The organism is Cellulosimicrobium sp. BMG9.22 (assembly GCF_059159975.1).
Window position 1 is genome coordinate 1 of the sequence record NZ_JBZGBY010000026.1, and the last position, 57671, is coordinate 57671.

Below are 57671 nucleotides of genomic sequence, written 5' to 3' on the forward strand. Positions count from 1 at the left end.
GGGGAGTTGGCCACGGAGGAATCCTACGCGTCGAGGCCCGGTCGGCCTCCGGAAGGCGCGGCCGCACCGCAGAAACCGGTCACGATCCGGTCTCGGCGGGTCCCGCCGGTGTGCGAGTGGCCGACGTCGGCCGATCGTCGGGCCGGAAGCTGGCGTTGGCGACGTGCGCTCCGGCGCCCGGGTGGTTGGGCAGGTACTTCGCGGTGCCGAGCGCGGTTCCCGACTCGCCGTCGACGGCGACGAGGACGCACACAGTCAGCCTCGGTCGCCCGGGGATCCCGCCCTTCATGGGGGGCGAGGGTAGCCGGACCCGCGCCTTCGTCACTCGGAGGGGGCATCCTGCAGGGCACGGACCTCCACCCGGCTCGACAGGGCCTTGGACGCCTTCGCGGCCCACCCGACGGCGACGTCCTGGTCGCTCGCCTCGATCACCCAGAAGCCGCCCAGGTACTCCGGGGCCTCGACGAAGGGGCCGTTCTCCCGCACCAGCGTGTCGCCGGTGTTGTCGACCGTGACAGCGGTCGCCGGAGGGTGCAGGCCGCCCGCGAAGAGGAACGCGCCGGACTTCATGAGCTCGTCGATGAACGCGCCCGCCGCGGCCATCGCAGCCTGTGCGTCCGCGGGGTCCATCGTCTCCAGGGTGGGTGACTCGTCCGTGTCGTGCGGCAGGGACAACAGGTACTGCGTCATGAGGTCTCCTCGTGTCGAGCGCCGGTCCGGCTGCGGGTGCAAGCCGATGACACCTCCACGACCCGTCGCGGCACGAGAACTCATCGGGTCCTTTGCGGCGAGCCCTGCAGGCCTGATCAGGTCCGGGCGAGCTCGACGGCCTCGCCGAGGTGGCGCGCCGGCAGGATCGTCATGCCCTCGACGGGGCGCGGGAACGAGCCGCGCGGCACGACGGCGCGCGTGAACCCGAGGCGGGCCGCCTCGGCGAGGCGGCGGTCGAGACCGGTGACGGGGCGGATGTCGCCCGCGAGGCCGACCTCCCCGAACGCGACGGTCCCGGCGGGGAGGGCCTCGTCCTCGCGCGCCGACAGGACGGCGAGGGCGACGGACAGGTCGGCGGCCGGTTCGGTCACCTTCGCCCCGCCGACGGTCGACGCGTACACGTCCTGGTCGACGAGCCGCACACCGGCGTGCCGGTGCATGACGGCGAGGATCATGGCGAGCCGACTCGTGTCGACGCCGCTCGTGGTGCGGCGCGGGTTGTTGAGCGAGCTCGGCACGACGAGCGACTGGATCTCGAGCGCGAGCGGTCGCCGCCCTTCGAGGGTGACGGTGACGCACGTGCCCGGAACCCCTGCCCCGGTGTGCGAGAGGAACAGCCCGCTGGGGTCGGCGAGCCCGACGATGCCGTTCTCGGTCAGGTCGAAGCACCCGACCTCGTCCGTCGGGCCGTAGCGGTTCTTCACCGCGCGCACGAGGCGCAGGCGCGAGTGCCGGTCGCCCTCGAACTGGCACACGACGTCGACGAGGTGCTCGAGCGTGCGGGGACCGGCGACGGAGCCGTCCTTGGTGACGTGCCCGACGAGGATCACGGGCAGGTCGCGCGCCTTGGCCGCGGCGATGAGCGACGCGGCGACCTCTCGGACCTGGCTCACGCCGCCCGGTGCCCCTTCGACCTGGGCGGACGCGATCGTCTGGACCGAGTCGACGACGAGGAGGTCGGGGTCGGTCGCCTCGATGTGGCCGAGGACGGTCGCGAGGTCGGTCTCGGCCGCGAGCAGCAGCCCGGGCGCGAGCGCGCCGACGCGCTCGGCGCGCAGCCGCACCTGCCCGGCCGACTCCTCGCCGGTGACGTACAGGACGCGGCGCGGGACGGGCGTCGGGCGCTCGGAGGCCGCTGGGGCGCGCTCGCCCGGTGCCCGCACGGTCGGCAGGTCGGAGCCGCCCGCCGCGACGTTGCTCGCGACGGCGAGCAGGAGCGTCGACTTGCCGACGCCGGGCTCGCCCGCGAGCAGCACGACGGCGCCCGGCACGATCCCGCCGCCGAGCACCCGGTCGAACTCCGAGACACCCGTCGGGGTCGCGCGCGCGGCCTCGACGTCGATCTCGCCGATCGGGCGCGCGGGCGACCGCGTGGGGGAGACCGCCGTGGTGCGGGGGCCGGACGCCGCAGGGGAGTCCTCGGTCACCGTGCCCCACTCCTGGCACTCGCCGCACCGTCCCACCCACTTGGCGGTGGTCCAGCCGCACTCGCTGCAGCGGTACGCCGGGCGGGAGCGTTTGGCTCCGCTGCCGGAACGGGCGGTGGTGGTCGACGACGTCACGTGGCCAACGTAGTCGGGTGCACCGACAGGCCCGACACGAGGTGCGGCGCGGCGGCGCCTCCCCGCCGGAGCGGCCCGCAGGGTCGATCCTGGGTCCGTGCGCCGGCTCCCGAAAGACAGCCCCTGGTGGACCGTGATCCTCACCGCCGCCTCGATGGTCGCGTGCCTCGGCATCTACTACACCGTGCCCTTGCCGCGCGACAGCCAGCCCGCCGCGCTCCAGTTCGTGCTCCTCGGGGTGGCGCTCGCGCTGCTGTGCTTGGTGCTCGCCCACCAGGTGCGCCGTCAGCTGCGCGCCGGCGAGGTGCCGAGCGTGCGGGTCCAGTCCGTCGTCGGGCTGCTCCTGCCCCTGGTGACGCTCTTCGCGATCGTCTACTTCGTCCTCGCGGACCAGTTCGTCGGGATCGAGAACCGGACGGACGCGCTGTACTTCTCGGTCGTCACGCTCGGGACGGTGGGCTACGGCGACGTCCACCCCGTCGGCGAGGCCGCGAGGGCGGTGACCATGGTGCAGATCGTGCTCGACCTCGTCGTCGTGGGCGTGCTCGTGTCGGTCACGACTGCCCGGGCCCGGGCACGGGTCGGCCGCCCGAAGCCCGACCGGGGCGCCGAGGGCAGTTAGCCCGACGTCCGCACGCTGGATGGCGACCAGATCGAGGCCATCGCGATCGCGACCACGATCAGCACGACGAGGACGAACGCGAGCACAGCGAGCAGGAGCAGCGCGAGTCGGTGTCCGAAATCGTTCTCCTGCCAGAACCATTGAGGACACGCCAGCGCCAGATCGGTGTCGTCAATCGTTCGGCAGTCCTTCTGGATATCGTTCTGCGCGCTCGTGCCTCTCGGTGGCGTTGATGTGGAGTTGAGCACCTTCTGGCGGTCTCCTGTGATCGGCTACGGGGCGCGCCTCCCGCCGCGCGGTGCCTCGGTCGGAGGCACCACCGACGGCAACGCCGTGGGTGTGTCCCGATCCACCATCCACCGTCCTGCCCGCCGTCAAGGACGCCTGCACATGCGTTCAGCGACGCTCGTCGTGCTGGCGCCATGCTCGGTGAGACAGCCGTCGGGCTTGCTCGATCTGTTCTGGTGTCAGGACTCGCGGTCGGCCGAGCTGGACGCCTCGGGGTCGGGCGTCGTTCAGCCCGATGATGGTGTCTTCAGTGAGGAGGGTGCGCTCGAGGTCGTCAGCGACTCCCACGGCGTGGAAGAAGATCCGCCCGTCGGGTGCGGGTGTCGATGGCGTCGGTCAGGCTGATCAGGTCCGCGCCTTGCTCATGGATCGTGGTGACGGTCCGCGCGAGGTTGTGCAGGCTGCGGGCGAGGCGGTCCAGGCGGCGCACGACCAGGACGTCGCCGTGGCGGGAGCAGCAGGTCGCCCAAGAGCGGCTGCAGGGTTCGCGGGCCAGAGGCACGTTCTTCCCAGATTCGTTCGGCTCCGTCGGCGTGGAGTGCGTGGAGCTGCGCGGTCAGGGCGGGGTTGCGGGCTCTTGCCTCGCCCTGAGCCTCCACCGACCCCGGGGCGAGACACCGGCGCTATGAGACAGCGGCTGTCGGGGCAGCGTCCGCGACCAGCGTGCGCTTCGGGCCGGGGCCGATGAGGCCGACGATCAGCGAAGCCGAGGCCAGGGCGGCGGTCGACCAGAGGAGCGTCACAATTCCTGCCTTCTCCATGATCAGGCCACCCACGAAGGCGCCGAGGGCGATGGACGCGGTGAACACTCCGACGTAGATGCCGGTCACGTGCTCGACCCGGTCCGGTGCGGCGGCAGCCATCCAGAGCTGCACACCCACTGAGATGCCTCCGTAGGCCACACCCCACAGGGCGACCGCGATCCCGGCGGCGAGTGCGCTGGTGCCGAAGGCTGCGAGGATCGTCAACGCCACCGCGATCCCGGCGGCCAGCAGCAGAACTGTCAGCCGGGGCCGGCGTCCGGCAGCGGCACCGGCAGCAAAGTTGCCGATCAGCCCGAACGCGCCGTACAGCAGGAGGAGCAGGGCGATGGTGTTCGCCGACATCCGCGGCAGCTCCTCGAGCACAGGGCGGACGTAGGTGTAGGCGGCGAAATGCGCCGTGACCAGAAGTACCACTACGACCAGTCCGGAGACGACCACCGGCCGTGCCAAGGAACGACGAGCGCCGGCGTCGGCCTCAGCACCCGCCGGGTCCGGGCGGCGCAGGGCGGGCAACGCGAACCAGAGCGCGACCGCGACGACCAGCGCCAGCGCGGCGAGCGCGGCGAACGCGGCCCGCCAGCCGAAGGTGTTCCCGACGAACGTTCCGAGCGGCACGCCGAGCACCGAGGCGGCGGCCACGCCGCTCACGGCGAAGGACACTGCAAGGGCGACGTCGCGGGGCCTGACCAACCGGGCCGCGACCGCCGAGGCCATGCCCCAGACCGTGCCCATCCCGATGCCGAGCACGACCCGCGACACCGCGAGCATCTCGAATCCAGCGGCGATCGTGGTGAGGCCGTTGCCGATCGCGAGAACGACCATCGCTGCAGCGAGTACGGCGCGTCGATCCAGGTTTCCCAACAGTCGTGGAACCACCGGGGCGGTGACGGCGGAGACCAAGCCCGTGATCGTCAGGCTCGCTCCGGTCGCGCCCGAGGAGATGCCGAGACCGGCGGCCATCGGGGTGAGCACGCCCACCGGGAGCATCTCGGAGGTGACCACCAGGAACGTCGCCACGGTCACGGCGCCTACGGCGAGCCACTGGGGCAAGGAGGTCCGCTCGTCGCGGGCCGCATCGAGCGGGGGTGCAGAAGAACTCATGCCCTTCACTCCACCGTCTCCCCGGGGCGGGAACAACGACGATCTCCTCATCGATCGATCAGCCAGGCTCATCGATCGACTGGTAGGTTCCCGGGATGAGCACCGAGTTCCGGACCATGCATCAGGTGCACGTGCAGCAGATCGAGTGCCTCGTCACCCTGGCCGAGGAACTGCACTTCGGCCGCACCGCTGAGCGTCTCGGGCTGTCCCAGTCTCGGGTGAGTCAGCTCATCGCAACCCTGGAAGCCCGCGTAGGCGCGCGGTTGGTCGCCCGTACGAGCAGGCGGGTCGCCCTGACCCGGGCAGGAGCTCAGTTCGTCAAGGAGGTTCGCCCGGCCTACCTCGGGTTGCTGCGCACGTTCGATCGTGCCCGGGAGCGGGCGATGCGCGGTGCGCTGGAGGAGCTCCGGATCGGATTCACCGGCATGGTCTACGAAGAGATCATCGCCACCTTCCGCGCCCTGCGTGATCAGCACGGGGTGTTCGTGCACACCCACGACCTCCCCCTCGGATCACCATTCACCGCGGTCCTCGACGGTGAGCTCGACGCCGTCATCGCGGAACTTCCCGTCCACGAGCCGGAACTGACGATCGGCTTCCGGTTCCCGGCCCAGGATCAATTCGTCGTGGTCAGCACCGATCATCCGCTCGCGGGCCGGAACATCATCGACGTGGAAGACCTCGCCGACCTCGACCTCCTCCATCGGGTCGGCGACGCACCGGAATACTGGAAAGCAGCTCGCACCCCGTCGGTGACACCTGCCGGCGTTCCCATCCTGTCCACCGCAGGGATCACCACCATCCAGCAAGGCATCACCCTGGCCGCATCTGGGCACCACGCCCTGCTGGCCTGCCGTCCACTGCTCGAGCACCACGGGCGCACCGACCTACGCCATCTGCCAGTCCGCGGACTGGAAGCCACCAGTCAGCTCGGCCTCGTCTGGCGCACCGACCACACGACCCCGGCGCTCGTCATCCTTGCCGAACTCCTCGAACGAGCCCGATCCGCACACGCGTCGAACACACCCGACGGCTCCCTGCCGAACCTGGAGCAACCCTGACGGGCGTCGTGGACCAGAGGGGTGTCTCCGGTCCATCATCCACCGGTACGTCATGCCGTCGCTCGCGGCAGGTGGACCAGAGCGCCAGGCAGCGATCGCGGATGGCGGCCACCGAACGCTCAACCCCACAGCGTTGGCGGCGACGGAACTGTGCACTGAATCGCCGTTGAGCGGTTTCGATGCGGTCTGCCGACGGGTCTGCTGACCGCTCGTAGTACTCGTTCTCTGCACGGTCGCGCCCGCCGTCCGCTTCGACCAGGCGACCCTAGGAGACCTCGCTGGGTTCGCCTTTCGGGAGCGCCGCAACCGACGGCCCCTTGGCTGACTCGCTACCCACGTGCTCAGGGTGGGGCAGTGAGCATCCGGGCGGATGCAGTGGGGAGTGCCCGCGCGACTGCTCGACGCGCGCCACGTGGGAGACACGCCGTAGCTGTACTGACCCGCCGCGTCGCAAGGTGCCGCGCGTGTCGCGCGGTCACCGGGTGAACCGGTCGGCCGGTGCACGACACCCCGCACGGCGGCGCCTCGTCGGGACTGTGCGGGACCTACGCTGTCCCCGTGACCGGCGGTCCGGAGGTGCGGTCTCGAGCAAGCGGAGGTACGGCGATGAGTCAGCCGACGGGCAGCGGCCCCGGCCGCAGCACGGTGCCGGGGCGGGGCGTCGGCACGCAGGGCGGGTCCCCGGGCGGGCCTCCGCGCGGCACCTCGCGTGAAGAGGCGCCGCGACGCCCGTCCGACGCCGTCGGCGCGAGCGACCGCCGGCACACGCGGCCCACGTCCGCCGCGGTCTACCGACGACGCCGGCTCGTCGCCCTCGTCGGGCTGCTCGTCGTCGTCGCGCTCCTCCTGGCGTTCCTCGCGTGGGTCTGGCCGGGGTTCGCCCGGTCCGGGGCCGCGGCGGGCGAGGACCCGGCGCCGACGGTCACCGTCACGGCCGACGCTCCGAGCCCGACCCTCGAGCCCGTCGCGCGCACCGGCACGACGACGTTCGCGCAGGCGCTCCCGGACACCGTCCTCGACCTCGTGCTGCGCAGCGAGACGGTGACCGACGCGTGGTCCGCCGCGGGCGCCCTCGAGGCGCACCAGCTCGTCTACGCCGACGGCGAGGGCAACGGAGCGACGACGGTCACCGTCGTCGCGGGCCAGTGGGCGACGCCGGCGGAGGCCGAGGTCGCCGCGACCGACCTCGTCGGCGCCGCGGCCGAGCCCACCGGCTCGGGCGACGTCGAGGTCGGCGGTGAGACGGCCGGCCAGTACGCCGTCAGCCCGGGCGCCGACGGGCAGGCGACGGTGACGTGGCGCAACGGCACGGCCGTCCTGCAGGCCACCGGCCCCGCCGAGGTCGTCGAGGACGTGTACGCGGCCTATCCCCTCTGACCCCCCTTGGACGCGGGTCGGGGTCGTCGGGGTCGGACCCTCCCGGGTCGATCGGTCCCGCACGTCACCCGACCGGCGTCCGCGTGCGCAAGAATGCCCTCACCGAACCACCGGGAGCTGATCGTCCATGTCCGACCTGCCCACTCCGTCGATCGTGCCCAGGCTCGCCGTCCTCGGCACGGGCGTCATGGGGGAGACCGTCCTCGCCGGCGCGCTCGCGTCCGGGTGGGAGCCCGGCGACGTCGTCGCCACGGTCCGCCGGCCCGAGCGGGGCGAGGAGCTCGCGGCCCGGCACGGCGTGGGTGTGACGCAGGACAACGTCGAGGCCGTGCGCGGCGCGGGCGTCGTCGTCGTGGCCGTGAAGCCCAAGGACGTCGCGGGTCTTCTCGCCGACGTGCGCGACGCGGTGGGCGCAGGGACGGTCGTCGTGAGCGTCGTCGTCGGACTGCCGACCGTGTTCTACGAAGAGCGGCTGCCTGCGGGGACGGCCGTCGTGCGAGTCATGCCGAACACGCCGTCCGTCGTGGGCGCCGGGGTGAGCGCGGTGAGCGGGGGGAGCGTCGCGAGCGACGACGACGTCGCGCTCGTCGAGCGGCTGCTCGCGGCGACCGGTCTCGTGGTGCGCGTCGCCGAGAAGGACCAGGACGCCGTCGGCGCGCTGTCCGGCTCCGGGCCCGCGTACGTGTTCTACGTGATCGACGCGCTCGCCGAGGCGGGCGTCCTGCTCGGCCTCACGCGCGCGACCGCGCTCGAGCTGGCGACCGCGACCGTGCACGGCGCCGCGGCCATGCTGCGCGAGACCGGTGAGCACCCGGCGATCGCGCGCGAGAAGGTCTCCTCGCCCGGCGGCACGACCGTCGCCGCGCTGCGCCGCCTCGACGTGGGCGGCGTCCGCGCCGCGTTCCTCGACGCGCTCGAGGCCGCGCGCGACCGGTCCGTCGAGCTCGCGGCGGCCCTCGCGGCGCCCCCGGCCGACGGCGCCGGGAAGGACGCGCGATGAGCGACGGGGTCGGGCCGTCGCCCCGCACGCGCCCGCCCGCGATGGCCGACGTCGCGCGGCTCGCGGGCGTCTCGCACCAGACGGTCTCGCGCGTGCTCAACGACCACCCGAGCGTGCGGCCCGAGACGCGCGACCGCGTCCTCGACGCCATCGCGACGCTCGGCTACCGCCGCAACAGCGCCGCGCGCGCGCTCGTGACGATGCGTTCGGGGACCATCGGCGTGGTGACGACCGGGTCGGCGCTGTACGGGCCGACGTCGACGCTCATCGCGGTCGAGGAGGCCGCGCGCGAGCAGGGGTACTTCGTGAGCGTCGCGACGATCCGGCGCTACGACGCCGACACCATGCACCGCGTGCTCGAGCACTTCATGGACCAGAGCGTCGAGGGCATCGTCGTCATCGCCCCGCAGACGGACGTCGCGGCGGCCGTGGACTCGTTCCGGGCACCGGTACCGGTCATCATGATCGCGGCGCGCGACCACCCGGGCGAGGACCCGACCGGGGACGCGGGGGCCGCCGCCGGTACCGAGGGCGGAGCCGTCGCCGTCCGCCCGGGCACGGCGGGAAGCGTCCTGCCGATCGCGGTCGACCAGCGCCTGGGCGCGCGGCTCGCGACCGAGCACCTCCTCGGCCTGGGGCACGCGACGGTCGTGCATCTGAGCGGCCCGCTCGACTGGTTCGACGCGCGCGAGCGCGAGACGGGCTGGCGTCAGGCCCTCGAGGACCACGGCGCGTCGGTCGTCGAGCCGATCCGCGGGGACTGGTCGTCGGACCGCGGGTATGCCGTCGGGCGCGAGCTCGCGGCCGACCTGGGGGTGGGCAAGGGCCCCACCGCCGTCTTCGCGGGCAACGACCAGCTCGCGCTCGGCCTGCTGCGGGCCTTCTGGGAGTCGGGCGTGCGCGTGCCGCGGGACGTGTCCGTCGTGGGGTTCGACGACGTCGCGGGCGCCGGGCACTTCATCCCGCCCCTCACGACCGTGCGCCAGCCGTTCGGGTCGCTCGGGCGGCGCTGCATGGCGCTCATGATCGACGCGTTCGCGGGCGCGCAGGTGCGGCCCGTCTCCATCCCGCCCGAGCTTGTCCTGCGCGAGAGCACGACGACCCCGCGCTGATCCGTCAGCGGTCCGCGCGACGGGCGACCGGATTGACGAAGGTGGTTGGCCGGACGTCGTGTGAGCGCTAACATTCACGGTACGGGCCAGTGCGGCCCGGTTGGACCGAGGAACGACCGAGGCGCGACGCCGCGACGAGGAGAAGCAGCAATGGTGCAGCAGGACGACGTCGGCAGCCTCCGGGCGGCCGTCGTGGCGGGGGAGACCGCGCTCGGGATCGAGCTCGGCTCGACGCGGATCAAGGCGTGCCTCGTCGGGCCCGACGGGACGCCGCTCGCGAGCGGCAGCCACGCGTGGGAGAACCGGCTCGACGACGGCGTGTGGACGTACTCGCTCGACGCCGTCGAGGCGGGGTTGCGGGACTGCTACGCCCGCCTCGCCGCGGACGTCGAGGCGCGGTACGGGGTGCGGCCCACGACGTTCGGCGCGCTCGGGGTCTCCGCGATGATGCACGGGTACCTCGCGTTCGACCATGACGGCGAGCTGCTCGTCCCGTTCCGGACGTGGCGCAACACCTCGACGGGTCCGGCGGCGGCCGAGCTCAGCGAGCTGCTCGGGCACAACATCCCGCTGCGCTGGTCCGTCGCGCACTGGTACCAGGCGATCCTCGACGACGAGCCGCACGTGGGCGACGTCGCGGCGCTCACGACCCTCGCGGGCTACGTCCACCGTCGGCTCACCGGGCGGCACGTGCTCGGCGTGGGCGACGCGTCGGGCATGTTCCCCGTCGACCCGGCGACGCGCGGCTACGACCGGGGCCTGCTCGACCTGTTCGACGAGCGCGTCGCGACGCGTCGTGCGGGGCCGAAGCTCACCGAGCTCCTGCCCGAGGTGCTGGTCGCAGGCCAGGAGGCCGGGCGGCTCACGGCCGACGGCGCGTCGTGGCTCGACCCGACGGGGACGCTCGAGCCGGGCGTGCTGCTGTGCCCGCCCGAGGGCGACGCTGGCACGGGCATGGTCGCGACGAACGCCGTCGCGCCCCGCACGGGCAACGTCAGCGCGGGGACGAGCATCTTCGCGATGGTCGTCCTCGAGCGCCCGCTCGCGAGCGTGCACCACGAGCTCGACCTCGTGACGACGCCCGCGGGCGACCTCGTCGCGATGGTCCACTGCAACAACGGCGCGAGCGAGCTCGACGCGTGGGCGGGGCTCCTCGGTGAACTTGCGGCCGCGACCGGCGGCGACGCGTCCCCCGACGGCGTGTTCGGCGCGCTGTTCCGCGCGGCGCTCGACGGCGACGCGGACGGCGGCGGGCTCCTCGCCTACAACTACCTGGCCGGCGAGCCCATCACCGGGCTCGACGAGGGTCGGCCGCTGTTCGTCCGCACCCCGGGCAGCCGCCTGACGCTCGCGAACTTCGCGCGGACGCAGGTCTACGGCGCGTTCGGGACCCTCGCGCTCGGCATGCGGGTCCTCGCGGGCGAGGGCGTCGGGATCGACGGGATGTTCGCGCACGGCGGGATGTTCCGCACGGCGGGCGTCGCGCAGCGGCTCCTCGCCGCGGCGATCGGTGCCCCCGTGAGCGTGGGGCACACCGCGGGCGAGGGGGGCGCGTGGGGCATCGCGGTCCTCGCGGACTTCACCCGGGCGCGGACCACGGCGACACGCTCCACGGCGACGGACGCCGCCCCCGTGGACCCCGACCTCGGCGCGTACCTGCGCGAGCACGTCTTCGCGACCGCGGAGATCGAGACCGTGGGCCCCGACGTCGCCGACGTCGCCGGCTTCGCCACCTACCTGGAGCGGTACGCCGTTGGCCTCGACGTCGAGCGCGCCGCCGTGGCGGCGTTGCCGGCCCATCACGACGGAGAGGTCCCCGCATGAGCACGCCCACCCCGCCCACCTCGTCGGCGCAGGCCACGCCGTCGGCTACTGCGCCGGCCGCCGTGCCGACCGCCGTCGTCGCCGCGGTGCCCGAGCACCTTCGTGCCGCCGTCGAGGCGGCGAAGGAGCGCGTCGCCGCGCTGCACGCCGAGCTGCCGCGCTGGGAGCTCGTCGTGTGGACGGCGGGCAACGTGTCCGAGCGCGTGCGCGGCGACGCCCCGGACGGGAGCGCCGACCTGCTCGTCATCAAGCCGTCGGGCGTGGCCTACGACGACATCACGCCGGAGGCGATGGTCGTGTGCGACCTCGACGGGGCGCTCCTCGAGGGCGACCGGTCGCCGTCGTCCGACACGGCGGCGCACGCGTACGTGTACCGGCACATGCCCGAGGTGGGCGGCGTCGTGCACACGCACTCGACCTACGCGACGGCGTGGGCCGCGCGCGCGGAGCCCGTGCCGTGCGTGCTCACGATGATGGCCGACGAGTTCGGCGGCGACATCCCCGTCGGCCCGTTCGCGTTCATCGGCGACGACTCGATCGGCCGCGGGATCGTCGAGACGCTGCACGGTTCGCGCAGCCCGGCGGTCCTCATGCGCAACCACGGCCCCTTCACCATCGGCACGGACGCGCGCGCCGCGGTCAAGGCCGCCGTCATGTGCGAGGAGGTCGCACGGACCGTGCACATCAGTCGCCAGCTCGGCGAGCCGACGCGCATCGCGCAGTCCGACGTCGACTCCCTGTACGCGCGCTACCAGGACGTCTACGGGCAGCCGGCGGCGCAGCCGTCACCGGGCACCGGCACCGGGCACTGACACGGACGCCGACACCAGCGCCGCGAGGCGCACCCCGCACGACCAGCAGCACGGCGGTCCCGCACCGACGCGAAGACCGCTCCCACCCGACACGAGAGATGTGGACGAACGATGAGCAAGCCCTACGCGGACCGCGAGATCTGGTTCCTCACCGGCAGCCAGGACCTGTACGGCGACCAGACGCTGCGGCAGGTCGCCGAGCAGTCGCAGGAGGTCGCGCGCGCCCTCGACGCGTCGTCCGACGTGCCGGCGAACGTCGTCTGGAAGCCGGTGCTCAAGGACGCCGTCTCGATCCGCCGCGCGATGCTCGACGCGAACGCGGACGACCGCGTGCTCGGCGTCGTCACGTGGATGCACACGTTCAGCCCCGCGAAGATCTGGATCAGCGGGCTCGACCAGCTCCGCAAGCCGCTGCTGCACCTGCACACGCAGGCGAACGTCGAGCTGCCGTGGGACTCGATCGACTTCGACTTCATGAACCTCAACCAGGCCGCGCACGGCGACCGGGAGTACGCCTACATCGCGACGCGCCTGGGTGTCGCGCGCACGACCGTCGTCGGGCACGTGTCGAACCCGGCGGTCACCGCACGCGTGGGCGCCTGGGTGCGCGGCGCCGCGGGGTGGGCCGCGACGCACGAGCTGCGCCTGGTCCGGTTCGGCGACAACATGCGCAACGTCGCGGTGACCGAGGGCGACAAGACCGAGGCCGAGCTGCAGTTCGGTGTGAGCGTGAACACGTGGGGCGTCAACGACCTCGTGCGCGCCGTGGACGAGGTGTCGGAGGCCGACGTCGACGCGCTCGTCGCGGAGTACGAGGCCCTCTACGACGTCGTCCCCGAGCTGCGCAAGGACGGCGAGCGCCACGAGTCGCTGCGCTACGCGGCGCGCCAGGAGATCGCGCTCGAGACGTTCCTCGAGTCGGTCGGCGCCAAGGCGTTCACGACGAACTTCGAGGACCTCGGCGACCTGCGCCAGCTCCCCGGCATCGCCGTGCAGCGACTCATGTCCAAGGGCTACGGGTTCGGCGCCGAGGGCGACTGGAAGACGGCCGTGCTCGTCCGCGCGGCGAAGGTCATGGGCGAGGGACTGCCCGGCGGCGCGTCGCTCATGGAGGACTACACCTACGACCTCACGCCCGGCAGCGAGAAGATCCTCGGCGCCCACATGCTCGAGATCTGCCCGTCGCTGACCACGTCGAAGCCGCGCGTCGAGATCCACCCGCTCGGCATCGGCGGCAAGGAGGACCCGGTCCGCATGGTGTTCGACGCCGACCCGGGCGTCGGCGTCGTCGTCTCCCTGGCCGACATGCGCGACCGCTTCCGGCTCACGGCCAACGTCGTGGACGTCGTCGCGCCGACGGCTCCGCTGCCGCACCTGCCCGTCGCGCGCGCGGTCTGGGAGCCGCGGCCCGACTTCGCGACGTCCGCCGAGGCGTGGCTCACCGCGGGCGGCGCGCACCACACGGTCATATCGACGGCCGCCGGCATCGACGCGTTCGAGATCTTCGCGGACATCGCGGGGACCGAGCTGCTCGTCATCGACGAGAGCACGACGCGCCGCGGGTTCCGCGACCAGGTCCGCTGGAACCAGGTCTACTACCGCCTCGCCCAGGGTCTGTGACCGTCGACCACGCACGACCGGTCGACGCGCCGCGCGCCCGTGCCCCGCGCACCCGCGTCCCGCGCCCAGGGGCCGGCTCGCGCACGGGCGCGCCCAGGCCCGCGAGTGAGGCGGTCGGCCAGGCCCGCGAGTGAGCCGGTCTGCCAGGCCCGCGAGGGAGGCGGTCGGCCAGGCCCGCGAGGGAGGCGGTCGGCCCTGCCGGCCCGCCGGGCAAGGCCGTCGGCCGGTCGTGTGCCTGACGGTGCGAGCGCCTCAGGGTCCGTGATCCAACCGTGACCGAGCGGGCTTCCGTTCCTTGCGTGTGAGCGCTAACATCTACGTCTAGCAGGGTGTTAGCGCTCACAACCGCGAGTGGACGGACACGGGTGATGCCCGCTCGAATGCCGCGGAGCTGCCGGTCGCCGAATGGTTACCGAACGGTGATGCGGTAGGCGGCCCTAGGGCTTGCGGACAAGGGGCTGACAGGGCTAGACATTGACACATCTGAACACGTACGAACAAGAGTCAACAGTCCGACGATGGGCTGGCACCACAGCACGGACCCTCGGCACGGCGCCGAGACCGTATCTCAAGGAGGAGAGCATGTTCAGCACGACGAAGGCGCGCACGCGTCTGACGGGAGTCCTCGCGGGCGCGGCGGTCCTCGCGCTCGCGGCGTGCAGCAGCGGTGGCGAGACGGACGGCGGCGGTGACGCGGGCGGCGACGGCGGGGGCGGCGACCTCATCACGGTCGGCTTCTCGCAGGTCGGCGCGGAGTCGGGCTGGCGCGCGGCGAACACCAAGTCCATCCAGGACACGCTCACCGAGGAGAACGGCTTCGACCTCAAGTTCTCCGACGCGCAGCAGAAGCAGGAGAACCAGATCCAGGCGATCCGCTCCTACATCGCTCAGGGCGTCGACGTCATCGCGTTCTCCCCGGTCGTCGAGTCCGGCTGGGACGCGGTGCTCGAGGAGGCCAAGGCGGCCGAGATCCCCGTGATCCTCACCGACCGCGCGGTCGACTCCGAGGACGAGACCCTGTATGAGTCGTTCATCGGGTCCGACTTCATCCTCGAGGGCGAGATGGCCGGCGAGTGGGTGAACGAGAACGTCGCGACCGAGCCGATCAACGTCGTCGAGCTCCAGGGCACGACGGGCGCGGCCCCGGCGATCGACCGCAAGACGGGCTTCGAGGACGCGACGGCGGACAACCCCAACGTGACGATCATCGACTCGCAGACGGGCAACTTCACGCGCGCCGAGGGCAAGACCGTCATGGAGGGCTTCCTCCAGGCGCACGACGACATCGACCTCGTCTACGCGCACAACGACGACATGGGCCTCGGTGCGATCGAGGCGATCGAGGCGGCCGGCCTGGTGCCGGGCGAGGACGTCAAGATCGTCACGATCGACGCGGTCAAGGACGGCATGCAGGCGCTCGCCGACGGCAAGATCAACTTCATCGTCGAGTGCAACCCGCTGCTCGGCCCGGACCTCGCGGAGATCATCGAGAAGGTCGTCGCCGGCGAGGAGGTCGAGAAGCGGATCGTCGTCGAGGACAAGTCCTTCACGCAGGAGCAGGCCGTCGAGGCCCTGCCGACCCGCGAGTACTGAGTCGCCACCGGGTCGGCGCGCGCCGGCCCGCACCGCGAACCGGCGGGGCCGGGTCGTCCTCGGACGACCTGGCCCCGACGCCACGGACGGGCCACGCGCCGGGTGAGCATGCCTCCCCGGTGCGCGGCTGACGCACCACTGCCGGAGATCCGGCATCCTGAGGCGATCGGGGCACCGCGGCCCCGTCGTCACCGCTGCACGGAAGGTCTCTCATGACTACCGCCGTACCCGACGGTCGACCCGTCGTCGAGATGACCGGGATCTCCATCGAGTTCCCTGGCGTCAAGGCGCTCGACGGAGTCGACCTCACCCTCCGGCCCGGAGAGGTCCACGCCCTCATGGGCGAGAACGGCGCCGGGAAGTCGACGCTCATCAAGGCGCTCACAGGCGTCTACTCGATCGACTCCGGCCGCATCGTCGTCGACGGTGCCGAGCACACGTTCTCGGGCCCCGCCGAGGCCCAGGCCGCCGGCGTCTCGCCGGTGTACCAGGAGGTCAACCTCTGCGAGAACCTCTCGGTCGCCGAGAACATCATGCTGGGCAACGAGCCGCGCAGGCTCGGCGCGATCGACTGGCGCGCGACGCGCCGTCGGGCGGGCCAGATGCTCGCGCGCCTCAACCTCGACATCGACCCCGCGTCCTCGCTCGGCGCGCACTCGCTCGCGGTGCAGCAGCTCGTCGCGATCTGCCGGGCGCTCGTCGTCGACTGCAAGGTCCTCATCCTCGACGAGCCGACGTCGAGCCTCGACGCCGACGAGGTCGGCCAGCTCTTCGCCGTCGTGCGCCGCCTGCGGGACGAGGGTGTCGCCATCCTCTTCGTCTCCCACTTCCTGGAGCAGGTCTACGAGATCTCCGACCGGATGACCGTCCTGCGCAACGGGAAGCTCGTCGGCGAGTACGTGACCGCCGAGCTCCCGCGCCTGGAGCTCGTGTCCAAGATGATCGGTACGTCGCTCGAGGTCCTCTCCGAGCTCGAGGAGGCACCCAAGCGCTCCGTCGCGGACCGCGCGGACGCCACGCCGTTCGTCCAGGCCCTCGGGCTCGGTCGCAAGGGCTCCGTCCGGCCGTTCGACCTCGACGTGTACCCGGGCGAGGTCGTCGGGCTCGCGGGTCTGCTCGGCTCCGGGCGCACCGAGCTCGCCCGTCTGCTCGCCGGCGCCGACCACGCGGACTCCGGCCAGACCGTCGTCGAGGGAACGCCGACCCGCCTGCGCACGCCCCGCGCGGCGATGGCGCGCAAGATCGCCTTCTCGTCCGAGCACCGGAAGGCCGAGGGCATCGTCGGCGACCTGACGATCCGCGAGAACATCATCCTCGGCATCCAGGCCGAGCGCGGCTGGCTGCGCCGCGTGCCCGCGCGCCAGGCCGACGAGCTCGTCGCGAAGTACATGGAGGCGCTGTCCATCCGGCCCGCCAACCCCGACGCGCTCGTCAAGAACCTGTCCGGCGGCAACCAGCAGAAGGTCCTGCTGGCGCGCTGGCTCGCGACGGCGCCAAGGCTCCTCATCCTCGACGAGCCGACGCGCGGCATCGACGTCGGCGCGAAGGCCGAGATCCAGAAGCTCGTCGCCCAGCTCGCGAGCGAGGGCATGTCGGTCGTGTTCATCTCGGCCGAGCTCGAGGAGGTGCTGCGGCTCAGCCACCGCATCGCCGTCCTGCGCGACCGCAGGAAGGTCGCGGAGATCACCAACGACGACGACGTCACGGTCGAGGACGTCGTCGAGCTCATCGCGAGCGGAGGGTCCGACTCATGACCGCCACGACGACTTCCTGGCGCAACCTCACCCAGCACCGGTTGTTCTGGCCGCTGGTCGCCCTGGTCGTGCTGCTGGCCGCCAACACCATCAACCGCCCGAGCTTCCTGTCGGTCAGCGTCCGGGACGGTCACCTGGAGGGATCGCTCGTCCTCCTGCTGAAGAACGGCGCGCCGCTCCTGCTCGTCGCCCTCGGCATGACGCTCGTCATCGCCACGCGCGGCATCGACCTCTCCGTCGGTGCGGTCGTCGCGATCTCGGGAGCCGTCGCCCTGAGCTTCATCGCCTCGTCGCCCGACCCGGGCAGCGTCACGACGGCGCTCGTCGCCATCGGGCTGGCGCTCGTCCTGTCGTTCGTGCTGGGGCTGTGGAACGGATTCCTCGTCTCGGTCGTCGGCATCCAGCCGATCATCGCGACGCTCGTGCTCATGATGGCGGGCCGCGGGATCGCGATGCTCATCACCGGCGGACAGATCACGACGGTGACGAGCGCGCCGTTCAAGACCCTCGGCTCGGGCTTCTGGCTCGGCCTGCCGGTCGCGGTGATCGTCGCGGGCCTCGTCTTCGCCGCCGTGGCCGTGCTCACCCGGCGGACCGCGCTCGGGATGCTCATCGAGTCCGTCGGCATCAACCCGGCCGCGAGCCGGCTCGCGGGCGTGCGGTCGCGCAGCATCATCTGGACGGTCTACGCGGTCTGCGCGCTCTTCGCGGGCCTCGCCGGGCTGATGATCTCGTCCGGCACCATGGCGGCCGACGCGAACAACGCGGGCCTGTTCATCGAGCTCGACGCGATCCTCGCCGTCGTCATCGGCGGCACGTCCCTCGCGGGGGGAAAGTTCTCCCTGTCCGGGACGCTCGTGGGCGTCCTCATCATCCAGACGCTCACCTTCACCGTCACGCTGCTCGGCATCTCGCCGTCCGTGACCCCCCTGTTCAAGGCCGTCGTGGTCATCGCGGTCTGCCTCGCGCAGTCGCCGGTGGTCCGCGACAAGCTTGCGGCACGACGACGTCGTGCCGCCCCGACGGCGGCTGCGGCCGCGGAGGTGGGTGCCTGATGTCCGCCGTGCAGACCCCTGCCCCGACGTCGTCGCCCGGTTCCCGGGGCAGTTCCCGGGACAAGGAGCCCCAGGCTCCCGGGGGCCGCCGCTCCAGGACCGGGCGGCTCACGGGCCGGTTCCGGCTCGACCGGCGCTACCTGCCCGTCCTCGGGACGCTCGTCGTGCTCGTGCTCATGCTCGTCGTGGGCGGCAGCCGCTACGAGAACTTCCTCTCGCCGGCGGTGATCTCGAACCTGTTCATCAACAACTCGTTCCTCATCGTGCTCGCCGTCGGCATGACGTTCGTGATCCTCACGGGTGGCATCGACCTGTCGGTCGGCGCGGTCGTCGCGCTCTCGGGCATCACGACGGCGTCGCTGCTGCAGAGCGGGTGGCCGCTCGCCGTCGTCCTCGCGATCTCGGTGCTCATCGGCACCGTGCTCGGCCTCGTCGTCGGCCTCATGGTGCACGTGTTCGAGATCCAACCGTTCATCGCGACGCTCGCCGCGATGTTCCTCGCGCGCGGGCTCTGCTACGTGATCAGCCTCCAGTCCATCCCGATCACGGACGAGTCGTTCGTCGCGCTCGCGAGCTGGAGCACGGAGATCGGTGACGGCTGGCGCATCACGACGGCCGTCCTCATCGCGCTGGTCGTGGTGGCGATCGCGTTCTACGTCCTGCACTACACGCAGTTCGGTCGCACGGTCTACGCGATCGGCGGCGGCGAGCAGTCGGCGATGCTCATGGGCCTGCCCGTCGCGCGGACCAAGGTGCTCGTCTACGTCGTGAGCGGAACCTGTGCGGGCATCGGCGGGCTGCTGTTCGCGATGTTCTCCCGGTCCGGCTACTCGCTGACCGGCGTCGGGATGGAGCTGGACGCCATCGCGGCCGTCGTCATCGGCGGCACGCTCCTCACGGGCGGCACGGGCTTCGTGCTCGGGTCCGTGCTGGGCGTGCTCGTGCTCGGCCTCATCCAGACGATCATCACCTTCGAGGGCACGCTGAGCTCGTGGTGGACGAAGATCGTCATCGGTGCGCTGCTCCTGGTCTTCGTGATCCTGCAGCGCGTCCTGGTCGTCAGGCGGCGGTGAGCCGCGTCACCTGCCCGGACAGGCCGCCGAACCCCGGGTCGTGGGCGTGGAGATCACCGATCGCCAGGTGCCCGTGGGGCCGCGACCGAGGCCGACGGCGCGCTCGAGCTGGAGGCGACCATCCCGCTCGCGACGCTGGGCGGTCTCGCCACTACCGGGACGGGACGTGCCGGGGTGGCCGTGCTCGCGGGACTGGCCGTCGCGGCCGGTGCCGTGCTGCGCCGTCGGGCGGTCCGGGGCCAGGCTGCGTCCTGACCGCGGTGCGACCGGTCGGCGGTGAATTCAGACCTCGGCGTCAGGCTCCGTGCGGACGGCGAGGCTCTGGTCTCCGAGGCCGTCCCGCTGGTCGGCGGCACGTTCCGCCGCATCCATCGCGTGGTCCTTGACGACGAGCATCCCGAGGAGCGTCGCGGCCGAGACCGCTGCCATGACGACGAACACCGTGCGCAGCCCGAAGAGCTCGCCGAGCAGGCCCCCGACGGCGGCGCCGAGGGGCATGGTCCCCCACGCGACGAGGCGATAGCAGGAGTTCAGCCGGCCGAGGAGGGCGTCCGGCGTGATGCGCTGGCGCAGCGAGAGCGTGACGACGTTCCACACCGCGATCCCGGCGCCTCCGACGGCGAAGACGGCACCCACCGCCCACGGGCTGGTCGTGACCGCCGGAACGGCCACGAGAGCGACCGAGCTGAGGACGGTCAACGTGAGGGATCGCGCGCGGCCCACGCGCGCCACGACGCGTTCCGCGACGAACGAACCGGCGAACGCCCCGACGGCCGTCGTCGTGAGCAGGGCGCCGAACGCGGGCTCCGACAGCCCCATCGGTGATCCCGGCCCCACCGCGTAGAGCACGAAGACGGCGAACACGGCGTTGGTGGCGAAGTTGATGCCGCCCACCATCATCGCGAGCGTGCGCAGGATCCGGTCGTGCCACAGGAACCTCAGCCCTTCGGCGATGTCGGCGCGCACCGTGGTCGACGACGTCCGCTGCGGCCGGTAGGACCCGGGGAGCGCGAGCAGCAGCACGACGGCCAGCGCCCACAGGGCGCCCGGCAGGCCGAACGCGGCCGCCGCGCCGGCCGCGACGAGCAGCCCGCCGAGCGGCGGCCCGACGAACTGGTTGGCCGTGAGCTCCGCGGCATACAAGCGGGCGTTCGCCCGGGGCAACGCCGTGCGCGGGACCACCTGCGGGAGGATCGACTGCGCCGAGGTGTCGTAGAGCGTCTCGGTGACGCCGACGCCGAACGCCACGACGTAGAGCACCACGATGCTCCCCGCGTCGGGGACGAGCGCGACGGCGGCGAGCGCGGCGACGAGCAGGACGCGCGCGACGTTCGCGCCGATCATCGCGTGCCGACGGTCGAGACGGTCGGCCAGCGCACCCGCCGGCAGCGCGAACAGGAGCCAGGGGAGCGTCAGCGCGAACGTCAGGCCGGCGACCAGCGCGGGCGAGTCGGTGTACCGCACGGCGACCAGCGGCAGCGCGACCTTGAGCACGCCGTCGGCGAGGTTCGATACCGTCGATGCCGCCCAGAGCCGGCGGAACGGTGCGCCGAGGGGAGGGCTCGCCGGGCGTCGTCGGCGTGGGGCACGGGCCATGCCGCCCAGGATGGCACAGTGATCGACAAAACCCAATCGATCGAGAACGCTCGACCGGGCATGGCTACGATTGACCCCATGACCGCGCTTCCCGAGGAGTGGCCCGAGGGATCGAGAGCCGCGCACGCCGCAGACCCGTCCGCCGTCGCGCGCGACGTGCCCCGACGCCGTCCGCCGACCGCCCTCGAGGCGAAGGCCCTCGCCCACCCGCTGCGCCAGCGCATCGTGCGCCAGTGCGGGACCCGCGAGATGACCAACAAGGAGCTCGCCGACCACCTCGGAGTCCCGCCGGGCACCGCGCTCCACCACGTGCGGCTGCTCGTCCGCGCCGGGCTCCTCGAGGCCGCCGACGTGCGCACCGGCGCGGGCGGCGCGCTCGAACGTCCTTACCGCGCGACCGGTGCGACGTGGTGGCTCGACGACCCCCTCGGCGGCACGGCACCCGACGTCCGGTTCGGCCCGGTCGCCGCAGCCCTCGACGACGTGCTCGCGGCAGGCCCGGACGCGGTCTCCACGTCGGTGACGTTCCGGCTCCACCTCTCCGACGACGACGTCGCCGAGCTCGACCGCCGCATCCTCGCCGTCCTCGACGAGTACGTCGCGACCGACGACGACCGCCTCGACCGCCCCCTCCACCGCGGCCTGTTCGTCCTGCACCGTCTTGCGCCCTGAGCTGGGTCGGGTTCATTGCCCGCGGGGTCAGGTTGGGTGGTCGGGTGGGTGGCGTGCTCGGGCTGCCGCGCCGTCACCGTGGTCTTTCGTCCTCGCTTCACGAGCGCGGCTCTACGCCCTTCGCACACCACCCACCCCGACCCTCGATGCCCCACCCTGGTCAGCCCTCGCCAGCCCCACGAGTTGTCAGCGCTCCACGGGTCACAGCACCCGTCCGGCGCTGACAACTTCGCATCACACGAAGCGGTCAGCGCTCCACCGGTCTCCAGACCCGTAGAGCGCTGACAAGTCAGACCGACCACCTCGCGAAGTGCTCGACCGGACCAGGCCACCGCGGACCCGACCAGCGGGCACGAGAACGCGGCCCGCACCGCGGACCCGACCAGCGGGCACGAGAACGCGGCCCGCACCGCGGCCCCGACCACGCGGGCCGTAGACCCGACCCCGGATCAGGGGCGGGCGGCGAAGCGCTCCAGGAGTTCGGCGTGGCCGGAGACGATGAGGAGGTCGTTGGCGCTGATCCGGGTCTCCGGGGTGGCGTACAGGAAGTCCTGGCCGGGCGACTTCACGCCGATCACCGTGACGCCGTAGCGCTCGCGCACCTTGGACTGCGCGAGCGTGAAGCCCTGGACCTCCTTCGGAGGGCGCATCTTGACGATGGTGAACCCGTCCTCGACCTCGATGTAGTCGAGGAGCTTGCCGGAGACGAGGTGCGCGACGCGCGAGCCGGCGTCGGCCTCGGGGAACACGACGTGGTGCGCACCGATGCGCTGCAGGATGCGACCGTGCTCGGCGGAGACCGCCTTGGCCCAGATCTGCGGCGTGCCGAGGTCCACGAGGTTGCCGGTGATGAGCACGCTGGCCTCGAGCGACGTCCCGACCCCGACGACCGCGACGGGGAAGTCGCGCGCCCCGAGCTGCTCGAGCGCGACGGGGTTCGACGCGTCGGCCTCGACGAGGGGGAGCTGGCCGCTCCACTGCGCCACGAGGTCGGGGTCGCGCTCGACGGCGAGCACGTCCTGGCCGAGCCGGTCGAGCGTCGCGGCGATCGCCGTCCCGAAGCGGCCGAGCCCGATGACGAGGACTCCCGCGTCCTTGCGCGGGGCTCTCGCCTCGTCGCGCCGCGCCCGCTCGGCACGACCGCGCTCGGCGATGCGCCGGGCGACGGGGTCCGCCGGGAGCCTGTCCTTGGCGGCGCCGGGGGAGAGGGGGTCGGTCACGGTGGGAGCCTTTCTGGTGTTCCGCGCGGGACGCGGGTGGGTGGTGGTGGGTTCGCCCGACGGCGCCCGGTCGCGCCGTCGTCGCGCCTCACCCGATGATGGGGCGCTCCTCGGGGTAGCGCACGATGCGGCGACGGTCGCGCAGCGCGAGCGCGGCGGCGAACGTCATGGTCCCGGTGCGCCCGACGAACATGAGCGCGACGAGCACGTACTTGCCCGCGTCGGGCAGCTCGGGGGTGATGCCCGTGCTGAGCCCGACGGTGGCGAACGCGGAGATGGTCTCGAAGAGGATGACGTCGAGCGACTCGCCGGTGATCTCGAGGAGCAGCAGGCTCGACAGGAGCACCGCCGTCGCGCCGACGAACGACACCGCGACGGCCAGCCGCAGGGTGTCGCGCGGGATGCGCCGTCCGAACGCGTCCATGTCGCGGTCGCCGCGGGCCTCCGAGACGATCGCGATGAGCATGACGGCGAGTGTCGTGACCTTGATGCCGCCCGCGGTCGACGCCGAGCCGCCACCGACGAACATCAGCGCGTCGGTGATGAGCCAGCTCGCCTCGTGCATGTTGGCCGTGTCGACGGTCGAGAAACCGCCGGAGCGCGGCATGACGCCCGCGAAGAGCGACGCGAGGAGCTTGTCGCCGAACGCGAGCGGGCCGAGCGTTCCCTTGTTCGTCCACTCCAGAGCCGCGAAGAGGACGGTCCCGACGACCACCAGCACCGCGCTCATCGTCAGCGTGAGCTTCGTGTGCAGGCTCCACCTGTCCGCACGGCGACGGCTGCGCGCGACGTTGAGGATCACGGGGAACCCGAGCGACCCGATGAACACGCCGAGGATGATCGGCAGGCACAGCATCCAGTCGCCGACGTACGGCATCAGGCCCTGCTCGGTGGGGACGAACCCCGCGTTGTTGAACGCCGAGATCCCGTAGAAGATGCCGTGCCACGCAGCCTCGCCCACCGTCTCCTCGAGCACGACGAAGCGCGGGAAGAGCAGGAGCGCGATGAGCAGCTCGAGGGACGTCGAGGTGATGATGACGACGCGCACGAGGGACCCGACCTCGCCGAGCCGCGTCGTCTTGGTCTCCGACGCCGTGAGCAGCTTCTGCGTGAGGCCGATACGACGGGAGACGGCCATCCCGAGGATCGACGCGAGCGTCATGACCCCGAGGCCACCGACCTTGATGCCGATCAGGATGACGACCTGGCCGTACGTCGACCAGTACGTGCCGGTGGGGACGACGACGAGGCCGGTGACGCACACCGCCGACGTCGCGGTGAACAGCGCGTCCACGAACGGCGCGCTGCGACCGCTCGCCGTCGCCCACGGTGCCATGAGCAACGCCGTGAAGAGCGCGATGACCGCGGCGAACACCGTGACGGCGAGGCGCGCGGGCGACTGCCGGGCGAGGCGGTCGACGATCTCCCGCCCCTTGAACAGGCGCCCGGTCATGCTCGTCGGCATGGAGCCTCCCTCACCACTCGCGTCACTCTGCCACGGGCACCGGGGCCCGTCATGTCGCCGCTCCGGCGCCGGGACATCATGCCTCCTCCACCGGTCGGCCGGGTACACCGACGGGCGCCGCGGCCCGCTCGTCCGGCGGCCGGCCGCCCCGGGCGGGCGTCCGCCGTCGGGCGTTACGGTGAGCCATGCCCACGACCGAGCCTTCGTCGTCGCCGACCGAGCCTTCGTCGTCGACGGCGCCCGCGCCGCTCACGCGGGCGGCGCCCGGCCCCGATGGGGGCGGAGCGCCCGGCGCGTGCGTCGTGTGGAGCCCGGAGCTGCTCGCCTACGACTTCGGCCCGGGACATCCGATGGCGCCGACCCGCCTCGAGCTCACGATGGGGCTCGTGGAGGCGCTCGGGCTCCTCGACGGTGCGGACGGCGTGGACGGGCTCGCGGTCGAGGTCGTGGCGTCGGCGCCCGCTGCCGACGACGTCCTGACCCTGGTCCACGAGCCCGCCTACGTCGCGGCGGTGCGTGCCGCGTCCACGACCGGGACCCCCGACGAGCGTCGTGGTCTCGGCACGGAGGACGACCCCGTCTTCTCGGGGATGCACGAGGCGGCCGCGCGGATCGTCGCCGGTTCGTACGAGGCCGCGGGAGCGATCGCGTCCGGCCGCGTGGTCCACGCGGTGAACGTCGCGGGCGGGATGCACCACGCGAAGGCGGGTGCGGCGTCGGGCTTCTGCGTGTACAACGACGCCGCGGCCGCGATCCGTCGCCTGCTGGACGACGGCGCGGGGCGGGTCGCGTACGTGGACCTCGACGCGCACCACGGCGACGGGGTCGAGGAGATGTTCTGGGACGACCCGCGCGTCCTCACCGTCTCCCTGCACCAGAGCGGCGCGACGCTGTTCCCGGGGACAGGGCACCCGACCGACGTCGGCGGCCCGGGTGCGGAGGGGACGGCGGTCAACGTCGCCCTGCCGCGCCGCACCGACGGCGCCCGCTGGCTGCGCGCCGTCGACGCCGTCGTGCCGCCCGTGCTGCGCGCCTTCCGTCCCGACGTCCTCGTCACGCAGCACGGGTGCGACGCGCACGGGGACGACCCGCTGTCCGACCTCGACGTGTCCGTCGACGCGCAGCGCACCGCCCTCGCCCAGGTGCACGCGCTCGCGCACGAGCTCACGGACGGGCGCTGGCTCGCGCTCGGCGGGGGCGGGTACGCGATCGCGCGCGTCGTCCCGCTCGTCTGGTCGGCGGTCGTGGGAGACGTGGTGCACCGGCCCGTGACCGCGGGGACGCACCTGCCCGAGACGTGGCGCGCGCGCGTCGCCGAGGTCGCGGGCTCCGACGCGCCGCTCGCGTTCGGACCGCCCGTCACGGTGCGTCGCTGGCGCGACGGGTTCGACCCGGACGACGACGTGGACCGGGCGATCGCCGCCACCCGGCGGGCGGTCTTCCCGCTCCTCGGGCTCGACCCGCACTTCGACTGAGGTCTCGCGGGTCGGCGCGTGGCGGTCCCGCACGGCCCGCGTCACGGGCACGAGCGCGAGCGGGTAGTCTAGGGGGCGGATTTCTCTCGTGTTGGTCGGCTCGAGCGCCCTCGTGGACGCCGGGCGCCTCGATCAACCGTGGACCACACGCGGCCGGTCGACCGGTCGCCGACCGACACGCCGCTCGAGCATTGCGAGGACCGTATGGGCTCCGTCATCAAGAAGCGCCGCAAGCGCATGGCCAAGAAGAAGCACCGCAAGCTGCTTCGCAAGACGCGTCACCAGCGTCGTAACAAGAAGTGACGCCGCGCGCGTCCTGACGCGCACGACGACCGCGAGCCCGGCCCTCCTCGAGGGACCGGGCTCGCCGCGTCTCCCTCGACGTCACCAGCCGGACGTGGGGGCGTCCTGGGTGGTGGTGCCGGAGCCGATCTCCGGGGTGACCTGGGTCGGGGAGATCTGCGGTGCGGTCGACGAGCCCTGCTTGAGGGCGGCGAGACGTGCTTCGATCTCGATCGTCTCGCCGGTCGTCTCGAGCTCGGCGAACTGTGCGTCGATGCTCGACGCCGCGACCTCGGCCTGGCCGAGCGCCTGGGCCTCCTCGCGGCGCACGATCTCCTCGTAGCGGGAGATCTCGCTCGTCGGGTCGAGGACGTTGAGGGAGCTGATCGCGCCCTGGACGGTCTGCTGCGCCTGTGCGCTCTTCTGCCGGGCGACGAGCGAGTCGCGCCGGGACTTGAGCTCTCCAAGCTTGTCCTTCATCAGGGCGAGCCCGGACTTGAGCTTCTCGACGGTCTCGCGCTGGGAGGTGATGAGCGGTTCCGACTGCTTGACCTCGGTCTCGGCGGCGATCTGCTTGCCGAGCGCGAGCTTGGCGAGGTTGTCGAACTTGTCGGCGTTCGCGGCGTCGCCCTGCTGGCGGTACCGCTCGGCCTGCGCGGACGCGGCGGCGGCCTTCTGGCCCCACTCCTGGACCGCGGCGACGTCCTCGTTGTAGTCCTGCTCCGCGAGGCGCAGGTTGCCGATCGTCTGCGCGACGGCCTGCTCCGCGTCCGCGATGCTGTTCGAGTAGTCGCGCACGAGCTGGTCCAGCATCTTCTGCGGGTCCTCCGCGTTGTCGAGCAGCGCGTTGATGTTCGCCTTCGTGAGCTGTGCGATCCGTCCGAAGATGCTCTGCTTCTCCGCCATGGCCGTCCCTCTCTGGTGAGCTGTCTGGTGCCGTACCTTCGTCGGTGCTGATGTCGTGCTGCTCGTACCGGGGCCGTCCCCGGCGTTCCTCAGAAGCGTCCGCCGCGGCCGGAGCGGCCGCCCGAGGACCGGCCGCCGGAGCGGCCTGAACGCCTGGACCGGCCGCCGCCGAACCCACCGCCTCCGAATCCACCCCCGAAATTGCCGCCGCCGAACCCGCCGGAGCGCCCGCCGCCGCCCCCGCCGCGCAGGATGGAGTCGAGGAGGATGCCGCCGAGGACCATGCCCCCGACGTTGCTGCCGCCCGATCCACCTCCGCCGAACATGCCGCCGCCCTGCGACGACTGCCAGCTCGACGCGTCCTGCTGGGCGAGGTGCGCCGCGGACTGCGCCTGCGCGTCGGCCTGCTGCGCGCGCTCGAGCGCGGCGACGGGGTCCGTCGGCTGGAGGGTCCGGGCGTCGCCGAGCAGACGGATCGCCTCCGAGAGCCGGGTCCGTGCCTCCGGGCCGACGGCGCCGCGCCGGGTCTCGATGAAGTCGTTCGTCGCGCGGACCTGCGAGTCGACGCGAGCGAGGGTGTCCCGCAGGAGCGCGTTCGCCCGGGCGGCCTGCTCGGCGCGCTGGCGGAACGGCGCGAGGGCGGCGTCGAGCGCCGCCTCGGCGTCGGTGAGGCGACGCAGCGCGGCGAGGGGGTCGCCGCCGTCGCGGGCCGCGGTGCCGGTGGCGACGGCGGCCCGGGCCTCGGCCAGTGCGGGCGTGACGGCCGGGTCGGAGGCGGCGAGCCGGCCGGCGTCGGCGACGTCGGACCCGATGGAGGCGAGAGCCTTGTCGATCCGCGGCCCGGCCTCGGCGAGGTCCGTGCCGGCGCGGCCGACGGCGTCGAGCAGCGTCACCGCCTGCCCGACGGCGTTCTGCGCGGCCCGGGCGAGCGCGACGGCGGTGGCGCGGTCCTTGCGCGTGAGCGCTTCCCGCCCGCGGGCGACCGACTCCTGCGCGTTGGCGACGAGGGCCTGCGCCTGGTCGGGGTTCTCCGCGACGGACACGAGGGCCGTCGCGGGATACGTGCGAGCGAGGCCGTCGAGCGTCACCCGGGCGGGCTCGACGCGTGCCAGCACCTCGCCCGCCCGCCGCTCGGTCTCGTCGAGCACCTGCGGTGCGCGCGCCTGGAGGTCGCGCAGCTCGTCGAAGGTCTGGGACTGGTCGTCGAGCTCGTCGGCGACCTCGTCGCACAGCGTGACGATGCGGGCCATGAGCTGTCGCGCCTGGGGCTCGGTCTCGGGACGGTCGTCGTCGAGCTGCTGGCGCAGGGCGAACGCCTCCGTGACCTTCCGCTTGCTCGCGGTGAGCGTCGCGGCGAACTGCTGCGTCGCCTCGAGGCCGAACTGCGCCTGAGCGAACCCGAGCTCTTGCTCCGACGTCTTCAGGGCGTCGTCGATCGCGACGAGCGCCGCGCTCGCGCGCCGGTTCAGCTCGTCCGTCGGGACGTTCGCGAGCTCGTCCTCGCCGCCCGTGCCCGGCGCGGGTGCCGTGGCGCGCCGCCGCTTCGCCACCGCCCGCACGACGAGGACCACGACCAGCACGACGACGGCGACCCCCACCAGGAGCCACACCCCCGACGCGCCCCCGGCGCCCTGGCTCGCACCGCGCGCCACCTCCGCGGCGGCGATGGCGGCCCCGGCCCAGTCGTCGTCGCGCAGCTCGTCCTCGACCGCCGACGCCATCCGGTCGACCTCGGAGTCGCTCAGCGGGGCGTTGACGTCGACGGAGAGCCCGTAGCGCCGGTCCTGCGTCCCGACCGCGAGCAGGATGTCGTTCGCACCCAGGCCGGACGCGTTCGCGGTGGCGTTGGCCCAGTCGAGGCCGTCCATCCCGTCGAGGTCGGCGACGTAGACGACGAAGAGCTGGAGGTCCGTGTCCTGCGCGAGCCTGTCGAGCGCGTCCTGGACCTCGTCCGTCCGGTCGCCCAGCACGCCGTCGGGGTCGGTGATCTCGCCCGCGACGTCGATCGGCGGGACGGCGTGCGCCGCGCCGAGGGGGACGAGCAGGACGAGGGACGCGAGGACGGTGACGACGGCCGCGACGAGCGCGCGCGGGCCATGGTGCGCGGCACTGCGGGAACGCGAGATGGACGAGCGGGGGACCGTGCTCACGCGCCGATCCTGTCCCAGCCACCGAGGTCCCGCAATCGGGCCTGCGGCAGAGGGGCGCACGGGCTCGTGGGGCAGGGCGGACGACGGCGGGGCCCGCCTCCCGGAGGAGACGGGCCCCGGTGATGCTCAGCGGGACCGGGTGGTCACCCGCACGCCAGCGCCGCGTACGACGTCGTGACGTCCGCGCTGCTGCCCGCGCCGTCCGTCACGGTGACGACCGCGTCGCCGGCGGCGACCGACGTCGCACGTGCCGCGAACGACTGGTAGGCGTTCGCCCCCGGCGCGACCGCGGCGACCGCGCGCGAGCCGTACGGCGTCCCGAGCGTGACCGCGAGCGGGACGTCGCCCGTGTTCGTCGCGCGGACCGCGACGTACGCCTTGCCCGCGAGGCAGCGGGTCGTGACTGCGACGTCGACGTCCGGCTCGGCGGGCAGGTCCGTCGGGTACGCGACCACCTGCGGCGAGGCGAACGACCCGACCGCCGGGGCTCCCGTGTCGTTGACGACGTGGTTGACGCCGCCCGAACCGTTGAGGAAGACGCTCGTCATCGACCGGAACGTGACCCCCGCACGGACCGGCGTCTGGATGCCGCTCTCGACGCGCACGTCGACACCCTGGTTGAAGAACGAGTACACGCCGAGCCCGGTCGCCTCGTGGGTCCGGACGTGGTCGCCGACCCGGTACGACGCGTAGCCCAGGCGGTCGCCGTCCATGAACGCGGCCTGGCTCGGCGGGTCGTAGGGGATCTCGCTCTGGTAGAAGACCGTGCGACCGCGCTCGCCGTTCCAGATCGTCTGGTTCTTCTGGTAGTGCTCGACGAACAGGCCCGTGGCGGTCACGTCGTCGCCGTTCACGACGACGCCGTGGTCGCCCGTGTTCGAGCCCCAGCCGATGCCGTTGCCGTGGTCGCCGCGCCATGCCCAGATGTGGTCGAGGAGGACGTGGTCGCTGTTGACCTCGATGCTCGTCGTCGCCTTGCCGACCCAGGGGCCGCCGATGCGGACGAAGACGTCGGTGAGCGTCGTCGGGTCGGTGGCGTCCGCGACGTGCGCGTCCGCCGGACCGACGCGCACGAGGACGTCGGACTCCACCGGGCCGGCGTCGACCGTGATGCCCGCGACCTTGACGCCCGCGACGTCACCGATCTCCAGCGCGGCGTCGCCCGACATCGGGGCGAGCGACGCGTAGCCGAGGCCGAGGACGACGGTGTCGGGGTTCTCGATGCGGATCGCCTCGTCGAGCTGGTAGACGCCCGGCGTGAGGAGCAGGTGCTTGCCGGACGCGAGCGCGGCGTTGATCTGGGCGGCGGTGTCACCCTCGTGGGCGACGTGGAAGGCGTCGAGCGAGAGCCGCTCACCGGCGTCCGCGTCGGTCGACCAGTCGACGCCACGGGAGTCGGTGCGCGCGTGCGGGACGAAGACGGCGAGCTCCTCGCCGTCGCGGTAGAGGAACGGGGCCTCGCGGCTCAGCGGGGTCGTGTCGAGCGTCGTCTTGTTGCCGGCGGTGCCGTCGGGCTTGGGCCCGAAGTCGGTCGCCGGGGCGCCCTCGACGCCCGAGAAGACCATGTTCCACACGCCGCCGTCCCACGTGCCGACGTCGGAGTTGCGCGTGTACCACTGCTGCTGCGAGCCGGTGCTCAGGGTCCCGGAGACCCGCGAGTTGGCCAGGTAGCCGCCCGACGCGTACTCGCCGTACGCGCCGAAGACGGTCAGGTCGCCGCGGATGTCGACGCGGCGCATGGGGGCGGCCTGGGAGACGGCGAAGCGCATCTGGTGCGGCGCCGTCGACCCGGCCGGGAAGGGGCGGGTCGCGTCCTCGTCCACGGGACGCTGGATCGGGTTGATCGCGACGTTGCTCAAGGAGCGCCAGAAGCGCGTGAGCGAGCCGGGGTCCTGGCAGGACCACGGGTTGTTCGGGCAGGTCACGACGGGCTGGACGCTCAGCGCGCCGTTGATCAGCACGTCGCCCGGCTGCGCGCCGAGGCCCGCGATCGCGGTGTAGTACCCGACCTCGGCGTTGACGAAGCCGGTCGCCGTCGCCGGGTCGTCCTCGCCCGAGGCGTCGCCGTAGACGCCCGGCTCGAAGAACACGGCGTGGCGGTTCTGGCTGAACTCCGCCTCGTCGTTGATGGAGGCGAGGTAGGAGTTGATCTCGTCCACGGACCAGGACTCGTCGATGAAGACGACGTTCGGGCCGAGGTCGGGGTCGGCGGCTGCTGCCGTCGCGGGTGCGGCGAGCGCGACGCCGGTGGCCGCGACGACGAGCGCCGTCGCGCCTGCGCAGGCGGCGCGTGCGCGGCGCGGCGGCGAGCCGCGCCAAGGGATGGTCGAGAGGGTCACGTGGGTGTTCTCCTTCGAACAGCGGTCCCGCGACGGCCGCGAGGCGGGCGCGGGAGCGGTGCGGCGGTGCACCGGTGGCGCGAGCATAACCACGGACTGACTGACATGTCAGTAATTCGGTGGGAGCGCTCTCGCATTTTGGGACAGAACCGTTGAGTGCATGAAAAATGTCGCCTCGAATCGGTTCGAGACGACACATTTCATGCACTCAACGGTTGCGACCCGTCACTGCACGACGCCCAGGTCCTCCGCGTCGACGATCCGGTAGGCGTACCCCTGCTCCGCCAGGAACCGCTGGCGGTGGGCCGCGAAGTCCTGGTCCACCGTGTCGCGCGCGACGACGGCGTAGAAGTGCGCCGTCCGGCCGTCGGCCTTGGGGCGCATCACGCGACCCAGGCGCTGCGCCTCCTCCTGGCGCGACCCGAACGAGCCCGACACCTGGATCGCGACGGACGCCTCGGGCAGGTCGATGGAGAAGTTCGCGACCTTCGACACCACGAGCCGCGAGATCTCACCCGAGCGGAAGGCCTCGAACAGGCGCTGGCGCTCGCGGACCGTCGTCGCGCCCGTGATGAGCGGCGCGTCCAGGTGGTTGCTCAGCTCCTCGAGCTGGTCGAGGTACTGGCCGATGACGAGCACCTGGTCGTCCGGGTGCTGCGCGACGATCTGCTCGACGACGCGGTTCTTGCCCGCCGCCGTCGCCGCGAGCCGGTACTTGTCCTCCGGCTCGGCCACGGCGTACGTCATCCGGTCGGACTCGGGCAGCGTGAGGCGCACCTCGACGCAGTCCGCGGGCGCGATGTAGCCCTGCGCCTCGATGTCCTTCCACGGGGCGTCGTAGCGCTTGGGGCCGATGAGGGAGAACACCTCGTCCTCGCGGCCGTCCTCGCGCACGAGCGTCGCGGTGAGCCCGAGGCGGCGACGCGCCTGCAGGTCCGCCGTCATGCGGAAGATCGGCGCGGGCAGCAGGTGGACCTCGTCGTAGACGACGAGGCCCCAGTCGCGCGCATCGAGCAGCTCGAGGTGCGTGTAGACGCCCTTCCGCTTCGTCGTGAGCACCTGGTACGTCGCGATCGTGACGGGCTTGATCTCCTTGCGCGCGCCCGAGTACTCGCCGATCTCGTCCTCGGTGAGCGAGGTCCGCCGCACGAGCTCGTCGCGCCACTGCCGCGCGCTCACGGTGTTCGTCACGAGGATGAGGGTCGTGGTCCCGGACCTCGCCATCGCGCCCGCGCCGACGATCGTCTTCCCGGCGCCGCACGGCAGCACGACGACGCCGCTGCCGCCGTGCCAGAACCCGTCCACCGCCTGGGCCTGGTAAGGCCGCATCTCCCAGGGCTTCGGTGCCTCGCCCTCGGCCCGCGAGGGCGTCGTCGGGCTGAGGGAGATCTCGTGCTTCTCGCCGTCGACGTACCCCGCGAGGTCCTCGGCGGGCCAGCCCAGCTTGACGAGCACCTGCTTGAGGTGGCCCCGCTCGGACGGGTGCACGACGACGGTCTGGTCGTCGATCCGCTCGCCCACCAGGCCCGCGGTCCGCTTGGACTTGAGCACCTCGGCGAGCACCGCGCGGTCGGTGGCCTCGAGGACGAGGCCGTGCGTCGGGTGCTGCGCGAGCGTGAGCCGCCCGTAGCGCGACATGGTCTCCGCCACGTCGATCAGCAGGGCGTGCGGCACGGGGTAGCGCGAGTACTCGATGAGCGTGCTGACGACCTGCTCGGCGTCGTGGCCCGCAGCGCGCGCGTTCCACAGCCCGAGGGGCGTCAGGCGGTAGGTGTGCACGTGCTCCGGGGCGCGCTCGAGCTCGGCGAACGGCGCGATCGCACGGCGTGCGTCGTCGGCGCGGGGGTGGTCGACCTCGAGCAGCAGCGACTTGTCGCTCTGGACGATGAGGGGTCCGTCGGTCATGTGTCTCCTTGCCGAGGCTCTACGTCGGCGGGGTGTCGGGGGCGACGGAGGCGATGCGGTGGACCGCGACCGTGAGCTCGGCGTCCCGCGCCGGGTCCTGCGCGCGCAGGCGGCCTGCCTCCAGGGTGAGCGGACGCACCCGACGACGGCTCGGTCCTCCCGAGCTGCCGACGACCTCGAGCCACACCATCGCCCCGTCCGCGATCGCCTCGCGCAGGATCCCCAACGCCTCCACCGGGTCGGTTGTTCCCTCGCGTCGTCGTCCGGCAGGCTCCTCGACGCGTCCCCACGCCACCTCACGCGCGGTGGCCGTGCCGTTGCCCCGACCGTCCGCCGTGCCCGACGGCGGCGCGTCGGTCGGGCGGCCGTCTCGCCCGTCCGCACGCGACTCGGCGGAGCGGAGCCGTGCGACGAGGTCGGCGAACCGTAGTCCTGGCGCCGACGCGGGCTGCGGCTCGCCGGTGCGCGCCCCGGATCCCGCGACGCCCCCCGCACGCCCTCGTCCCGCGCCCCGCCGCCACCCGGCCCGCGCCCCGCCCCGGGCAGGCGTGCCGGAGGGCCCCGGGTCGACGCGCCGTCCGGCACGCTCGGCGACGAGGATCTGGCCGTCGGGGCCCTCGACGACCGAGGCGACGCCGTGCTCGCGCAGCGCGTCCTGCAGCTCCCCTGCCGGCGCCGGCGAGACCAGCACGGTCGGCGCGATCAGGACGAGCCCCAGCGGGCGCAGCGCCGGCGCCTCGACCAGGCCCGCGAGCAGCACCGGGTCCTCCGCGCGCACGTAGCTCGACGCGGTGCCGACCCGCACGCGCCCGTGGCGGCGCGCGGCGTCGCGCACGAGGTACTCCAGCGGCTGGGGGACCGGCGTGCGCGAGTGCGCGGCGAGCCGGGTGAGGAGCTCGTCCGCGGTGCCGCCGTGGTCGAGCGCGCGGACCACCGTCTCCGCCGTGAACCGCACGGTCGTGGCGGCACCGCGGGACTCGACGTCGGCGGCGAGCTCGAGGAGCCGCTCGAGCGTGCGCGAGGGTCGGCCCGGGACGATCCCGGTGAGGTCGCCCTGGAGCAGCAGGTCGTCGACCTCCGGCGGGAGGACCGCCTCGAACGCGGCACCGAGGTCGACGGCCGGTGCGTCCGTGGAGGTCGCGTCGTCCGCCTCGAGGAGCGCGCGGCCGGGCGCGGACAGCGCCCCGGCGCCCGCGACGCCGAGGAGCTGCGCCTCGCGCAGCAGACCGGCGACCGCCTGCTCGGGAGGCACCGCGCGGGGCGTGCGCCACCGCAGGACCTCGACGACGTCCCCCGGCCCGAGCACCCGCCCGGGGGCGAGCGCGAGGACGTCCAGCACGGACCGGCGCAGGCGCGGGACCCACGGCCGCCACAGCTCGGGGTCGAGCGCGGCCCGCAGCGCGCCCTTCTCGTCCCGGCTGCCGACCAGCCACGGTGTGCGCCGCGAACGCCACCAGCCCTGCGCGAGCACGGCCCAGCGGTCGCCGAGCTCGTCGTCGAGCCAGTCCTCCGCACCCGCCACGGGGGCGAAGGACGGCGGGTCGTCGCCGTCGTCCGCGACGAGCCCGGCGACCGCGGCGAGCTCGATCACCGCGGCGGCCGTCGTCTCGTCGACCTCCAGCGCGCCTGCGGCGCGGCGCAGGTCGCGCACGCCGAGGCCGCCGCCACGCAGCACCCGGGGCGTGTGCTCGGCCCAGTAGGTCATGAGGCGCGCCACGAGCCGCACCGCCTCGAGGCCGGCGCTCGCGGACTCGGCATCGACCGTCGCGGCGGGAAGCTCGCGCGCGTCCGGGACGGGTGGGACGGTGCGGACGTCGCGGTGGGTGCGTCCGCCGCGCCGCGCGAGGCCGACCTCGCGCGGCAGGACGACGTGCCGCTCGTCCGTGGCGAGCAGGTAGCCGCGGTCGACGAGCCACCGGGTCGCCCGACGCGCGTCCGCGTCCGTCCGCGGCGCGACCCCGACCGGCGGCCCCCAGGCCAGCGCGTCGAGGATCGTGGCCGCGCCCGCCGGAGCGTCGGCCGGGAGCGGCGGGGGCGGGGAGTCCGACGGGCCGGGTGGTCCGAACCCCGCCGGGTGCGGACCGAGCACCTCCGAGAGGCCGGGGGCCGGTCGGACCGCGCCGGGCGTCGTGCCCGGCGCCCACACGAGCGCGAGCGTGTCGAGGCGGCCGAGCGCGTCCGAGACGATGCCCCGGTCGACGCCCGTCGCGCGCGCGACGGCGGCGGGCGTGGCGGGGGTGCCGACGGAGTCGAGCACGAGCGCGGACTCGAGCACGTGCAGCGTGAGCTCGTCGAGCCCGGCGAGCGCGCGTTCGAGGCTCGTCCGGTTCATGGCGCGCGCGGCGAGCGACGCGAGCGTCGAGGGGGAGGGCGTCGCGAGGTCGGGGCGGCGCACGAGCAGCGCGACCAGGGCCGAGTCGTCGCGCTGGCGCAGCGACTCGCTGTACGTCGGGGGCCGCACGGGCCGGTCGGTGGCCATCCGTTCGATGCTACGCGGCGCAAGGGCGTCGACCGTTCGGCACCGCGTGCGTCTGGTCGGCACCTGGTGGTGCCGACCGACACCGGGAGTGCCGACCGGCGTTCGAGGTGCCGTCAGGGCGAAGGATCCTGTGGTCGGCCGCGGACGACCCTGTCTGCGCGGTTCGGCACGGATGCCCGGCGTCGGCAGCTCGCGAGCCGCGTCGGCAACCGGAGGTGCCGATCACTGCTCGAGGTGCCGATCGGACGGGCAGCCTTCACCCACGGGCGGTGCGGCGGCACACCTCGTCCCACGGCGTGGGCTCGATGCCGAACCGCGCGCGTGCGGCCGAGTCGTCCAGGACGAAGGGGCGCTCCCACTGGTGGATCAGCTCGCGGATCTCGCGCAGCAGCGGGGAGGTGAGGCCCGCGAGCGCCAGACCCGGGCCGCGCAGCGAGCGCACCCGGACCGGCGGCAGCCCCACGCTCGCGAGGACGTCCGTGATCGCCTCGCGCTGCGTGCGGGGCGCGTTGCTCGGCGTGTGCCACGTGCGGCCGTGCGCCCCCGGGTCCTCCGCGGCCGCGACGAGCGTGCGCGCGGCGTCCTGCACGTCGGTGAAGGTGTGCGGGAGGTCGGTGCGTCCCATCATCGTCACGCTGCGTCCTCGCGCCGCCGCGGGCGCGACGCGCGAGACGTGGCCGTTGCTGCCCACGCCCGGCCCGACGAAGTCGGAGCTGCGGACCTCGACGGCACGCACCCGGCCGGCGCGGTGCGCGGCGAGCGCGTCCGACCACAGCCGGGCGCGCAGGACGCCCTTGCGGTCGGTCGCGGCGTCGGGCAGGTCCTCGGTCATGGGGACCTCGACGGGGCCGTACGGGTAGAGGTTGCCCGTGATCGCGTAGACCGCCCCGGTGCGCTCGGCCGCGGTGAGGAACGACGCGGCGAGCGGCGGCCACATACGTTCCCACTGCGTGTAGTCACCGGGGTTCGCGCAGTTGTAGAGGACGTCGACGCCGTCCGCCGCGCGGCTCAGCGCGTCGGCGTCGGAGGCGTCGAGGGCGAGGTGGGTCACGCCGTCGACGCCCGTGTCGCGCCCGCTGCGGGTGACGACGGTGACGTGCGACCCGCGCGCCGCGAGGAGCGCGGCGACGTGGCGTCCGACGGGTCCGGCGCCGACGACGAGGTGCCGGTCGGTGGAGGGGGTGGTGGACATGGCGGTCTCCTGTTCCGAGAGCGGTGCTCTCACTTCGAGGAGGATGGCATGCGGGAGCGATCTGAGCAAGAGCACCGCTCTCGTTTGTGCGCAGCGCTCTTGTCTGCCACGCTCGAACCGTGACCGCACCCCGGACCGCCCGTGCGCTGGCGCGCGAGACCCTGACTCGGGAGATCGTCGCCGCAGCCCGCGCGCGTCTCGTCGACGAGGGGCCCGCGGCCCTGTCGTTGCGCGCCGTCGCCCGCGACGTCGGCATGGTCTCGTCCGCCGTCTACCGCTACTTCCCGAGCCGCGACGCGCTCCTCACCGCGCTCCTCGTCGAGTGCTACGACGAGCTCGGGGCCGCGGTCGAGGCCGCCGAGGCCGCCGTCGCGCGCGACGACCTCCCCGGGCGCTGGCTCGCGGCGTGCCGCGCGGTGCGGGACTGGTGCGTGGCGCGCCCGGGCGACTTCGCGCTGCTCTACGGGACGCCCGTGCCCGGGTACGCCGCGCCCCCGGACACGGTCGAGCCGGCGACGCGCGTCGTGCGGATCCTCGTGCGAATGGTCGGGGAGGCCTGGGCCGCCGGCGGGCGGCCCACCCCGGCGCCGCCCGGGACCGGGGACGCGACGGCGCTCGTCGCGGGAGCACGCGAGTACGTCACGGCGCGGGCGCTCGTCGGGCCGGACGTCCCGACCGAGGCCGTCGTCCGTACCCTCGTCGCCTGGACGACGCTCTTCGGCACGGTCTCCTTCGAGCTGTTCGGCCACCTGCACCGGTCGGTGGACGACTACGCGCGGTGGTTCGACGCCGTGGCGGTGCGCGCCGGCACCGACGCCGGCATCGGGGCCGGGGCGTGTGGGGGTATCGATGCGACGAGTGCGCGGCGTGGCCGGTAGCCTGGGGGTTCTGATCCCTACGAGCACGAACGAGGTCCACGTGCCCACCGGCAAGGTCAAGTGGTTCGACACCGAACGCGGGTTCGGCTTCATCGCCAACGACGACGGCGGCGAGGTCTTCCTGCACGCCTCCGCGCTGCCCGCGGACGCTGCGGCACCCAAGCCCGGCGCCCGGGTCGACTTCGGTGTCGCCGACGGCCGCCGTGGCCCGCAGGCGCTCGCGGTCAAGCTCCTCGACCCGGCCCCGTCGGTCGTCAAGGCGAAGCGTCGCTCGGCCGACGAGATGGCGATCATCGTCGAGGACCTCATCAAGGAGCTCGACGGGATCGGCAACGGCCTGCGCCGCGGTCGTTACCCGGAGAAGGCCAAGGCCACGAAGGTCGCCGCGGTGCTGCGCGCGGTCGCGGACGAGATCGAGGCCTGACGATGGTCGCCGTCGCAGCAGCCGAGGAGCGCGTGCGCGGGGTGTCAGCGCGCGCGGCGCGCGACGCCGTGCTCACCGGGGCGGTCGAGATCGCCCGGGCCGCGGCCGAGCAGGTCGCCGAGAACCCGCAGGACGTCGGCGAGCACCTCGGCACGATCGCCGAGGCGGAGCGGCTCATCTCGCACCGCTTCGCGTGCACGATGCGCGGCTACCGCGGCTGGCACTGGACCGTCACGCTCGCGCGCGTGCCGCGCGGTCGTGCCGCGACCGTGTGCGAGGTCGAGCTCCTGCCCGGCGACGGCGCGCTGCTCGCCCCGTCGTGGCTGCCGTGGTCGGAGCGGCTGCGCCCGGGCGACGTCGGCCCCGGCGACGTGCTCCCGTTCCGCCCCGACGACCCGCGCCTCGAGCCCGGGTACGTCGCGACGGGCGACGAGGAGCAGGACGCCGTCGCGATCGACGAGCTCGCGCTCGCCCGCGCGCGCGTCCTGTCGCCGCAGGGTCGTGACGAGGCCGCCGAGCGCTGGTACCGCGGCTCGCGCGGCCCGACCGCGCGCGGTGCCGTCGCGTCCGCCGCGGAGTGCGGCTCCTGCGGGTTCCTCGTGCCGCTCCAGGGCAGCCTCGGCCAGGTGTTCGGCGTGTGCGCCAACGCGTGGTCGCCCGACGACGGCAAGGTCGTGAGCCTCGACCACGGGTGCGGCGCGCACTCCGAGACCGACGTCGAGCCCCAGCGGAGCGAGTGGCCCGACGCCGACCCCCTCGTCGACGAGCTCCACGTCGAGATCGTCTCGCTGCTCGAGTCGGCGGCCTCGGAGGCTCCGGCCGTCCCGGACGCCGCCACCGCCGAGTCTCCTGCCGTCGCGGAGACCTCCACCACCCCGGACGCCCCTGCCGAGGGGTCCTCGTCGGCCGACCCGGAGGCATGACGGACGACGTCTTCGGGACGGCCGCGCTGCGCCGCGCGGTCCTGGAGGCGTGGCGCTCGTCCCCGACCCGGCTGCGCGAGGACGCCAACACCGAGGAGGACCACGCCCACGGCTCCTACCGTGGCCGCGTCGTCGTCGAGCTCGCCCAGAACGCGGCCGACGCCGCGGCCAGGGCCGGGGTCCCGGGGCGTCTGCGGCTGAGCCTGCTCGCGCCGTCGGGCGCGGGGCAACCCTGGGTGCTGCGGGCCGCGAACACCGGCGCCCCGCTCGACGCCCGCGGCGTCGCGTCGCTCGTGGCGATGCGCGCCTCCGCGACCGGCGAGGCCCGCGGTCGGCCGCTCGGCCGGCCCGGCGCGCACTCTCCCGTCGGGCGGTTCGGCGTCGGGTTCGCCGCGGTCCGGTCCGTCGCGGACGAGGTGCGCGTCGGGTCCGGCGACCGTGCCGTCGAGCTCTCGCTCGCGCGGACGCGAGCGGTGCTCGCGGACGCCGTCCTCGACCGCCCCGAGCGTGCCGCGGAGGTGGCCCGTCGCGGCGACCGGGTCCCCGTGCTGCGGCTGCCCTTCCCCGCGCACGTCGACGTCCCACGGGGCTACGACACCGTCGTCGAGCTCGAGCTGCGCGACGGCGCCGCGCTCGACGCGGTCCGGACACAGCTCGCCGAGGTCGGCGACGCGCTCCTCCTCGCGCTGCCCGCGCTCGCCGAGGTCGTCGTGGCGGACGGCGCGGACGAGCCGGCCGGTGAGGCGACGGGCGGGCGCCGCATCGCGGACGTCGCCGAGCGCTGGACCGTGGTCCGGCGTGACGGTCCGATCGACCCGGGACTGCTCGCGGACCGCCCGGTCGAGGAGCGGACCGCCGCGCGGTGGGCCGTGACGTGGGCGCTGCCGCACGACCCGGCCGTGCGGACCGCCGTGCTGCACGCCCCGACGCCGACCGACGAGCGGCTCACGTTCCCCGCGCTGCTGCTCGCGACCTTCCCTCTCGACCCGTCCCGCCGGCACGTCCCGCCCGGACCGCTCACCGAGCACGTCGCCCGGCAGGCGGGCGCCGCGTACGCGGACCTCCTCGCCGCTCTCGCGCCGGCGCGTGGCGCGGAGGTCCTCGGCCTCGTCCCCACGGGCCTCCCGGCGAGCGGGGTCGACGCCTCCGTCCGCTCGGCGGCCGAGGCGGCGCTGCGCCGCACGCTGCTCCTCCCGCTCGATGCGTCCCTCGACGCGGCCCCGGACGCCCTTCTCGACACCCCGGACGCCGCCGCCGGCGACGGCGCCGAGGCGCACGGGTCGCGCCTCGTCGCGCCCACCGACGCGCGGCTCCTCACCGGGGACGTGGGGGACGCGCGCGTGCGCTCGGCGCTCGGCGTCGCGCACCTGGTGGACGTCCCGGCGCCGTTGCGCACGGTCGCGCGGTCCCTCGGGGCGCAGATCCTCGACCTGGCCGACGTCGTGGACGACTTGCCGCTCGTCGACGACCCGGGCCGGTGGCGCGACCTCTACGACGCGCTCGCGCCGCACGCGCACGACCGCACGGTGCTCGAGGCGCTCGGGGCCGTGCCCGTCCCGCTCGCAGGAGGCCGGGTCGTCCGCGGCGCGCGCGGGCTGCTCCTGCTCGACACCGATGCCCTGGACGCGCACGACGCCGCGGCCCTGGGCCTGCGCGTGGTCGACCCGCGCGCCGCGCACCCGCTGCTCGAGCGGCTCGGCGCGCGCACGACCGACCTGCGGGGCGTGCTCCGCGACGACGCGCTGCGGGAGCGCGTCCTCGCCGCGGCCGACGACGCCGATCCCGACCCGCCGGACCGCGACCTCGCCCGCCCCGAGGAACCGGCCGGCGGCGACGTCGACCGCCTCCTCGGTCTCGTCCGGGCGGCGGTGCGCGAGGCGGGCGGCCCGGCCCGCGACCTGGACCTGCCGTTCTGGTGGGGCGAGCTGCCCGTCCCGACGGCGGACGGCGGGTCCGCGCCCGCGCGCGGCTGCGTGCTGCCCGGGTCGTGGGCCGCGACCGTGCTCGACGACCTCGACCTCGTGGCGCCCGAGGCGCTCGAGCGCTGGGGCGAGGACGTGCTGCGGGCGGTGGGCGCCGTCGTCGGCCCGGTGGTGCACCGGGTGCGGGACGTGCTCACGCCGGCGTCCGCGGACCCCGACGACCCGGGTCCCACGCTCGAGCCGCACGCGCCCGAGTCCTGGCTCTCGGACTGGTCGGGCTACCTCGCGCACCTCGCGGCCGTGCTCGGCCCGGAGACGTACGTGGGCGACCTGCTCGCGGTCGCGGACCTGGACGCCGTCGCGGACGACGCGTGGCCCGACGCGCTCGCCCGCCTCGCCGCGGACCCGGACGCGCGCGCCGCGCTGCTCGCACCGGTGCGCGGCGGGTCCGGCGCGCGCGGGCGCGACGCGCGCTCGTACGCCGCGTGGTGGCTGCGCGAGGAGCTCGGCGGCCCGTTCGCGGTCGGGGACGTCGCGTTCGTGCGTCCGGCACCCCCCGAGGTGGCGGGCCTCGACGACGAGGTGCTCACCGCGCTCGGTGGGGTGCGCGCGCTCGACGAGCTCGACCCGGACGACTGGGTCGACGTGCTCGAGGCGCTGCCTGACGTCGGGGAGCCCGTCGCCGCGAGGGAAGCCCTCGCGCTGTGGCGCGCGCTCGCCGTGCTCGCGGAGCGCAGGGAACGCCTCGACCCGGCGCCGGACCGCGTGCCGGCGCTGCGCGGGGAGGCCGTGGTCGTCGCGGCCGCAGGGGACGTCGTCGTCGGTCCGGACCCGATGTGGACGCCCCTGAGCGCGGTCGTGCCGTCCCCGGCCGGGCTCGTCGACGACGTCGCGGAGCTCCTCGACGTCGCCGCGGTCCCCGAGCGGGTGCCCGCGCCGGACGCGCCGGGCACCGTGGAGACCGTGCCCGCACCGGCCCGGACCGTGTCCGCGGACGTCCCGGCGTCCTGGGAGCGTCACGCCGACCTGACCGTGGCCGGCGCACGGGTCCCGTGGTGGGTGCAGGGCTCAGGCCCGGGGGCGGTCGTCCATGCGACCGGTACCCGTGCGCTCGCCCGGGCGCTCGCCGTCGCGGCGGGACGCTACGGGCTGCGGCACGTGCTCGAGGAGGTGCTGCTCGACCCGGACCGCGCCGAGCACGCGGTCGCGGCGACCGTCTGGGACGACGCTCAGTCGTCGGAGGCGCCGCCGCGGTAGCCGTCGCGGTGCCGGCGCTCCCACACGAGGCCGAGGACGCCGAGGACGAGCCCCGCGCCGCACGTCGCGACGGCGCGTACCCCCAGCGCGCCGGTCGCGAGCAGGACGGCGCTCACGACGAGCGCAGCCGCCCACAGGGCCATGCCGACGAGGATCGTCACACGCAGATCGACCCGCAGCGGCGCCGGGTCGGGGCGTCGGCGGTCGGGGTGGAGCAGGAGCGTGACGAACGAGGGCACGAGCGCATCGTAGCCGTGCCCGGCCGTATTTTCACCCGGTCGCCTCTGTCCCGGGAGCGTCCGGCGCGACATCCTTTCCTGATGTGAGCACAGCGACGATCGCGCGGCGACGGCACGGCGGCATCCAGCCGGCGCAGTGCGCGCCCACCCCGGGGCAGGGCCCCGCAGGCACACGGTCGGTGCTCGACGCAACGATGGCGGCGGTCCGGTTGCACGCGGTCCGTGCATCCCGGACGGAACGCTTTTCCTGGACGTCCGTCCAGATTGATTCGTCGTCGAGACGAGCCTCCAGCATCCGCGAGATCGTGCGGGTCTGCGCCGTCTCTGCCCCCTCTCGGCGCAGGTCTTCTCACCCGGGTGAATACCGGAGAAAAATCGGTCGAGGCCACGTTCACGAACCTAGGATGGGTCGCCATGCAGGGTGTTGATCCGGCCGGAGGTGGACGCGTGTCCCAGAGCGTCAGAGAGGACGAGAAGCGCGGCCTGCGCACCCTTCTCGTCACCTCCCCGGCGGCGCGCGTCAGGGCGGCGCGGGCGGCGTTCACCGCCCGAGGGTGGGAGGTCGCGTACCGCCGTCGGCTCCTCGTCACCGACACCGCCGTGATCGTCGTCGCGGTCCTCGTCGCGTACTTCCTGCGCTGGGACCGGTTCGTCTCCGAACCGGTGCGGAGCGACGTCCGGGTGCCGTACGTCGTGCTCAGCCTCGCCGTCGGCTTCGCCTGGCTGCTCTCGCTCGTCGCGAGCCGCACGCGCGACCCGCGCGTCATGGGCAGCGGCCCGACCGAGTACCACCGCGTGTTCGACGCCTCGTGGCGGCTCTTCGCGATCCTCGCGGTGCTCGCCTTCCTGCTGCGCTTCCCGGAGGCGCGCGGCTACCTCGCGTTCGCCTTCCCGCTCGGGCTCGGCGGGCTGCTCCTCGGCCGCTACGTGTGGCGGCAGTGGTTGCACCGCCAGCGGGCGCAGGGCCGGATGCGGTCGGCCGTGCTCGCGATCGGGCACCGCGACCAGGCCGAGCGCCTCATCCGCGATCTCAACGGGCGCGACGAGTCGGGCTACCGGGTGGTGGGCGTCTGCGTCCCGTCGGGTGCCGTCGACACGGGGGAGGAGATCCGCGGCGTGCCGATCCTGGGCGAGCTGCGGCACGCCGGGGAGGTCGCGACCAAGGTCGGCGCGGACGTCGTCGCCGTCTCCGGCTCGGACGCGATCACGGCCGAGGTCGTGCGCCGGCTCGGCTGGGAGCTCGAGCCCTACGGAGTGGACCTCATGCTCACCGCAGAGCTCGCCGACGTCGCCGGCCCGCGCATCACCATCACCCCGGCCGAGAGCGTCTCGCTGCTGCACGTGGACGCTCCGCGCTTCACCGGGCCGAAGTTCGTCGTGAAGTCGGTCGTCGACTGGGCCGGGGCCGCGCTGGTCACGCTGGCCGCGCTGCCCGTGCTCCTCGTCGTCGCCCTGGCGGTGCGGCTCACCAGCCGCGGGCCGGTGTTCTTCCGGCAGGAGCGGGTCGGCCGCGACGGCAAGACCTTCCCCATGTTCAAGTTCCGCTCGATGCGCGTCGGGGCCGACCGCGAGGTCGAGCACCTGATCGAGCAGAGCGACGGCGCAGGCCCGCTGTTCAAGCTGCGCGACGACCCGCGCGTCACGCGCATCGGTCGCATCCTGCGCAAGTACTCGCTCGACGAGCTCCCGCAGCTGCTCAACGTGCTGCGTGGCGACATGAGCCTCGTCGGCCCTCGGCCGCCGCTGCCCAGCGAGGTCCAGAAGTACGAGAAGAAGGTGCATCGGCGGCTCCTGGTCAAGCCGGGTCTCACGGGACTGTGGCAGGTGGGCGGCCGGTCGGACCTGTCCTGGGAGGAGGGCGTCCGCCTCGACGTCTACTACGTCGAGAACTGGACGATGTTCGGCGACTTCCTCATCCTCGCGCGCACCGCGCGCGCGGTGTTCTCCGGCTCCGGGGCCTACTGAGGCCCGGGGCGATCCAGGTCGGGCGGAGGTGGTGCACCGTGCGGGTCTCGGTCTCGGGATGCGGACGCCGCGGCGTCCTGCACGCGGCGTGCCTCGCGGCGACGGGGCACGAGGTCGTGGTGCACGACACGGACGCCCGCGCCCTCGACGCGCTCCGCGCCGGTCTGGCCGGGACGGCTGAACCCCGGCTCCACCGGCTCCTCGCGCTCGCGCTCGTGAGCCGTCGCCTGCGCATCACGCCCGACCGGACGGCGATCGCCGGCGCGCGCGTGCACGTCCTGTGCGTCGGCGCGGGCACCGCGCCGGACCCCGACGGCGTCTCGCGCGTGGCCGCGCTGCGGGACGCCCTCGACGACATGGCCCCGCACCTCGGCCCGGGGGACCTCGTCGTCGGGCGCGCCCGCGTCCCGGCGGGGACGGCCGCGTGGCTCGCCGCCGGTCTCGCGGCCGACGGCGTGCGGGCGACCGTCGTGTGGGTGCCCGACGAGCACCGTCCGGGTCATGCCGTCGTCGACCTGCTGCGTCCGCAGCGGCTCGTGTACGGGGTGCCGGACGGCCCCCAGGGGGAGCGCGCGGTCCCGATCCTCGACGCGCTGCACGCCGTCCAGCTCTCCTCGGGCGCGGCCCGGGACGTCACCGACCTCGCGACGGCGGAGCTGCTCGGGCACGGCGACGGCACCTCCCGGGAGCACGGCCCCGTGGGTGCGACCGTGGCGTCGAGCACACCCGTCGCCGCGCTCGCGGCCGTGGGCGCCGCCTGACGTGGGACGACGCTCCTCCGGGCCGATGCGTGACCGTGTCCCGGGTGTTACCGCGCGGTCACAGGGTTCTGGCAGCATTCTCCTCATGTCCACCCCCACCTCCGTCCACGAGGACGAGCAGGCGCCCCCGCCTGCCACCGGAGCGCTCGACCGCTTCTTCAAGATCACCGAGCGCGGCTCCACGATCGGCACCGAGGTCCGCGGCGGCCTCGTGACCTTCTTCGCGATGGCGTACATCGTCGTGCTGAACCCGCTCATCATCGGGACCGTCCAGGACGGCACCGGCCAGTTCCTCGGCGGGGGCGACGAGCCCAACTTCGGCATGATCGCGGCCGCGACGGCGCTCGTCGCGGGCGTCATGACGATCGCCATGGGCGTGTTCGCCAACTTCCCGCTCGGCCTGGCCGCAGGCCTCGGCCTCAACGCGGTGGTGGCGTACTCGATCGCGTCGCTCGAGGGCGTGACGTGGGCGGACGCGATGGGGCTCGTCGTGATCGAGGGCCTCATCATCCTCGTGCTCGTCCTCACCGGGTTCCGCGAGGCGGTGTTCCGGGCGGTCCCCGTCGAGCTCAAGACGGCGATCAGCGTGGGCATCGGCCTGTTCATCGCGCTCATCGGCCTCGTCAACGCCGGCTTCGTCACCGCGGGCAGCGGCACGCTGCTCGCGCTCGGCAACCTCGGCACGTGGCCGATGCTCGTGTTCGTCGTGGGGCTCGTCCTGACGATCGTGCTGTGGGTGCGCAAGGTCAAGGGCGCGCTGCTCGTCGCGATCCTCACGGCGACGGCGCTCGCCGTCGTCCTGGAGAACACGCTGCACATCGGCGCGAAGGCGCCCGACGGTTCGAACCCCAACGGCTTCAACCTCAACGCCCCGACGTTCGACGGCGTCGTCCAGGTCCCCGACTTCGGCCTGCTCGGCCAGTTCTCGCTCCTGGGCTCGTTCGAGAACATCGCCACGGTCACCGTGATCCTGCTGGTGTTCTCGCTCCTGCTCGCCGACTTCTTCGACACGATGGGCACGATGGTCGCCGTCGGCGCCGAGGCGAAGCTGCTCGACGCGGACGGCACCCCGCCCCGCACCCGGGCGATCCTCGTCGTCGACTCGGTCGCCGCCGCCGCCGGTGGTCTCGGGTCCGTGTCGTCGAACACGAGCTACGTCGAGTCCACGACCGGCGTCGGCGAAGGAGCACGCACCGGGCTCGCCTCGGTCGTCACGGGCGTCGCGTTCCTGCTCGCGACGTTCCTCTCGCCCCTCGTCGCGCTCGTGCCCTACGAGGCCGCCGCACCGGCGCTGGTGTTCGTCGGGTTCCTCATGATGACGCAGATCGCCGGAATCTCCTGGAAGAACGTCGAGATCGCCATCCCGGCGTTCCTCACGATCATTGTCATGCCCTTCACCTACTCGATCGCGGACGGCATCGGCGCGGGCTTCCTCGCGTTCGTCGTCGTCAAGCTCGCGCTCGGCAAGGTGCGCGCGATCCACCCGCTCATGTGGGTCGCGTCGGCGATGTTCGTCGTGTACTTCCTGCTCGGCCCGATCCGGGAGGCCCTGGGTCTGTAGGCCCTGCCCATGACGAGCGCGGCGGACGGGCGAGCGGGGGAGGTGTCGGTGACCGACGCCGCCCCCGCCGCCCGTCCTTCTGCTTTCTACCGGCTCGAGAACACGGTCCAGGCGTACGACTGGGGATCGACGACCGCGATCCAGGAGCTCCTCGGGCTGGAGCCCGACGGGCGCCCGGCCGCCGAGCTGTGGATGGGCGCGCACCCGCTCGCGCCGTCGCGCGTCGTGCCCGACGACGGCGCGCGCCCCGGCGAGTCGGTGCGCCCGGGTGGAGGTCCGGCGTCCGACCTCACACTGGCGGACCTCGTGCGCGCCGACCCCGTGGCGGTCCTCGGCCAGCGCGTCCTCGACACGTACGGGCCGCGACTGCCCTTCCTGCTCAAGGTCCTCGCGGCCGACCGCGCGCTGTCGCTGCAGGTCCATCCGCACCCCCACCTCGCGCGCGCCGGGTTCAACCGGGAGAACCGTGAGGGCGTGCCGCGCGACTCGCCGCTGCGCAGCTTCCACGACGACCAGCACAAGCCCGAGATGGTCGTCGCGGTCTCCCGCTTCGAAGGACTGTCCGGGTTCCGGCGGCCGGCCCGCATCCTCGAGCTCCTCGACGGCCTGGACGGCGCGCTCGTCGCGCGCATGCGCGCCGCGCTCCTCGCGCGACCGACCGAGGCGGGCGTGCGCGCGGCGTTCACGCTCGCGCTGCACGCGCGCGCCGAGCCCGACGTCGCGGCGGACCTCGAGTGCACCGTCGCCTCGGTCCGGGCGCGGGCGCGGGCGCGGGCGGGGGGCTTCGTCGCGGACGTCACCGCGGCGGCGGGCACCGGCGCGCGAGGGCGGACGTCGCGGCGTGCCGACGCGACCGTGCTCGCGCTCGCGGAGCAGCACCCGGGCGACCCGGGCGCCGTCGTCTCGCTCATGCTCAACCGCGTGACGCTCAAACCGGGCGAGTCGATGTTCGTCCCGTCCGGGCACGTGCACGCCTACCTCTCGGGGTGCGCGGTCGAAGTCATGGCGAGCTCGGACAACGTGCTCCGTGCGGGCCTCACCAGCAAGCGCGTCGACGTCGACGCGCTGCTCGAGTGCGCGACGTGCACGCCGGGTCCGGCGGCCCGCCCGCGGGTCGTCGACGACGGGTCCGGCCTCGTCACCTACCGCCCGCCCGTGGCGGAGTTCGCGCTCACCGCGGGCCCCGTGCGCGGCTCGACGGTCCGGCTGCCGGACGCCGGCCCACGCGTCGTCCTGTGCCTCGCCGGGGAGATCGGCGTCGCGGACGGGGCGGACGGCGAGCAGCGGCTGGCGCGCGGCGAGTCGGTGTTCGTGCCGCACGCGGCCGGGCCGCTGACAGTGCGCGGCGACGGGCACGTGGTCGTGGCGTACGTGCCCTGACATCCGTGGATAGAAACCATCCACGACGGAGGTCGACGTGTATGGTTTTTATCCATGGGAACCACGTTGGAGGTACTGCCTGCCACCTTCACCACAAAGCGTGCGCGCGAGCTCGGCGTTCATCCCCGCGACCTGTATCGCTGGCGTGACGAGGGCGAGGTCATCCAGCTGTCACGAGCCGTCTACCGGAGAGCAGATGCACCCGAGGCGACCTACCCGGACCTGCTGGCCGTGGCCTATCGGGCGCCACGGGCGATCGTGTGCTGTGTGACCGCCGCTGCGGTCCATGACCTGACCGACGAGCTGGAGCGGACAGTACAGATCGCTGTCTCAGCGGCGCACAACGCGGTGCGCATCGCGTTCCCTCCGACGACGGTGTTCCGATTCGATCCGGACATGTTCGAGCTCGGGCTCGACGAGGTCGAGGCGGCACCAGGTGAAAGCGTCCGGATCTACGATCCGGGCCGCACCGTCGTCGACCTGATGCGCCTGCGGGGTCGGTTCGGCGAACCGGTGGCGCACGCGGCTCTCAACCGCTACCTCGCTTCACCGGGTGCGCGCCCGGCGCTCCTGCTCGAGTACGCCAAGGCGCTGGACGTGTTCGGGCCCGTGCGAACCGCCATTGACGTGGTGAGCGCGCGATGAACCGCCCGCGCCGCGACTCGGCATCCGGTCAGGCCTACCTCGACCTACAGAACCGGGCCCGCAGAGAGGGCCGACGCACGCAGGACTTGCTGACCATGTACGTCGTCGAGAGGTGGCTGGCCCGGCTCTCGCGCTCGCCGCATGCAGAGGACTTCGTGCTCAAGGGCGGCATGCTGCTCGCTGCTTTCGGTAGACGTCGGCCCACTGTCGACGCAGATGCACTGGCGCGCAACATTGCTGCCGACGAGCAGACGGTCGCCGCACGCGTGGCTGAGATCGCGGCGATCGACGGTTCCGACGACGGCGTGGAGTTTCTACCGAACACGATGAGGACTGCGGTCATCCGGGATGACGCGCTCTACTCGGGCGTGCGCGTCACGATGGATGCCGGGCTCGGGACCGCGCGGCTCAAGCTGAAGCTGGACATCAACTTCGGCGACCCGGTGACGCCCGATCCCCAGATGGTGGAGCTTCCCGCCCTACGCCTGGGTGGAGATCCGGTGCGCATCCTCGGGTATCCGATCGAGACGGTGCTCGCCGAGAAGATCTCGACGGCGCTCGACCTTGGGGCAGCTAGCACCAGGGTGCGCGACTGGGCCGACATCTACTCGCTCATCCACACCCACGACTTGACGGCCTCTTCCGTCCGCGCGGCGCTCGACGCGACCGCAGAGTTCCGAGGCGTCGCACTGCGCCCGCTCTCCGAGACAGTGGGAGACCTCGTGGCGCTGCGCGCAGCGACCTTTGCCGCTTTTCGCCGCAACCTCGGCCCGGACGGAGGTCACCTTCCGTCTGAGTTTGTGACTGTCGTCGACGCAGTCGTCGCGTTCGCGGATCCTGTCCTGGGATCGGCGCCCGATGGTCGGCGCTGGATCGCGGCAGAACGCCGCTGGGAGCGCTGAGTCAGCTCTGCCAGGTCCAGCCTCCGGTCCAGTCCTCGACATTGACGTTGATCGTCTCAGTTGTGCCGTCTGTGTACTCCGCGTCGCAGACGAAGAATGAACCGACGGGCGCGATAGCCGGGTCAGGGCACGTCACCTCGGCGCCTGGGAGCTCGTAGTCGTCCGCTAGGTCGGCTTCGATCTCGTCCGCGACGTACTCCGCGTCATACTCGACTCCACCGAGGAAAGCGATGAGCGGGGACATCGCGAGGGACGCGACGCACGTGATTGCCCAGACGGAGGGGATCCACCACGTCTGCCTGGTCCGCATCGTGCGCTGGACGAGGTAGGCGGGGACAAGGATCGCTGCGCCGAACCACATACCCGCGCTCACACGCACTCCCGCGCGGCGTACGTTCGCGACGTCCCACATGCAGAGCAGCCAGTAGACGAAGGCGAGGCTGAAGATGACGCCTGCCGAGGTGTTGGAGACACCGGACTGGAGCGCGACGATCGAGACGAGGAGCCACAGGATCGGAGTCAGAGCCGACACCCATGCCGCGATGTTGTCGACTCGTGGCTGTGCCGAGGTGGGCGGCATCCAGGCCGTGGAGCCCTGCGTCGGCGTGTAGCTCCACTCCGTCTGCGGTGCCGACGCCGCACCGTGGACCGTCTCGTACGGGTTGTACGCCATCTGCCGAGGTGCTGCTCCGGAGTCGTCGACGACGAACACCCAACCGGCGGGGGCTGGTGGCAACGACGGATCTGGAACCCAGCCGTAGGGCGGGAGCCAGCCGACTGGTGGCTGCGGCGACCCGGGTGGCGGGTTGAAGCGCATGGCGGCCGCTCTCTTTGTGTCGTGCTGGCGGCGCCTCGTAGCGCTGCGGCACATACAACCAGACCGCGGCATCGACGAGTGACCCGGGCCGGGTGAAATGTCGGTTCCCGCGGTGCCTTCGTCGCTGGGACGGTTCCACCGCAGGACCGGCACGGCGGTACCATGTGCCCGGCCGGTCCGCGACCTGAGCGACGGCATTGGACCTGAGCGAGACGGTGACAGTGGCAGCACGCGGGGGCTCTGGCCTCGACGAGGCACGCAGGGCCCTCTGGCACCTCCGGCGTGGCGGTTTGTCCCAGTTCCGTACGTACCTTCGGCGACGCCGGATCCAGCGGCCGGCCGGGGCGCACGGCGCGATCCGCTCGGAGGACGGCGTGACCTTCGAGCCGTGGGTCCCGTCCGAGCGGGCGGTGGCGCGCCCGGCGCTGCGTGTCGGCGTGATTCTCGACGACTTCTCCCGCCATGCGTTCGGGTTCGAGTGGGACCAGGTGGCCCTGACGCCGCAGTCGTGGCGTGCCGACCTCGACGCGTCGCGCGAGGGTGACCACCCGGGTCTCGATCTGCTCTTCGTCGAGTCGGCCTGGAACGGCAACGCGGGGGCCTGGCAGTACCACCTCACGGGGACGTCAGCACCACGGCCCGCGTTCGTCGAGCTCGTCGAAGCATGCCGGGAGCGCGGCGTGCCCACGGTGTTCTGGAACAAGGAGGACCCGGCGCACTTCGAGGACTTCCTCGACACCGCGGCGCTGTTCGACCACGTGTACACGACCGACGTCGGACGCGTGGAGGCCTACCGCGAGCGGCTCGGGCACGAGCGCGTGGGCGTGCTCGCCTTCGGCGCGCAGCCGGCGATCCACAACCCGGTGCGTGCGCACGGGGACGGGCCGAGCGGCGACGTCGCGTTCGGCGGCATGTACTTCGCGCACAAGTACCCGGAGCGTCGGGCGCAGATGGACCTGCTGCTCGGCGCGGCCGTCGACGTCTCGCCACGCATGGAGCACGGGCTCGAGATCTTCTCGCGGTTCCAGGGCGGGGACGAGAAGTACCAGTTCCCGGAGCCGCTCGGGTCGCGCATCGTCGGGTCGCTCGACTACGACCGGATGCTCACCGCGTACCGCGAGTACAAGGTGTTCCTCAACGTGAACTCGGTGGTCGACTCGCCGAGCATGTGCGCGCGCCGGGTCTTCGAGATCACCGCGTGCGGCACGCCCGTGGTGACGACGCCGAGCGCGGCGATCGGCGAGTTCTTCCCGCCCGACGAGGTCTTCGTCGTGGGGGAGCGGGACGAGGCCGCGAACACCATCCGTGCGCTCGTGCGCTCGCGCGAGCTGCGCGACCGTGCCACGCATCGCGGGCAGCGGCGCATCTGGCGCGAGCACACGTACGGCGCGCGCGTGCAGCGCGTGCTGCACGAGGTCGGGCTGGCCGAGTCGGCGACGGTGCGTCGCCCGGGTGTGAGCGCTCTCGTGTCGACGAACCGGCCCGGTCAGCTCGACCACGTGCTGCGGACCGTGGGCGCGCAGCGCGACGTCGAGGTGCAGCTCGCGCTCCTCACGCACGGGTTCGACGTCGACGAGGCGGACGTGCGGCTGCGCGCCAAGGCGGCCGGTGTCGACGACCTCGTGCTCCTCTCGGCCGCTCAGGACGTGCCGCTGGGAGAGTGCCTCAACCGCCTCGTCGCGGCCTCCGACGGCGACGTCGTCGCGAAGATGGACGACGACGACCTGTACGGCGAGCACTATCTGTCCGACCAGCTCGACGTGATGGCGTACTCCGGCGCCGAAGTGGTGGGCAAGCAGGCGCACTACATGCACGTGGAATCGCTCGACGCGACCGTGCTGCGGTTCGCCGAACGTGAGCACCGTTACACGGACTTCGTCATGGGCCCGACGATCGTCGCTCGTCGGGACCTGACGGAGCGGGTGAAATTCGCCGCCGTGGCACGCGGAGAGGACACCGAGTTCCTACGATCAGCGGTGGCCGTCGGGGCGCGCGTGTTCTCTGCCGACCGCTTCAACTTCGTCCAGGTGCGCTCCGGCGGGGCGCACACCTGGGACGTCACCGACGCCGAGCTGCTCGCGAGCGGTGACGTGCAGTTCTACGGGCGTGCAGACGCGCACGTCCTCGTCTGAGGGGAATCATGACCAGCACCACAGTGTGCGTCGTCGGGCTCGGCTACATCGGGCTCCCGACGGCGGCGATCCTCGCGTCCAACGGCGTGAACGTCATCGGCGTGGACATCAACGAGCGCACGGTGGAGGCCGTAAACCGGGGTGACGTGCCCTTCGTGGAGCCGGATCTGGCGACGTACGTCGCCGGTGCGGTGACCCAGGGAACCCTCCGGGCGACAATGAAGCCGGAGCCGGCCGACGCCTTCATCGTGGCGGTCCCGACGCCGTTCACCGACGGGCACAAGCCTGACCTGTCCTACATCCAGGCCGCGGCCGAGGCGATCGCACCGCATCTCGCTGCGGACGCCCTCGTGATCCTCGAGTCGACTTCGCCGCCGCAGGCGACGCAGCAGATGGCGGACTGGATCCTCGCCGCCCGCCCGGACCTCTCCCTCGACGGCTCTGAGGGTCGGGCCGTGATCCACGTGGCGCACTGCCCCGAGCGCGTGCTGCCGGGTCGCGTGATGATCGAGCTTGTCACGAACGACCGCATCGTCGGCGGTTTGACGACCGGCGCCGCAGAGCGGGCCAAGGACCTCTACCAGGTCTTCTGCCAGGGCGAGATCCTCCTCACCGACGCGGTCACCGCCGAGATGGCGAAGCTCGTCGAGAACTCGTACCGCGACGTCAACATCGCGTTCGCCAACGAGCTGTCGCTCATCACCGCCGACCTCGGGATCGACGTGTGGGAGCTCATCCGGCTCGCCAACCACCACCCGCGCGTGAACATCCTGCAGCCCGGCCCGGGCGTGGGTGGGCACTGTATCGCCGTCGACCCGTGGTTCATCGTCGACGCGGCGCCCGAGCGGGCACAGCTCATTCGGACGGCGCGCGAGGTCAACGACCTGAAACCACGCTTCGTCGCCGAACAGATCTCGAGGCGCGCCCCCGCGAAAACGAGCGTCGTGCTGCTGGGTTTGACCTACAAGCCCGATATCGATGACACGCGAGAGTCACCCGCGATAGAGGTCACGAAAACTCTCGCGCTGAGCAGGCCAGACCTCACCATTTACGTTGTGGATCACCACGTGACGATCTTGCCGCAGCCCCTGGACCTTCTTCCCAATGTGAGCCTCGCGTCGCTGTCGGCTCTGGACGTTTCCGACGCCCGGATCTACGTGCTCGTCGCGCACCAAGAGTTCGCCACCATCGAGGGCACGATCGACCTCAACTTCGCGGCATGAAAAACCTGAACGGAAATCAGAGAATGAACGACGTCGTCATCGTGGGCCAGGGGTACGTCGGCCTGCCGCTTGCGCTTGCCGCTTCTCGAGGGGGACATCGGGTCACTGGCCTGGAACGCAGTGTGGAAACTGTGCAGACACTCATGTCCGGAAGGTCCCACATCGACGACGTGACCGACGCTGACCTGGCAGAAGCGTTGAAGGCCGGGTACTCCTGCACCGACAGAGAAGAGGCGCTGCTGAGCGCCGACGTCGTCGTCATCTGCGTGCCCACGCCGCTCTCCGCCGACGGAGGTCCCGACCTCAGTGCGGTGGAGAGTGCCGTCCGGTCGATCGCGAGAAACCCGCGGCCTGGGCGGACGGTGATCCTTGAGTCGACCACATACCCGGGAACAACCGAAGAAGTACTTCTTCCGATCCTTGAGTCGGACGGGCAGCAGCACGGTGAGGACTTCTATCTCGCGTTCTCACCCGAGCGGGTAGACCCGGGGAACGAGAAGTACGGCATCGTCAACACTCCGAAGCTCGTCGGTGGACTCACCCCCGCCGCCACCAGGGCAGCGGCAGAGTTCTACTCCAGTTTCGTCGACACCGTAGTCACCATGCGTGGTGCGCGCGAAGCGGAGATGGCGAAGCTCCTGGAAAACACGTACAGGCACGTGAACATTGCTCTCGTGAACGAGATGGCGAAATTCTCGCACGACCTCGGAATCGACATCTGGGACGTGATCAATGGCGCGGCCACGAAGCCGTTCGGCTACCAGGCCTTTTGGCCGGGCCCGGGCGTCGGCGGGCACTGCATCCCCATCGACCCGAACTACCTGAGCCACCAGATTAGGACGAAGCTCGGGTACAGCTTCCGCTTCGTCGAACTTGCCCAGGAGATCAACAACACGATGCCGGAGTATGTTGTCCGGCGTGCGCAAGACCTTCTCAACCGGTCAGCGATCGCGCTGAACGGGGCGAAGATCTTGCTCGTCGGTGTGACGTACAAGGCCGACATTGCTGACCAGCGCGAGAGTCCGATCAAGCCGCTCGCCGAGGGACTCGCCTCTTTGGGCGCGGAGCTGCGCTACTTCGATCCGTTGGTGCCCGACTGGCATCTCGGCGATCGTTCCCTGTCCTCAGAGACCGATCTCGTCGCTGCATGCAAAGGAGCTGATCTGACTATCGTCTTGCAGGCTCACAAGGCGGTGGACTTCGATACGGTCTCGCGCCACAGTCGGCGTGTTCTCGATACCAGGGGAGTTGTCAGGGGGCGCGATGTCGAACGGATCTAGAGCCCGACGTCGCTTGCGAGAGCTCGCTTCGCGCATGACCATGGAGGCGAGGCGAGGCACGCTCGCAGTCTACGACTGCGTGATCTCGACACCAGCCCGCCGTTTTAGCATCTCGTTGGAGACTCTACTTCCGGTCGAGCAAGAGAAATCCTGCGTCGTGACGGTGATTGGTTTGGATTCTCTAGGAGAGGTGGTTCCGGTGGCGCCGGGAAGCTGGCCCCGCTCCGAGAGCCTCGGGTCTCCCTACGTCTACCTCGGAGGTTCGGTGCCCGAGACGTGGACGAGGCTACGGGAGCTGACCTTCACCAACGAGGTCTCTGAACTACGTCTCCAGGTCGGTAGGTGGCGTCTCGACCACGACGTGCCGGCACGTGCGCTCGGCCTCTGCCTCGTGGAGGCGAGAGACTCTCGGTGGGCGTCAGACTCGATCGTCGTTCCCAACTCTGAAGCAGGGGTCGTGGATGGAACCGCTTGAGATCAGCGTCGTCATCGGCTTCAAGGACTGGGGCTCGGAGAGGCTGCTCGTATCGATCAGGTCAATCTCGGAGGCCCTAGCGGGACTCACCGGTGAAGTGATCGTCTCGGACTACGGTTCCGTCGACGGTGGCGCCCTGCGTTCGGCGGTCGAGGCGGCGGGCGCCCGGTACGTCTACACGCAAACCGATGGAAAATGGTCCAGGTCGCGTGCGCTCAACGCGGGGTTCGCTGTGAGCAGGGGGAGAATCCTCGTCTCGACGGACGCTGACATGCTCTTCTCGCCTCAGACCTTCATGCGTCTGATGGCTGAGTTTGCCGACAACTCTCGTCAAGCTTTCATTCTCCAGTGCCGCGACCTTCCAGAGGGCTATGGTTCCGACAGGTTCCGTACCGGGGACGTGGATTGGGAGGAGCTCGGTCGCCTTGCGCTCCTGCGCCCCAGGTGGGGAATGGGCGGCATGATGGCCGTCTCGAGAGAGGTGTATCGGAGCGTTCGCGGTTTTGACGAACGGATGGAGATCTACGGCGGGGAGGACATCGACTTCGCCAATCGGGTTCGTCGAGTCGGCGTCAGGCTCCGATGGCTCGATCACCCTGCGGCTCGGATGTACCACATGTGGCACCCGCCGTCGCGTGCTGAAGCTGACAGCACGGAGGCCGGCCGGCTTGCGGTCGACCGCAACCGACGCATCGTGCTCGATGACACGTCCGTGATGCGTAACTTGCCGAGATGGCAGTTTCCCCTGAACGACATGGGAGACGCACCCCTGGTCTCCGTCGTCATCTGTACACGCAATCGAGCTCGCTTCCTCGCCGAGAGTATCCACTCAGTCCTTGCCCAGACCGTGACAGAGATCGAAGTAGTCGTCGTCGATGACGGTTCTACGGACAACACTCGGGAGACTGTCGAGGGCATTGCTGACGGGCGTGTCCGATATTTCGTCAATCCCGGGAGCGGTATCCCGACAGCTCGGAACTTTGCAGCAACCGTGTCGCGCGGCCGGTACACAGCCATTCACGATGACGACGACATCATGCTGCCCCAGGCGCTTGAGCACATGCTGGGCGCAATCGCCGTGTGCGGCAGCTCGGCGGCCGTCGGGTCGTACGGCGGATGGATCAATTTCTCTGACGGCGACGGCGCGATGCAGGGGGAACCTGGCGCGGAGTTCTCGCTAGCAGCGCTCGTCTACAAGGGTCGGGTACTCACTCACGGCGCGCTCATGCTTGAAACACGCGTGATCAAGGAGGTCGGCTACGACACCTCCCTTCGCACGGGTTCCGACTTCAATCTCCTTGTCCGAGTCGCTCGCTCTGGGTATGGCCTGGTGCATACCGGCCATTACCAGATGCTCCGGAGGCTGCATCCGCACCAGGTCACGCAAACAGATGCGGCAGTGCAGAAGGCATCTGCGCGCAGCACCGTGTCGATGCTGGAGTCGACCGCGGGTCCTGGGTCAGCAACAGCGATGAGGAATGCTGCCAGAGCCATCGACTACAAGGCGCTCAGTCGCGATCCGGAGCAGTTGGCCGCGTGGTTCGGGCGCTACCTTCCCGACCACTTGACCGAACGCACGGCCGTCGGCTTCCGCATGCGGGTTCCCGGTGAGGAAGAGCGCACTACCCGTTGCTGCGAGTTCGAGTTCACGGCGGTGCGCTTCCACGGGTCGCAGTACGAGGTGGCCGTGGCAACGGCGCCAACCTGGTCGGGCATCGCGCATCTTCGCGGACATTGCGATCGAGTAGCGGTCCTGCCAGGTGCACGGACGCGCCGGCAGCTTCCGCTTTTGATCACGGAACTGATGCTGGAGGTTGAGGCGACCAAGGACGTGGGAGCGTGGACGCTTGCAGAACTGCCGGATGCTCACCGGCGTG

At 72.4% G+C, this 57671-nt stretch carries 45 protein-coding genes and 1 pseudogene (1 of these 46 running past the window's edge); 29 read left to right on the plus strand and 17 right to left on the minus strand.

The genetic code is table 11. The annotated features are described in order from the left end of the window. Positions 1 to 79 precede the first annotated feature (79 nt). The 3 genes from AC4H2H_RS15610 to AC4H2H_RS15620 all read right to left on the minus strand — a co-directional run bounded on the left by AC4H2H_RS15610 (position 80) and on the right by AC4H2H_RS15620 (position 2273). Entirely contained in the window at positions 80 to 289 is a 210-nt protein-coding gene (locus AC4H2H_RS15610; RefSeq protein ID WP_494371737.1) for a hypothetical protein, read from the minus strand. 32 nt (positions 290 to 321) lie between these two features. Beyond that, entirely contained in the window at positions 322 to 690 is a 369-nt protein-coding gene (locus AC4H2H_RS15615; RefSeq protein ID WP_494371738.1) for a YciI family protein, read from the minus strand. Between the two features lie 116 nt (positions 691 to 806). Continuing rightward, positions 807 to 2273, minus strand: coding sequence for a DNA repair protein RadA (locus AC4H2H_RS15620; RefSeq protein ID WP_494371739.1), 1467 nt, complete (start codon positions 2271 to 2273; stop codon positions 807 to 809). 97 nt (positions 2274 to 2370) lie between these two features. Between AC4H2H_RS15620 and AC4H2H_RS15625 the strand changes: the two genes are divergently transcribed. Continuing rightward, a complete protein-coding gene (locus tag AC4H2H_RS15625; protein ID WP_494371740.1) occupies positions 2371 to 2895 on the plus strand; it encodes a potassium channel family protein in 525 nt (174 codons plus the stop codon). Here the strand turns inward: AC4H2H_RS15625 and AC4H2H_RS15630 are convergent. From AC4H2H_RS15630 to AC4H2H_RS15640, 3 genes and pseudogenes are all read right to left on the minus strand, one after another. Then, a complete protein-coding gene (locus AC4H2H_RS15630; RefSeq protein ID WP_494371741.1) occupies positions 2892 to 3143 on the minus strand; it encodes a hypothetical protein in 252 nt (83 codons plus the stop codon). The two genes, AC4H2H_RS15625 and AC4H2H_RS15630, sit on opposite strands and share 4 nt — an antisense overlap. A 314-nt stretch (positions 3144 to 3457) precedes the next feature. Continuing rightward, a pseudogene (locus AC4H2H_RS15635) lies at positions 3458 to 3694 on the minus strand (recombinase family protein); the annotation flags it as partial. 112 nt (positions 3695 to 3806) lie between these two features. Then, complete coding sequence (locus AC4H2H_RS15640; protein ID WP_494371742.1) at positions 3807 to 5048, minus strand: MFS transporter; 1242 nt, start codon at positions 5046 to 5048, stop codon at positions 3807 to 3809. Positions 5049 to 5143: 95 nt separating this feature from the next. On the opposite strand from AC4H2H_RS15640, the gene AC4H2H_RS15645 reads away from it, so the two are divergent. From AC4H2H_RS15645 to yjfF, 11 genes are all read left to right on the plus strand, one after another. Continuing rightward, positions 5144 to 6109, plus strand: coding sequence for a LysR family transcriptional regulator (locus AC4H2H_RS15645; protein ID WP_494371743.1), 966 nt, complete (start codon positions 5144 to 5146; stop codon positions 6107 to 6109). Between the two features lie 606 nt (positions 6110 to 6715). After that, the gene (locus AC4H2H_RS15650; protein ID WP_494371744.1) at positions 6716 to 7486 is read left to right on the plus strand and encodes a hypothetical protein; all 771 of its coding nucleotides are present in this window, start codon (positions 6716 to 6718) and stop codon (positions 7484 to 7486) included. A gap of 127 nt (positions 7487 to 7613) precedes the next feature. Beyond that, entirely contained in the window at positions 7614 to 8486 is an 873-nt protein-coding gene (gene proC / locus AC4H2H_RS15655; protein WP_494371745.1) for a pyrroline-5-carboxylate reductase, read from the plus strand. Then, on the plus strand, positions 8483 to 9598 hold the full coding sequence (locus tag AC4H2H_RS15660; protein ID WP_494371746.1) for a LacI family DNA-binding transcriptional regulator: 1116 nt from the start codon (positions 8483 to 8485) through the stop codon (positions 9596 to 9598). The genes proC and AC4H2H_RS15660 overlap by 4 nt, the downstream gene beginning before the upstream one ends. Before the next feature lie 150 nt (positions 9599 to 9748). Further along, positions 9749 to 11422, plus strand: a complete 1674-nt coding sequence (locus tag AC4H2H_RS15665) for a xylulokinase (protein WP_494371747.1) — start codon at positions 9749 to 9751, stop codon at positions 11420 to 11422. Next, positions 11419 to 12234, plus strand: coding sequence for an L-ribulose-5-phosphate 4-epimerase (locus tag AC4H2H_RS15670; protein WP_494371748.1), 816 nt, complete (start codon positions 11419 to 11421; stop codon positions 12232 to 12234). Before AC4H2H_RS15665 ends, AC4H2H_RS15670 begins: the two co-directional genes overlap by 4 nt. 111 nt (positions 12235 to 12345) lie before the next feature. Continuing rightward, positions 12346 to 13854: an L-arabinose isomerase gene (araA, locus tag AC4H2H_RS15675; RefSeq protein ID WP_494371749.1), complete on the plus strand. Its 1509-nt coding sequence runs from the start codon at positions 12346 to 12348 to the stop codon at positions 13852 to 13854. A 582-nt stretch (positions 13855 to 14436) separates the two neighbouring features. Next, positions 14437 to 15447, plus strand: a complete 1011-nt coding sequence (locus tag AC4H2H_RS15680; protein ID WP_494371750.1) for an ABC transporter substrate-binding protein — start codon at positions 14437 to 14439, stop codon at positions 15445 to 15447. A 212-nt stretch (positions 15448 to 15659) separates the two neighbouring features. Further along, positions 15660 to 17201: a sugar ABC transporter ATP-binding protein gene (locus tag AC4H2H_RS15685; RefSeq protein WP_494371751.1), complete on the plus strand. Its 1542-nt coding sequence runs from the start codon at positions 15660 to 15662 to the stop codon at positions 17199 to 17201. Next, entirely contained in the window at positions 17198 to 18256 is a 1059-nt protein-coding gene (locus AC4H2H_RS15690; protein WP_494371752.1) for an ABC transporter permease, read from the plus strand. Before AC4H2H_RS15685 ends, AC4H2H_RS15690 begins: the two co-directional genes overlap by 4 nt. Next, positions 18256 to 19329: a galactofuranose ABC transporter, permease protein YjfF gene (gene yjfF, locus AC4H2H_RS15695; RefSeq protein ID WP_494371753.1), complete on the plus strand. Its 1074-nt coding sequence runs from the start codon at positions 18256 to 18258 to the stop codon at positions 19327 to 19329. The genes AC4H2H_RS15690 and yjfF overlap by 1 nt, the downstream gene beginning before the upstream one ends. A gap of 282 nt (positions 19330 to 19611) precedes the next feature. Here yjfF and AC4H2H_RS15700 read toward each other — a convergent pair whose 3' ends face one another. After that, complete coding sequence (locus tag AC4H2H_RS15700; protein ID WP_494371754.1) at positions 19612 to 20925, minus strand: MFS transporter; 1314 nt, start codon at positions 20923 to 20925, stop codon at positions 19612 to 19614. A 78-nt stretch (positions 20926 to 21003) separates the two neighbouring features. On the opposite strand from AC4H2H_RS15700, the gene AC4H2H_RS15705 reads away from it, so the two are divergent. Continuing rightward, entirely contained in the window at positions 21004 to 21597 is a 594-nt protein-coding gene (locus AC4H2H_RS15705; RefSeq protein ID WP_494371755.1) for an ArsR/SmtB family transcription factor, read from the plus strand. Positions 21598 to 22046: 449 nt separating this feature from the next. Here the strand turns inward: AC4H2H_RS15705 and AC4H2H_RS15710 are convergent, their stop codons facing one another. Further along, on the minus strand, positions 22047 to 22751 hold the full coding sequence (locus AC4H2H_RS15710; protein WP_494371782.1) for a potassium channel family protein: 705 nt from the start codon (positions 22749 to 22751) through the stop codon (positions 22047 to 22049). A gap of 154 nt (positions 22752 to 22905) precedes the next feature. After that, positions 22906 to 24282 carry a TrkH family potassium uptake protein gene (locus tag AC4H2H_RS15715; protein WP_494371756.1) on the minus strand — a complete coding sequence of 459 codons (1377 nt, stop codon included), beginning with the start codon at positions 24280 to 24282 and terminating at the stop codon, positions 22906 to 22908. Positions 24283 to 24467: 185 nt separating this feature from the next. Between AC4H2H_RS15715 and AC4H2H_RS15720 the strand changes: the two genes are divergently transcribed. Then, positions 24468 to 25757, plus strand: a complete 1290-nt coding sequence (locus tag AC4H2H_RS15720) for an acetoin utilization protein AcuC (protein WP_494371757.1) — start codon at positions 24468 to 24470, stop codon at positions 25755 to 25757. A gap of 204 nt (positions 25758 to 25961) precedes the next feature. Next, a complete protein-coding gene (locus tag AC4H2H_RS15725) occupies positions 25962 to 26060 on the plus strand; it encodes a 30S ribosomal protein bS22 (protein WP_003792170.1) in 99 nt (32 codons plus the stop codon). 81 nt (positions 26061 to 26141) lie between these two features. Here AC4H2H_RS15725 and AC4H2H_RS15730 read toward each other — a convergent pair whose 3' ends face one another. The 6 genes from AC4H2H_RS15730 to AC4H2H_RS15755 all read right to left on the minus strand — a co-directional run bounded on the left by AC4H2H_RS15730 (position 26142) and on the right by AC4H2H_RS15755 (position 37010). Continuing rightward, a complete protein-coding gene (locus tag AC4H2H_RS15730; protein ID WP_494371758.1) occupies positions 26142 to 26945 on the minus strand; it encodes a PspA/IM30 family protein in 804 nt (267 codons plus the stop codon). Between the two features lie 89 nt (positions 26946 to 27034). Further along, positions 27035 to 29095, minus strand: a complete 2061-nt coding sequence (locus AC4H2H_RS15735; protein WP_494371759.1) for a TPM domain-containing protein — start codon at positions 29093 to 29095, stop codon at positions 27035 to 27037. A gap of 143 nt (positions 29096 to 29238) precedes the next feature. Continuing rightward, a complete protein-coding gene (locus tag AC4H2H_RS15740) occupies positions 29239 to 31434 on the minus strand; it encodes a pectate lyase-like domain-containing protein (protein ID WP_494371760.1) in 2196 nt (731 codons plus the stop codon). Positions 31435 to 31659: 225 nt separating this feature from the next. Further along, positions 31660 to 33339, minus strand: coding sequence for a DNA repair helicase XPB (locus AC4H2H_RS15745; RefSeq protein WP_494371761.1), 1680 nt, complete (start codon positions 33337 to 33339; stop codon positions 31660 to 31662). Between the two features lie 19 nt (positions 33340 to 33358). Next, complete coding sequence (locus AC4H2H_RS15750; RefSeq protein ID WP_494371762.1) at positions 33359 to 35818, minus strand: helicase-associated domain-containing protein; 2460 nt, start codon at positions 35816 to 35818, stop codon at positions 33359 to 33361. Positions 35819 to 36074: 256 nt separating this feature from the next. After that, the gene (locus AC4H2H_RS15755) at positions 36075 to 37010 is read right to left on the minus strand and encodes an NAD-dependent epimerase/dehydratase family protein (protein ID WP_494371763.1); all 936 of its coding nucleotides are present in this window, start codon (positions 37008 to 37010) and stop codon (positions 36075 to 36077) included. Between the two features lie 119 nt (positions 37011 to 37129). Here AC4H2H_RS15755 and AC4H2H_RS15760 point away from each other — a divergent pair, with 119 nt between their 5' ends. Genes AC4H2H_RS15760 through AC4H2H_RS15775 form a run of 4 tightly spaced genes read left to right on the plus strand, consistent with a single transcriptional unit; the run spans position 37130 to position 42414 of the window. Beyond that, positions 37130 to 37888, plus strand: coding sequence for a TetR/AcrR family transcriptional regulator (locus tag AC4H2H_RS15760; protein WP_494371764.1), 759 nt, complete (start codon positions 37130 to 37132; stop codon positions 37886 to 37888). A 40-nt stretch (positions 37889 to 37928) separates the two neighbouring features. Next, a complete protein-coding gene (locus AC4H2H_RS15765; protein WP_494371765.1) occupies positions 37929 to 38312 on the plus strand; it encodes a cold-shock protein in 384 nt (127 codons plus the stop codon). 2 nt (positions 38313 to 38314) lie between these two features. Then, positions 38315 to 39235, plus strand: a complete 921-nt coding sequence (locus AC4H2H_RS15770) for a DUF3027 domain-containing protein (RefSeq protein WP_494371766.1) — start codon at positions 38315 to 38317, stop codon at positions 39233 to 39235. Beyond that, on the plus strand, positions 39232 to 42414 hold the full coding sequence (locus AC4H2H_RS15775; protein ID WP_494371767.1) for a sacsin N-terminal ATP-binding-like domain-containing protein: 3183 nt from the start codon (positions 39232 to 39234) through the stop codon (positions 42412 to 42414). The genes AC4H2H_RS15770 and AC4H2H_RS15775 overlap by 4 nt, the downstream gene beginning before the upstream one ends. Here the strand turns inward: AC4H2H_RS15775 and AC4H2H_RS15780 are convergent. After that, positions 42387 to 42653 carry a DUF2530 domain-containing protein gene (locus AC4H2H_RS15780; RefSeq protein ID WP_494371768.1) on the minus strand — a complete coding sequence of 89 codons (267 nt, stop codon included), beginning with the start codon at positions 42651 to 42653 and terminating at the stop codon, positions 42387 to 42389. The two genes, AC4H2H_RS15775 and AC4H2H_RS15780, sit on opposite strands and share 28 nt — an antisense overlap. A gap of 447 nt (positions 42654 to 43100) precedes the next feature. Between AC4H2H_RS15780 and AC4H2H_RS15785 the strand changes: the two genes are divergently transcribed. From AC4H2H_RS15785 to AC4H2H_RS15810, 6 genes are all read left to right on the plus strand, one after another. Continuing rightward, entirely contained in the window at positions 43101 to 44618 is a 1518-nt protein-coding gene (locus AC4H2H_RS15785) for a sugar transferase (protein ID WP_494371769.1), read from the plus strand. A 38-nt stretch (positions 44619 to 44656) separates the two neighbouring features. After that, positions 44657 to 45379: a hypothetical protein gene (locus AC4H2H_RS15790; protein ID WP_494371770.1), complete on the plus strand. Its 723-nt coding sequence runs from the start codon at positions 44657 to 44659 to the stop codon at positions 45377 to 45379. A gap of 85 nt (positions 45380 to 45464) precedes the next feature. Next, on the plus strand, positions 45465 to 46940 hold the full coding sequence (locus tag AC4H2H_RS15795; protein ID WP_494371771.1) for an NCS2 family permease: 1476 nt from the start codon (positions 45465 to 45467) through the stop codon (positions 46938 to 46940). 9 nt (positions 46941 to 46949) lie between these two features. Continuing rightward, positions 46950 to 48320, plus strand: coding sequence for a mannose-6-phosphate isomerase, class I (gene manA, locus AC4H2H_RS15800; protein ID WP_494371772.1), 1371 nt, complete (start codon positions 46950 to 46952; stop codon positions 48318 to 48320). A 54-nt stretch (positions 48321 to 48374) separates the two neighbouring features. Then, entirely contained in the window at positions 48375 to 48965 is a 591-nt protein-coding gene (locus AC4H2H_RS15805; RefSeq protein WP_494371773.1) for a type IV toxin-antitoxin system AbiEi family antitoxin domain-containing protein, read from the plus strand. Continuing rightward, entirely contained in the window at positions 48962 to 49867 is a 906-nt protein-coding gene (locus AC4H2H_RS15810; protein ID WP_494371774.1) for a nucleotidyl transferase AbiEii/AbiGii toxin family protein, read from the plus strand. The genes AC4H2H_RS15805 and AC4H2H_RS15810 overlap by 4 nt, the downstream gene beginning before the upstream one ends. Before the next feature lies 1 nt (position 49868). On the opposite strand, the gene AC4H2H_RS15815 is transcribed toward AC4H2H_RS15810, so the two are convergent. Further along, positions 49869 to 50579 carry a DUF4333 domain-containing protein gene (locus AC4H2H_RS15815; protein ID WP_494371775.1) on the minus strand — a complete coding sequence of 237 codons (711 nt, stop codon included), beginning with the start codon at positions 50577 to 50579 and terminating at the stop codon, positions 49869 to 49871. A gap of 479 nt (positions 50580 to 51058) precedes the next feature. On the opposite strand from AC4H2H_RS15815, the gene AC4H2H_RS15820 reads away from it, so the two are divergent. The 4 genes from AC4H2H_RS15820 to AC4H2H_RS15835 form a co-directional block, all read left to right on the plus strand. Beyond that, positions 51059 to 52816, plus strand: a complete 1758-nt coding sequence (locus AC4H2H_RS15820) for a glycosyltransferase family protein (RefSeq protein WP_494371776.1) — start codon at positions 51059 to 51061, stop codon at positions 52814 to 52816. 8 nt (positions 52817 to 52824) lie between these two features. Next, the gene (wecC, locus tag AC4H2H_RS15825) at positions 52825 to 54039 is read left to right on the plus strand and encodes a UDP-N-acetyl-D-mannosamine dehydrogenase (protein WP_494371777.1); all 1215 of its coding nucleotides are present in this window, start codon (positions 52825 to 52827) and stop codon (positions 54037 to 54039) included. After that, entirely contained in the window at positions 54036 to 55319 is a 1284-nt protein-coding gene (locus AC4H2H_RS15830; RefSeq protein WP_494371778.1) for a nucleotide sugar dehydrogenase, read from the plus strand. Before wecC ends, AC4H2H_RS15830 begins: the two co-directional genes overlap by 4 nt. A 461-nt stretch (positions 55320 to 55780) precedes the next feature. Further along, positions 55781 to 57671, plus strand: partial view of a glycosyltransferase family 2 protein gene (locus AC4H2H_RS15835; protein ID WP_494371779.1) — the 5' portion only. 173 nt of this gene lie beyond the right edge of the window; the window shows 1891 of its 2064 coding nt (coding positions 1–1891); the start codon lies at positions 55781 to 55783; its stop codon lies off the right edge, out of view.

What these genes read in the sequence shown, in the direction of transcription:
- AC4H2H_RS15660 (WP_494371746.1), top strand. Translation starts at nt 8,483, where the DNA reads ATGAGCGACGGGGTCGGGCCGTCGCCCCGCACGCGCCCGCCCGCGATG.
- AC4H2H_RS15830 (WP_494371778.1), top strand. Translation starts at nt 54,036, where the DNA reads ATGAAAAACCTGAACGGAAATCAGAGAATGAACGACGTCGTCATCGTG.
- yjfF (WP_494371753.1), top strand. Translation starts at nt 18,256, where the DNA reads ATGTCCGCCGTGCAGACCCCTGCCCCGACGTCGTCGCCCGGTTCCCGG.
- manA (WP_494371772.1), top strand. Translation starts at nt 46,950, where the DNA reads ATGACGAGCGCGGCGGACGGGCGAGCGGGGGAGGTGTCGGTGACCGAC.
- AC4H2H_RS15795 (WP_494371771.1), top strand. Translation starts at nt 45,465, where the DNA reads ATGTCCACCCCCACCTCCGTCCACGAGGACGAGCAGGCGCCCCCGCCT.
- AC4H2H_RS15680 (WP_494371750.1), top strand. Translation starts at nt 14,437, where the DNA reads ATGTTCAGCACGACGAAGGCGCGCACGCGTCTGACGGGAGTCCTCGCG.
- wecC (WP_494371777.1), top strand. Translation starts at nt 52,825, where the DNA reads ATGACCAGCACCACAGTGTGCGTCGTCGGGCTCGGCTACATCGGGCTC.
- AC4H2H_RS15665 (WP_494371747.1), top strand. Translation starts at nt 9,749, where the DNA reads ATGGTGCAGCAGGACGACGTCGGCAGCCTCCGGGCGGCCGTCGTGGCG.
- AC4H2H_RS15640 (WP_494371742.1), bottom strand. Translation starts at nt 5,048, where the DNA reads ATGAGTTCTTCTGCACCCCCGCTCGATGCGGCCCGCGACGAGCGGACC.
- AC4H2H_RS15705 (WP_494371755.1), top strand. Translation starts at nt 21,004, where the DNA reads ATGACCGCGCTTCCCGAGGAGTGGCCCGAGGGATCGAGAGCCGCGCAC.
- AC4H2H_RS15650 (WP_494371744.1), top strand. Translation starts at nt 6,716, where the DNA reads ATGAGTCAGCCGACGGGCAGCGGCCCCGGCCGCAGCACGGTGCCGGGG.
- AC4H2H_RS15700 (WP_494371754.1), bottom strand. Translation starts at nt 20,925, where the DNA reads ATGGCCCGTGCCCCACGCCGACGACGCCCGGCGAGCCCTCCCCTCGGC.
- AC4H2H_RS15690 (WP_494371752.1), top strand. Translation starts at nt 17,198, where the DNA reads ATGACCGCCACGACGACTTCCTGGCGCAACCTCACCCAGCACCGGTTG.
- AC4H2H_RS15615 (WP_494371738.1), bottom strand. Translation starts at nt 690, where the DNA reads ATGACGCAGTACCTGTTGTCCCTGCCGCACGACACGGACGAGTCACCC.
- AC4H2H_RS15610 (WP_494371737.1), bottom strand. Translation starts at nt 289, where the DNA reads ATGAAGGGCGGGATCCCCGGGCGACCGAGGCTGACTGTGTGCGTCCTC.
- AC4H2H_RS15670 (WP_494371748.1), top strand. Translation starts at nt 11,419, where the DNA reads ATGAGCACGCCCACCCCGCCCACCTCGTCGGCGCAGGCCACGCCGTCG.
- AC4H2H_RS15750 (WP_494371762.1), bottom strand. Translation starts at nt 35,818, where the DNA reads ATGGCCACCGACCGGCCCGTGCGGCCCCCGACGTACAGCGAGTCGCTG.
- AC4H2H_RS15730 (WP_494371758.1), bottom strand. Translation starts at nt 26,945, where the DNA reads ATGGCGGAGAAGCAGAGCATCTTCGGACGGATCGCACAGCTCACGAAG.
- AC4H2H_RS15810 (WP_494371774.1), top strand. Translation starts at nt 48,962, where the DNA reads ATGAACCGCCCGCGCCGCGACTCGGCATCCGGTCAGGCCTACCTCGAC.
- AC4H2H_RS15715 (WP_494371756.1), bottom strand. Translation starts at nt 24,282, where the DNA reads ATGCCGACGAGCATGACCGGGCGCCTGTTCAAGGGGCGGGAGATCGTC.
- AC4H2H_RS15645 (WP_494371743.1), top strand. Translation starts at nt 5,144, where the DNA reads ATGAGCACCGAGTTCCGGACCATGCATCAGGTGCACGTGCAGCAGATC.
- AC4H2H_RS15755 (WP_494371763.1), bottom strand. Translation starts at nt 37,010, where the DNA reads ATGTCCACCACCCCCTCCACCGACCGGCACCTCGTCGTCGGCGCCGGA.
- araA (WP_494371749.1), top strand. Translation starts at nt 12,346, where the DNA reads ATGAGCAAGCCCTACGCGGACCGCGAGATCTGGTTCCTCACCGGCAGC.
- AC4H2H_RS15775 (WP_494371767.1), top strand. Translation starts at nt 39,232, where the DNA reads ATGACGGACGACGTCTTCGGGACGGCCGCGCTGCGCCGCGCGGTCCTG.
- AC4H2H_RS15725 (WP_003792170.1), top strand. Translation starts at nt 25,962, where the DNA reads ATGGGCTCCGTCATCAAGAAGCGCCGCAAGCGCATGGCCAAGAAGAAG.
- proC (WP_494371745.1), top strand. Translation starts at nt 7,614, where the DNA reads ATGTCCGACCTGCCCACTCCGTCGATCGTGCCCAGGCTCGCCGTCCTC.
- AC4H2H_RS15685 (WP_494371751.1), top strand. Translation starts at nt 15,660, where the DNA reads ATGACTACCGCCGTACCCGACGGTCGACCCGTCGTCGAGATGACCGGG.
- AC4H2H_RS15805 (WP_494371773.1), top strand. Translation starts at nt 48,375, where the DNA reads ATGGGAACCACGTTGGAGGTACTGCCTGCCACCTTCACCACAAAGCGT.
- AC4H2H_RS15745 (WP_494371761.1), bottom strand. Translation starts at nt 33,339, where the DNA reads ATGACCGACGGACCCCTCATCGTCCAGAGCGACAAGTCGCTGCTGCTC.
- AC4H2H_RS15770 (WP_494371766.1), top strand. Translation starts at nt 38,315, where the DNA reads ATGGTCGCCGTCGCAGCAGCCGAGGAGCGCGTGCGCGGGGTGTCAGCG.
- AC4H2H_RS15720 (WP_494371757.1), top strand. Translation starts at nt 24,468, where the DNA reads ATGCCCACGACCGAGCCTTCGTCGTCGCCGACCGAGCCTTCGTCGTCG.